The sequence below is a fragment of the uncultured Kriegella sp. genome (assembly GCF_963975415.1).
In the GTDB taxonomy this organism is placed as follows: domain Bacteria; phylum Bacteroidota; class Bacteroidia; order Flavobacteriales; family Flavobacteriaceae; genus Kriegella.
In genome coordinates this window covers 115,343-173,013 of record NZ_CAXBGN010000001.1, presented here as the reverse complement: position 1 = coordinate 173,013, position 57,671 = coordinate 115,343, and the positions used below count along the sequence as shown (strand labels likewise).

Below are 57,671 nucleotides of genomic sequence, written 5' to 3'. Positions count from 1 at the left end.
TGACTTGGAGTATACCATCGTTAAAAATCCAATTCTCCGTATCTCCCAAGTCGGTGTTTACAAAAAGGGACCATTCATCATGTGCGAGTCCGTTTCGAAGAAAACGACCTACGAGCGTACTACTGTCATTTTCGATTCGAAAGCTGCGCTGTGGTATACCTTCCTCAAAATCAATCGTGCTTTTAAAAAGTAGTTTCTCGACTTCGGAATCTTTGATTTGATCGATCGTATACGTCCACTTGCCATGGGGTTTCCCGTCTTTGATCACACCGCTTGCCACTTCTTGTCGGCCGCTTACCTTGACTTGATACTGAATATCGACGACCTGGGTTTTGCTGTCCGATTGAAACTCCCCGAACTGAAACCGCCAAAACCCTTCTGGAACGTTGTCTTTGAAAGCTCCTGTAAAGGAAAAAGAAGAGTCCTCCTCGTCTAATAGTGCTTGAAGATTAGATCGGTTCATCTGAAAGGCGCCATCGCGCAAGGTGTCACCTTCAGCAATCTTATATTCATATTTTGCTTCCCCAATAAATTCACCAAGTTGTAACGATCCCTCAAATTGTTGAATTTCAGGTTCTTGAGCGTTCATATAAACAAACGAAAAAACCATAAAACACAGAAAAACAGGGAAATAGCTCTTTTTTGACCGAATCATTGGACAAAAAAAGTAAAATTATATTAGAAGTGCTTGCGTTTTTGAAGAAAAATTTGTCCCTGGTGAAGTTCAAAATAGGCCGGCACGCCACGCCGTTCAAAAAGGAAAACGTCTCCCAGACCTTCTATTTTTATGTCGTTTACCAAAGTAATGTTTCTCTTCGTTTATACTTTGACGACTCTTAGTGAATGATTCAGGGCAGCCCCCACACAGTACATTATAGAACTTTCAGTGACTCTTTAATAGGCCCATATCTCAACAGCATCGGGCCATATTCCTTTGCCTTATAAAATCAAAGCGAATCAAAGAACTCCCAGTATTCATCAACAAGATGATGAAGATTTGGATTTCGGAATGAATTTAGCATACTTGGATAAACATGTTCGGTATCTGACCACATAATCAGTTTATAAAAATGTGTTTGTGGTGGATCAATGGGTTGATTCCATTCTATAATTACCTTTTCGGTATTTTCAGTAACTACCGTGAAAATGTCTTGAATTTGTAAGGCATCCAATTCTATATCATGTATATCCTGCATAAAGGCGGTAATCTCAGCAGCATCCAGATTTAGTGGAACACCGTTATTGTTATCCACTACAAAAGATTCTGAATCACCCCCGCTAAAATAGACTGGTCTGTACGCGATCGGGGCTACGCCCGTGTAACTTAAGATACCTGAGCAAGGCGCAAAGGCTTGAAAAATATCTCCCGCTTCAATGGCCAAGCGCCACACAAAACCCCCTCCGTTTGAAAAACCCGTGGCATAAAACTTGTTGGGATCTGTGGAGTAGCCCAGCTTAATAAATGCAATCATTGTACGTACAAAGGCAACATCATCGGCTATGACTTGTGCTGCCGGGTTAAGGTCTGCCGGATTAGCGGGATCGCTTAGCTCTCCGTCATCCCACTTGGTCTTTGAAGTTTGGTTTGGGCCAAAGGTGTAGGATAGCCCCTGAGGATACACCGTTATTACCTGCTCGGTCTCACCTTTTTCTTTCCAACCCCAAAGATTCCAAGCTCTTTCATTATTTTGAGCTAAGCCATGGAATGCTACTACCACAGGATAGTCATTAGCGCAATCATATCCCAAGGGTAAATCAACGATAAACTCTCGATCGACCCCATTTATTGGTAAGGTATGGTAGAATTTATCTACACCACCGACAATCTGCTGGCAACGGCATGAAACAAGTACAACTAAGGCTAAAGTTACGGCAAAACTTAGTATAAATATTCTCCTCATTTTAACTGGTTTAAGTTGATCACGTATTCCCTCTTTTATAATTCTGAATTCAATTCATAAACAAATAAGCGAGAATAATGATGCGGCTAGCATAAAAGTGTGTAACTGGCCAGCTTTATTGTATAACTAAATGAATTCCAACCACCATCGTCTACCTCTACTTTCCCATATATTTATGTGGTTCCTTTTTTGATGTCATTGGCTTTTAGTAGGCGCCGTAATTTTCAGCAGCTAATTATCTTTAAAAATTTTGTGAGACAAAGCGTTGGCAAAAGAAAGTGAAGTGCTCCATCGGCAAGTTTCTATCAGCGAAGTCGAGATGCTCAGGGCAAACACTACATAAGACACTATAGTGCACTTTAAATATAGAATTACCCGGCGGTTGATTAAAAATTAAAATACGTATTTTAGTAAGAAATAGTCACTTCAATACTCAATTTCTATATTACGATATGTCCGAATCTAAAGTTTTCATAAGTTATTCGAGAAGGAACTTAGATTTCGCTGAACAACTCACCCAAGAATTGATACGAAATGGTGCCGACGTTTGGTTTGACCAGATTAGTATCGAAGCTGGATCTGCATGGGATTCAAGTATCGACCAAGCTATTGATGACGCAGATACTATGGTATTATTGCTATCAAAATCTTCGGTGAAATCAGAAAATGTTTTGGATGAAGTTGCTTTCGCTTTGGAGGAAAATAAAACAATTGTGCCGGTACTTTTGGAACCCTGCGAAGTTCCTTTTAGAATTAAACGGTTGACAAAATACGATTTGAGTAAGGACCTGAACTTTGGAATGACCTCACTGCTTAAGGCCCTTAACCTGGAAGTTCATGAGGATACTGCCAATTTTGAGCGACTAGAGCAAGAAAAGGAAAAGATAGTACACAACAATAAACTAAGCCTCTTTGTAGAAAGAGCCTACTGGCAAAAACTGAGAAAACGGAGTTTGTTAATCTTGATTGCAATCTCAATTCCCATATTAGCGGATATTTTTAGCGCAACAGGTTTAAGTGAGCTCCTTGGGTTATGGACCTATTCTATATTTCTCATTCTCGCCATTCTTAGTGGTTCTGGCATAAAAATAGTATTTGGGAAGTTTCGATGGGGAAGACGTCTATTGAAGCGTTATGAAGACGTCATAACGCCTTCGATTCTCATACTCTTTGCGCTATTGGAAAGTTTGGGCGAATGGCTTCAATCCTTATCGCTTTATTTTCTATTTCTACTCGTTATGGTTTTGCGGATTTCAAAAATTTATCGACTGAATTCAAATGTAGATTATTTCATCAATTTGATCATACTGATCCTGCTACCAACGCTAACTTACTATCGGTCTGGCTTGGAAGATGGCAATCTATTGTTATTATATGATTTTAATACAATTATCGGTATTTCACTCTTCATAAGCGTATTACTTAATTTGCTATCAAAATCTAATCTATTGTTTTGCAAGTACTTCGAGCGTTACGGTGCTATCAGTTTCTTTTATATGTTAATATTCTTGAGTGTTGCTGAGAGTTTATACTACCAGAGTTTAAGGCCTATTCCAGTTTTTTTGGTCCTTTTGCTTGTTGGGCATTCTTTGCATGTCATTTCGCGTAAAACCGAATTGCAATTAAATTAATCTTGAATATAATCAGCCGCCACACTAACATGACACGCAAAATATTTATTAGTTACCATTCTAACGATAGAGAATTTGTCGTGAATCTTACCCATGCATTGGAAAAGAAGGCGTTGACTATATGGGCAAGAGATGTGCACGGAGTTGTCGGAAAACGAATGGACCATCAAATACAGGAGGCCATAGAAGAATCTGATGTTGTCCTTTTTATACTTTCCCAAAGTTCCGTAGTATCAAAAGAACTTATGGACGAGGTACACGCGTCATTGAATGATCGTAAAACATTCATTCCCCTATTAATTGAACCTTGTGAACTTCCAAAAAGGCTGAAAAGAATACAGTTTATTGATCTAAACACTGATCGTTCCGTAGGGATAGCGAACCTTTTCAGGGCATTGGCGCTAAAAGGGCATAATTTTAGTGAATTGCATCGAGATGTAATGGCATTACTTACGGAAGGAGAACAAAAGCTACTGGTCAAGAAAGAATTGGCCAGATCCAAGTTCGAGGCCATTGAAAAGCGGAACCGAAACCGCAGGCTGCTATTATTAACAGTTGCTTCAGTTGTTGTAGGTATCCTTGCATATATTACCTGGGGCTACAACAAGAAAGATCGTGACCATTTTAACAAGATTGATGAAGACTTTAATTTATATGGCATACACAGTAAGGATACTATAGACCTGATTGAGAAGCGGTTTACAGAACATGGATATGATTTTGCCTATTGTGGACATAAACGTGTTATTTCCAATATTCTTAATGATTATCAGTTCGATTCGACGGATGGAGGGGCTGAAGCTGTTCCAAATTACCAGTTGGAAATAGACCGTTTGAAAGCGGTTATCGATAGTTTACAATTAAACAAGGTCGAGAGCAATAAAAAGCCTTAGACCAAAGAAGACTGGAATTTTAAGAGTATAGCTTTCAGGAGGTCAGTTAATAAATCTACCCGAACCTACCCTTCTGCCGGAACGATTTATCGGGCGGGGGGTTATTCATAGCCAATAGTATCATTTTAAGGGTATTAAGGCATATTCTATATCGAAAACTTCATAGGACTATTATTGTTTCTAGGGGAGCCCATGCATCCCGCTTAAACTTAATCTAGTTATCTCTTTAAAGTAAAAAATTGAAAAAAAATCAAAGAAATTACAACTTTACTAGGAATTCTGCAGTAAAAATGTAGATTATAGTAAAGGAATATTAATAAAAACAAATAATATATGCGGCAATTGAAGATCACCAAACAAATTACGAATAGGGATACTAAATCATTGGACAAGTATTTTCAGGAAATATCAAAAATTGATATGATTACCCCGAATGAGGAAGTAGTATTGGCCAAGAAAATACGTAATGGAGATCAAATTGCCCTTAATAAATTAGTAAATGCCAATTTGCGCTTTGTCGTATCAGCCGCAAAACAGTATCAAGGAAACGGTCTGCGGCTTTCCGATTTGATCAACGAAGGAAATATAGGATTGGTCAAAGCAGCCAAGCGTTTTGATGAGACCCGTGGGTTTAAATTCATCTCCTATGCGGTATGGTGGATCCGGCAATCTATTTTACAGGCAATGTCGCAACAATCACGTATGGTGCGAATACCATTGAATAAAATTGGTGAAATCACCAAAATAAATAAAGTATACGCTTCTTTGGAACAGACCTATCAAAGAGCTCCCAGTGCAGTCGAAATTGGTAGGGAGCTTGATATGAGCGCGGCCCAGGTTAAACTGGCAATGAAAAATTCAGGACGGCATTTGTCGATGGACGCACCGCTTCAAGAAGGGGAGTCTTCCAATCTCTATGATGTCATGAACTCACAAGGCACGACCAGTCCAGATGCCAAAATGATAAAAGACTCCCTTAGAACAGACATTACTCAGGTGTTAAAAACACTGCCTCTTAGAGAACGTGAAATTATACGGCTCTACTACGGCATTGGAGAGCGAACTCCCATGAGCCTAAGTGAAATTGGTGAACTCTTTGACATCACCAGGGAGCGTGTTCGGCAAATAAGGGAAAAGGCGATCCGAGTTCTTCGAAACAAATCACGGAGTGACATATTAAAAACATATTTGTAGGGTCCATAACGCATATTTTTCACAAAGCCGACTTGTGCAAGTCGGCTTTCACATGTTTACCCTTTTATATTTTATTAATTCCTCGATCATTGTCGGCTTTGGCCATACGTTCCATGAATATGACCGCGATTTGTAATCCATAGCATTTATATGCCCAGAGTACCCTAAAAAACCAATATCTTCGCGCGCTATGTGGATGTACCTCGGTCTTTTGGCCGCCTTATTTCTAGGGTTACACAACCTGCTTAAAAAACATGCCGTTCAAGGCAACGAGGTTTTCCCGGTGCTTTTGGGTACCATTTCATCAGGTTTTTTAGTGTTGCTTCCATTTTATTTGGGTTCTGTATGGTTTCCTGAATATATGGTCGACATACAATTCTATATCACTGATATTCCCTGGCGAACCCATGGTTTTCTCGCTATAAAGTCTGCTATAATGGCCGCCTCTTGGCTATTGGCCTATCAGGCGTTAAAGCATTTGCCGATTACCATTGTGACGCCCATACGCTCGGCCGGACCTTTTTTTACTTTTATCGGAGCCATCACCATTTACCAAGAAAAGCCCAACGGTTTGCAATGGATCGGCTTTTTTCTTATCATTTTTTCGGTACTGCTTTATTCAAAGATCGGCAAAAAAGAGGGCATCCATTTTAAAAGCAACAAATGGATATTCGCGATAATCGGAGCCACCTTTCTAGGGGCTTCCAGTGGATTGTACGATAAGTTTTTGGTTCAAAGCTTGGCTTTAAACCCTCAAACCTTACAATTCTGGTTTTGTTTTTATACGGTGCTTATCTTACTGGTTATTTTAAGCATCACCTGGTTTCCGAATGCCGAAAAGCGCAATGCCTTTACTTGGCGCTGGTCCATACCCTTGGTCGGGGTGCTGTTGCAAATCGCCGATTACTTTTATTTTAAAGCCCTGCAAGACCCTGATGCCTTGATCATGTTGCTTTCGGCCATTAAACGCAGCCAGATACTCATTGCCGTAGTCGTTGGCGGATTGTTGTTCAAAGAGCAGAACAAACGTAAAAAACTGGTGCCCTTGGCGGGTATTATGGTGGGTGTTTTCTTAATTCTTTATTCGTAGCCAATGCGATTTGGAATAAGTAAGCCAATCTTTAATTTCCCGATGCGTTGGCAGTATATTTGTTTTTAAAAGTATTTAGATTTGTAATCACATAAAAGATATGCCGTTTAAAAAATTACATCCCCGATTACTTGAATCTTTGGAGCTACAGTCTATAGAAACCCCTACCCCATTTGAAAAAAGGAGTATTCCGGTAATAAAAAGTGGAGCCAACGTCTTTTGCTTTGCTGCGGATGGCAGTGGAAAAACGACGACCTTAATACTGACAACGTTACAAAAGTTAAAGGGGGAGGCTGTTGGAAACGCGCCAAGGGCCGTGGTTCTTGTTGAAAACAAAGAAAAGGTCCTAGCCTTGTATGATGCCTTTTTAAAATTCACCAAATACAATACATTGCGGGTCTACGCCAGTTATGAACAGCTGCATATCGATATTCAAAAGTCGGAAATCTATATGGGAATCGATATTCTAATTACTACTCCTAAAACCCTTCAAAACCTATTTTTGACGAATGGTGTGAGTATTTCCGAATTGAAAATATGCAGTATAGACGATGCCGATTTTTTATCGAAAAAAAGTGATACGACCAGTATGATTGTTATGGCCGAAAGCATAAAAAAGTGCCAGTTCGTCATCTATGCCCAAAAATCACATCCACAGCTGAAACGTTTAGAAAACCATTTTATGGAACATTCTAAATTGGTTCAACAATAACGGAAGAATAAATTATCATTTTACCAAGAAATCGGAAAGTAATCTTTTAAGAATTTCCCGCACCAATGTTTTCCGGTATTAATACCATCAAATAAAGGGTCTACAACTCTGGCCGCACCATCAACAATATCGAGAGGAGGCTGAAAATCATGAACCTCTTGTTTCTTTTTGGCCAATTCGGCAGGGTCTTCATCGGTTACCCAACCCGTATCTACCGCATTCATATAAATACCGTATTTGGCCAGATCGCCGGAAGCGGTATGCGTTAGCATGTTTAAGGCCGCTTTTGCCATATTGGTGTGTGGATGGCGCGATTCTTTAAAAAAACGATGAAACTTACCTTCCATGGCAGAAACATTAATAATATGTTTTTGTCCGGTATTTTCCTTTTTCATTACTTCGGCAAGTCGGTTGCACAGCACAAAAGGAGCAACGGAATTCACCAGTTGTACCTCTACCATCTCGGTGGTTTCAATAGCACCTAATTTTAAGCGCCAACTATTGGTTTTGCGTAAATCTACCTGCTGTAAATCGGCATCCAATCCCCCTTCGGGAAAAACTTCTTTGGCCACCAGACTGGCATCAAAACTATAGGGTATTTGAGATAACTTGGCAGAAGACCGTAATCCGATACCGGGTTCTGGACCGTGCCAGGAAACCGGCATGTTTTTATTTGCAGAAACTGTTGTGGTCAATGTGGTCAATTCTTCCAAACAGCGCTTATGGTCGGCCAATATACCTTGTGCGAATTGGGGCAAGGATTCAAAAGGGCGCTCTTCATTGCCCATTAAATGCGCATAAAACCCTGCAGGCCGACGTACCGTTTGTGCCGCATTGTTTATTAGAATATCGAGTTTTTCATAATTCTGTTCGATATAATTACAGAAAATCTCAACACTGGGAATGTGTCTTAAGTCGAGTCCGTGGATCTTTAGGCGATGCCCCCATTCCATGAAATCTTCTTCTTTGGAAAAACGCAAGGCCGAATCCACAGGAAAGCGTGTGGTAGCAATAACGGTAGCACCGCCGCGTAATAACATTAATGAAATGTGGTATCCGATTTTTAGGCGAGAACCGGTAATAACGGCCACTTGGCCTTTTACATCTGCCGTTTGAAAACGTTTGGCATAATTAAGGTCTCCACAATCACCGCACATAGTATCATAAAAATGATGCAATTTGGTGAATTTGGTTTTGCATACATAGCAATCTCTTGGAGATTCCAATTCGGGGGTATCCTTTGCGGCCAAATCGGCGGCGGCGAGCAATTTAGGAGCAACAAATACAGCAGCCTCACGGGCATATCTGATACCCGTTTGATTACGGGCGCTTTTGTCTTTCGCCGCTTGTTTTCGTTTGCTCGCTTTTTTGGCATCTTTTTTTCTTCGGGAAAATTCTTCCCTACTCGGTCTTGATAATTGACCGGATGCCTTTATTAATGCCGTTCTATGCGCTTTAGGTATTTCAAATATTTGGTTTGTATCGGCAACCAATCGCTCTAAAACAGCAATACATTTTTCTACTTCCTCTAAAGATACTTCCTGGGAACTATCTAATTCTTCACGCTTCATTCCGCCTATTTTATCTTTAGTATTCAAATACTTACCCCAATTTTATGCCGCGCGAAATTACATTTTTATTCGCTGCACTTTATCTAATTACATCGTTTTTATTTCCTCTATAAATGAAGGCATCCATATAACTTACATCGAAAACCAATAACAAACAAAAAAAGCGCTTACCCGAAAATGATAAACGCCTATCTTTGGTTCAAAAATATAGCCTATTCCATATCTATGATACCCACCACTTCATAGGCTCTCGTGCCATCTACCTGCACTTTTTCGTATAAAATATTGGCATACTCATAATAAGTTTGACCGTCAATCGTCACCCTTTCATAATCATCAGGCAGTTCATAAACGATAGTACCTACTTCGGGTTCGACAACTTCATATGCGTTACCGACCTCGGAATAAAAAATACCACCGAAATTAAAATAGATATGACTGTTAAAACGAACCCTGCTATATCCCGTGGGCAAAGTGTTGATTCTAAATCCGATTTTCGGAGCTATTGGAATATAACGCCCTCTTGAAGACGTATAATACCTGTTGTTGGCGTAATAGTAATTCTGACCTTGGTATTTTACAACCTTCTTATTTGGTACCGTTCGTACAGAAACTACCTTCTTTTTAGGAGTTTTGTATACAACTCTTTTGCTTGACACTCGATTAGGGGTGCTCTTGGTTACCGTTCGTGTTGTGGTCGTCGTTGTTTTTGTTGTACGCTTCCGAGTTTGGGCGGTACCTGCAAAAATAAATCCGATTAGTAATAAGGGCAGTACGAAGTATGTTTTAGTATTTGTTTTCATGATTTCTAAATTTAAAAAGGTTAAACTTTCATTTATTCAATCACTACTTTGACCGAGAATTTAAAACTTGGTTTAATTTTTGATAACCTTTTTTGCCCAAAACTAGATGTTCAGTTAAATTGTATCTATGAACGGCCCGATTCTATAGATTGAAAAAAAGCGCATTCAGACCTGTAGGCCGTGGAAAGTAGACTTACTTGTGGCCTGCTAACCACAAAAAAAGCCCATCTAAATAGATGGGCTTTTGTAAAATTCAAGATATATATGCTTATATAACTGTAACGTTTACTGCGTTTAGGCCTTTTTTACCATCTTGTAAATCAAATTCAACTTCATCGCCTTCACGAATTTCGTCTACTAAACCTGAAACGTGTACAAAATGATCTTTCTCAACACCTTCTTCAGTGATAAAACCAAAACCTTTGGTGTCGTTGAAAAATTTTACTGTTCCTTTACTCATTGTAATCTAATTAAAATTTATAATACTTTTTGAAGCGCAAAGATGGGGCCATTTTTTTGACATTCAACATTTTAATTCACTTATTTTCAAAGTTTTATAATTCATTTTTTTAGGTATTGGTTTAAATGCCTTATAGTGTACCGTTTACCTTGTATTTTACTTTATTTCTTTATGCCGTGCATTGGAAAAAGTGTGTCGTGAGCGTAATCGAGTGACCTACTTATAAGATAGTGATACGCACTTTTTTGTTTTTCAATCGAGCGTTGTTTAGCTTATGTACCAGTTGCTTCCCCAAGGATGCGGGAACAGCCACAAATGCACAATCTTGTTTCAACTCGATAATGCCCAATTGGTCTTTGTTCAGTCCGCCTTGTTTAAAGAAAAGTCCGGCAATATCGCCTTTGGAAATTTTGTCTTTTCTTCCTCCGGAAATAAAGAGCGTTTCCCAATACTGAGCTTTTCGGAGGGCTTTCTGAGTGATATCTACTGTTGCTACATCTTTTATAAATTCAGGTACATACTCGGTTTTCGATTGTAAAACATATGCGGTACCCTTCGCATTCACCCGTGCGGTTCTACCGTTTCGGTGCGTAAATTCTTCTACGGCTCTGGGCAATTCATAATGAATGATATATTTCATTTCGGGAATATCGATTCCTCTTGCCGCCAAATCCGTTGCGATCAATACTTGACAAGTACCGTTTCTGAACTTTATCAACGAGCGTTCACGGTCACGTTGTTCCATCCCACCTGAAAAACAGGTGTGATTGATGCCATTTTCATTTAAAAACGAACTTACCCGTTCAATACTGTCCTTAAAATTACAAAAGATAATACCGGGTTGACTACCGATGTGCAGCAACAAATCTACCAAAGTCCGTAGCTTGTCCTTATCAGACGATAGCACTTTTTTGAGGGCCAGTTTTGATTCTTTTTTAGAATTCAGATAATTGATAAAGACTGGCTTTTCGATCCCAACAAAACCGGGAATTTCAACTGCTTGCGTAGCTGAAGTAAGAATTTTTTTATTCAGATTTGGTAATTGATTGATGATTTCACTCATTTCGCCTTCAAATCCTGTTTCCAACGATTTATCAAACTCATCGAGAACCAATGTTTTAATATCAGCTTTTGTAAAGCGATCTCCACCAAAATGATCTGCAATTCGTCCAGGTGTACCAATCAAAATCGCGGGCGTATGCCTTAATTCGATTTTATCTTTAGATATAGGCCTTCCACCATACACCGCATTTACTTTAAAACCCGAACCCATATCACGGACAACCTGTTCGATTTGTATGGCCAACTCTCGAGAAGGTACTAAAATCAGCGCTTGTACTTCGGTGCATTCAGCATCTAAGGTCTCCAGAAGGGGAAATAAGAAAGCTAAGGTTTTACCTGTACCTGTTGGGGAAAGCAAAACAATATTCGTATTCTTACCAATAACCGCCAATGCTTCTTCTTGCATTGGGTTCAAGGCATCAATGCCCAATTTTTGTAAAATATCTTCTTGGGTACGAATGTCGTTGGCCATGTATTATTTCTTTTGAGATTGATCCTTGGGTGTGGCAGGAGAGTTTTGAATGATACGGTCGGCCAGTATTTTTTCAATCAATTCATCTTTTGTTAAATGATGAAAAACGGTTTTTAATTTCTTTTTGGTTTCTGCGGAAACAGTACGATTGGGTTTTGTTTTAAAAATACGTTTCGCCCAAAGCAGCAGATTGGTTTCTTCCCTGTTTTTGGCATCTTGTTTCTTTATTTCATTAAAGACCAAACCCAACGCTTCCTCAAATTCAGGAATATCAATACGTTCATCTTCTTGAATAATGCTCAACGAGAGTCCCTTCGCCCCTGCCCTCGCCGTACGACCACTTCGATGCACATAGGCTTCGTAGGTGTCCGGTAGGTGGTAATTTACTACATACGAGATTTCCTTTACATCAATACCCCGTGCCGCTAAATCGGTTGCCACAAGAATATCGATATATCCTTCCCTGAACTGACCCATAATTCGATCTCGGATTCCCTGCGTCAGACTCCCATGAATAGACCCTGAAGAGAATTTATTGATGGCCAGTTTCTTAGCTAACTTATTCACTGCTGCTTTGGTCTTGCAGAAAATAATGCCACGTTCCCCTTCTTTAGAATTCAGAAAATGCAATAAAACTTCCAGCTTTTCAATAGGTTCGACCACTATAAATTTATGGTCGATGCCCTGATGGCCCATTTGCGACATATCAGCTTCCAGGTGCATCACGTGTTTCGACATATAATTCTGCACCAATTGTTTAACGGTGCCAGGCATGGTAGCCGTAAACAAAAGCGTTCTACGCGATTTTGGCATTTCGGCATCTAAGGTATCCAAGTCGGTTTTTAAGGCGGTCACCATTTCATCGGCTTCATCTAAAACCAAATACTTTAAATTTTTAATACTAACAGCCTTACGTTGAATCAAATCTATCAACCGCCCGGGAGTAGCCACAATAATATGGGTAGCTTCTTTTAAACGTTCTATCTGGGGCTTTATAGGAATGCCACCGCAAACGGAAGCAATAGAAATAGAAGAACTATGCGCAGCAAATGAAACTAAATTTTCATAAATCTGTTGGCCTAATTCCCGTGTGGGAGATAATATTACCGCTTGCACATGAGAAGCTTCCGTGTTTATTAACTGTAACAAGGGCAATCCGAAAGCTGCAGTTTTACCGGTCCCCGTCTTTGCCAAGGCTACGATATCCTCTTTTTGATTTAATATTATAGGGATGGTTTTCTTTTGAATATCTGTCGGAACAGAAATCTGTAAATCGACTAAACTCTGGAGTGTTTGTTCGTTGATTCCTAAGGCGGAAAATTGTTTCGACATAATATAGATTTAAGTAAAGATAGGTACAGGAAGTACGAGAATTGTGTAAAGTGAGGCACTTATTCTTTTAAACAGCACTTCGAATAAAGCGACCGTCGCCCGTTAACAGTATACTATCTTATGCTTACGCCTCTTGCAGCGTACGTTTTGACTTTCTGTAAATGTAGTTCGTATAGATGTTGCGCTTTGCGAAACGATTCAATTTATTGGAATTGATCATCTTCACATAAATGGATTTTGTAACACCAAAGTATTCATAGGTCGTACCATCTAAAAAGGTGATTTCGAGCACCAATCCTTTATGTACGTAATCTGCAATACCCGAATTGTTGATTGTTTCATTGTATGCATCTAAGTTCGCGGCAATAGTTGCAGGGGCAATACTCACCAAAAAATGGTAGCCATCAATGATAGCGCGGCTATTTACTTCGGCCGCTTCACGTTTGGCATCGCCTTCTTGAAATTTATCAGGGTGCCATTCTTTTACCAAAGTACGGTATGTTGTCTTTAGTGCTTTAAGATCAATCTCCTTTTCAACACCAAATAACTTCTTATATTGACTTATGCGCTTCATAGACCCATTTTTTTGAAGCGGCGAAGCTACGTCTTTATTTTGAACCACTTAGCGTAAATGCCACGTTTTTTGGTTTTGTTGAAATTGATGTACCTCGTTTTTTCCAAGTAGAAAATTAGGTGGGCTTGTTGAAATACACCATTTACTTTCTGCCTAGCGTACGGAGCATCTTTGTATGGTCGCAAATAGCCTTACCAACAGATTTTTTACAATGATAGGGCATGCCATATTCTTGCGCAGTTTCTGATACAATTTTGGTTAGTTCTTTATAGTGTACATGGCAGACATCGGGCAACACATGGTGCTCGACTTGGTAGTTTAGCCCGCCTATCAGCCAAAATAAGAGATTGCTATTAGGAGAAAAATTGCTAGTAGTAGCAAATTGATGGCTATACCAATTATCGTTTATTATACCTTGCTCGTCAGGTAGTGGAAACTCATTAACGGGCATAATATGGGCTATCTGAAAAACGATGCTCACCAAAAGACCGGTAACAAAATGCATACTTAAGAAAGCCAATAGAATTATCCACCATGAAAATGGAACCATGATCATAGGAAGAAGCAGTGCATAGGAATAATAAAGTAGTTTCCACAACGTCATGCTAACCAGATTCTTTTTGTATTCATGTTTTTTGTCTAAAAACCCCATGTTTTTATAGCGCTTTAGACGCACAAAATCTTTCGTTGTTATCCATGATATGGTCGCTAAACCATAAAAGAACCATATATAGATGTGCTGAAACTGATGAACCCAATAATGTTTGGCGTGGGGGGAAAACCTAAGGAAGAAAGGTGCGTTTAAATCATCGTCCGCATTTTCGATATTGGTAAAGGTATGGTGCAGCACATTGTGCTGTATTTTCCAAACCGTTGCATTGGCCCCAATAAGGTTGAACGTATAACCTAATAGCGTATTGATTTTCTTGTTTTTGGAATACGAACCATGAATGGCATCATGCATGACGCCCATTCCGATTCCTGCCATTCCAAATCCGCTTACTATATACAAACCAAAAACCATCCAAACTGTAGAGGCCAAACCTGATGAAAGTACTATTAGCGGTAATAAAAATAAGGCCATCATAACTACGGTTTTTATAACCATGGTCATATTGGCATTTCTACTTTTATTATGGGTTTTAAAATAGTTGTTTACTCTACTTCTTAATGTTTTTGAAAAGTTGGAATTTATTTCTCTAGAAAACTTTGGATTATCGATACTATTATTTTTTATTTAAATTTTCGCTACTTCAGAACCATATCTGAGCGCAAGTAAGAAAAGTGTGATATACCCATCTATTTACAGGCTACTGCATAAAAGCTCTGGAAGGGATCAGACTCTTGAGGCAGAACTACTACCACCAATTATAAAAATGAAGAAAGCGAAGGATTGATTAAAATCGTCAAAAATTAAAAAAAGAAAAGCTGTCTAAATAATTAACTTTATAAAGATAGGCTAAATTAACGTCAGTTCTATAAAAACGAATTAAATATGTGATTTTCAGATTTATATATCAACGTTTACTCCTTTTTCCATTCATAGTAGAACCCTTGATCAGGTACCTCGTCTAGCGCTTCAGTGCCTTTTATGAATTTAGGATGTTCGGGTTCTTTTTTGCTGCCAGCTAAAGCATGCATTCGTGGCTCAATAGTTTCTGGTTCTGTATTTATGGGAGAGATCATCGCAATGATATCTTCACCGCAGTTAGGGAATTTAGTATACTTTGGTTTAACAAGGTTCCCCTTGAAGATTTCTTTTCCATCAAACCGTGCAATTGCTTGGGAGACTGGGTTAACAAGGCGCATTTTCACACGCACATTTTTCTCTGTTTCAACGGGAGTTGTATAATTAAACTGTCTAAGGACTATAGGTTTTTCGCCCTATTGGCCGTTAGATTTCCTACGATACAATTTTCTATAATTTGAGTTCTTTAAAATGAAAAGTAAAAATCTCCAACCATTTTAAAGGACTTTACTATCTTTCAATCCATAAATCAGCCAATAATCACAAATGCCTGTTTCTATGCAATTACGTCATCTACTAATAGTTGGTGCCTTAGTTTTTATGTCGTGTAATGATAGGTCGAAATCAAAGGAAAAGGCTGCCGATGTTCCGGCAAATAGTGTCTCCGCTACGACGGATACTTCCTTTCCCATGGAATTGATCGAATTCGAGACATTATCTCAAAATCCGGTGTTTGAGGGTACAGGTAAAAATACGTGGGACCAAAAGATACGGGAAAGAGGCTATATTTTGAAGGAAGGCGATACGTATCACATGTGGTATACAGGTTTTCAGCCGGGCGGTTCTCCACTCGCCCTTGGTTATGCTACTTCCCCTGATGGAATTGCATGGACCCGCTATGCCGATAATCCTGTTTTTGATAAAAGTTGGACAGAGGATATGATGGTGCTAAAAGTTGGAGCCACTTACCATATGTTCGCAGAAGGAAAAGATGATGTCGCACACAGGCTTAGCTCTAAAGACGGCATTCAATGGGAAGACCATGGAACCTTGGATATTCGTACTTCAAATGGTACGCCTTTGAGCGACGGACCTTACGGCACACCTACGGTTTGGAGGGAGAATAATACGTGGTATTTGTTCTATGAGCGTAATGATTTAGGTATATGGTTGGCTACTTCGAAAAACCTTGACGTATGGACCAATGTGCAAGATGACCCGGTTATTGCTATGGGTCCGGAAACCTATGACCAATATGGCCTAGCCGTGAATCAAATCGTAAAACATAAAGGATGGTATTACGCCTATTATCACGGCACCGCTTTTGCCGACTGGAGCAAATGGTCGACCAATATAGCAGCTTCAAAAGACTTGGTTCATTGGCAAAAATATGCTCAAAATCCTATTATGGAAGAAAACAGGTCGAGTGGAATCCTAGTTCCCGAAGGAGAACAATTCCGACTATATACCATGCATGACAAAGTGGAAGTACACATGCCCAAAAGCACTTCGGTAAAATAGTTCGTGCAACTATTTAAATCAACACTCATTCACTCCAAGTAAAAATACGTTCCGGTAAAATCCATGCATTGGCTTGAAACACCAATAATGGTAATTCCATTTATACTTTTACTACTCCTCTTCCGAACAGTTTGACCAAAACGGGTCAATCTTACCATCTTTTTTCTTACCCAAGAGCGTTTACTTTGACTTTTTCGGTATACAGGTCAATAGTTGTGACGATGCAGTCAATTCCCCTTAGCCAAAGGGTCTATATTAAAACACAAATAATATAAAACAGAATTATGAATTTAGAAAACAGCGTAATATTAATCACTGGAGCCTCAAGCGGTATAGGTAAGGAAACCGCAAAAAAGCTTGCGGCACATGGTGCAAAGGTTGTGCTTATGGCCCGAAGTGAAGATATACTAAATGAACTGAAAACCAGCATTGAAAACGATGGCGGGCAGGCATCGGTGGTCACTGGTGATGTTACCAAGATGGAAGATTTTAAAAAGGTCGTGTCGAAGACAGTATCCACGTTCGGTAATCTTAACGCACTCATCAATAATGCCGGGTTAATGCCCCTTTCGTTTGTTGAAAAGCTAAAAACCGATGAATGGGAAAAAATGGTCGATGTCAATATTAAAGGGGTATTAAATGGTGTTGCGGCCGTATTGCCGCAGTTGAAAGCTAATAAAGGAGGCTATATCATCAACATCTCGTCTATGGCTGCCCATCGCTATTTTCCTGGTGGGGCCATATACTGTGCCACCAAAGCAGCCGTCAAAATGTTGTCGGAAGGTCTTCGCCAAGAACTGACACCAAAATATGGCATCAATGTAACATCGATAGAACCAGGTGCCGTTGCCACCAATCTAACCGATACCATCACCGATGAAGACATTAAGGAAAAATTACAGGCCATGCTTGAAATGCAAACTTTAGAGTCTGAGGATATCGCCAATGCGATTTACTATACACTTACCCAGCCCGATCGGGTGAACATTAACGATGTGTATATTATGCCGAGCGAGCAACAATAGGAAGAATTACAAATTCATAAACAGAAAACAATGGCTACAAAAACGAAAGAACATACGATTACAACCACTAACCCGACTAGCGGGAAAACCTTATCATCGTACACTTATATGAGTGATGAGCAGGTTGAGCAGACCATACAACATGCACAAAAAGCTTTTCTCGATTGGAAGACCAGATCAGTCGAAGACCGCGGTAAAATCATCACCGCAATTGGCGAGGAGCTGCAAAACTACAAATCGGAACTGGCCGAACTGATGACCGATGAAATGGGAAAACTTTTGAAACAAAGTAATCAAGAGGTAGACCTCTGTACCGCCATATGCAACTTTACGGCCAAGAATGCCCCAGAAGCTCTGAAAAACGAGGAACGGGAACTCTCCAGTGGCGGCCGGGGTATCATCACCTATTCCCCTATCGGTATTATTTACGGTATTCAACCTTGGAATTATCCTGCTTATCAGGTTATACGGTACACCATTGCCAATCTTATGGCCGGTAATAGTGTATTGCTCAAACATGCTTCAAATGTGACGGGTACGGCTAAATTATTGCAGTCTATTTTCGATACAGCGGGCTTGCCCAGTGGGCTATTTAGCGTAATGGTAATTGATCACGAGCAATCGAATGAAATTATAAATCACGAACTGGTACGTGGTGTTACCCTGACCGGTAGCCCCGGAGCAGGTGAAAAAATTGGTGAGAAGGCAGGGGCTGCTATTAAAAAATCGGTTTTGGAACTGGGGAGTAATGATGCCTATCTGATTTTAGACGATGCCGATATTGAGCTTGCCGTGGAGAAAAGTGTAAAAGGACGTATTTACAACAATGGGGAAACTTGTATTGCAGCAAAACGCTTTATTGCCACAACGGCCGTTTATGACGACTTCAAGGAAAACTTTGTCAATGCCATGAAGAACCTCAAGATGGGTAACCCAAAAGTCTCGGAAACCGAATTGGGGCCTATGGCACGCGAAGATTTGCGTGAAAAAATCCACGAACAAGTGCAAAAAAGTATTGAGAAAGGTGCCAAACTATTATGTGGTGGTGAAATACCCGAAGGGGACGGTTTTTTTTATCCGGCGACGGTATTGGATCAGGTGACCAAAGGGCAACCCGCCTATGACGACGAACTTTTCGGTCCTGTTGCGTCTTTGATAAAGGCCAAGGACAATGAAGATGCCATGCGTATCGCTAATGATAGTCGTTTCGGACTCGGGGGTGGAATTTTTTCAAAGGATGTAAAAAAGGCTACTGAATTAGCGGAAAAGCATTTCGACACAGGAATGGTCTTTATAAATACCTTCGGATTGGCCGAACCCAATATGCCATTCGGCGGTGTGAAAAATTCCGGTTACGGTCGCGAACATGGCGGTTTCGGTTTAAAAGAGTTTGTAAACGTCAAATCGATAATGATTTCAGGGGACTAGGAATTAGGAACAACTAAAAAATGTTTCACAATAGATAATAGGTAACAAAAGCACCCATTTTTGGGTGCTTTTTTCTTTGAAGTTGGGCTGTCTTTTTCCCAGGCTTCGATTTTTGCACCTTTTAAAAAGAAAAATTAAAAGACTCCTAGACTATTCAATGCTTCCTTAAAGAAAACTCAATTTGATATTCCCAACCCCAAGTCTTGTATGGGTCTCTTGAAACAAGGGTTAAATGCTCAATGACTAGCTGTTTCGAAAAGCCTATTTTCTGAAATAATGCCAAGCTTTCATATAACATCTTCTTCCCATTGGTTTTAGAAATCTTCATAAGTGAGGTATCGCTACTAAAGCTCTGACAATCGCAGCGGTGCGGCCCCGTCAATCAATCTTAAAGTCCAAAGCATGTGCATTTAGCGATATGTTATTTTTTGATTTGACACTTATATTTTCATCGAACAATCGATTTAAATTGTTACCGGCCAAATCTTCAAGTATAGCTTCAACAATAATTTTATAGCTTTCTGTTTTCCAATTGTTTTTGGGGGTAAATAGGATTTTTTTTTCGCCTTTCACTACCTCTAAATCGCCCGGTAACCTATTTCCTGAACCGTCATATATGACTATGGCTTCAGAACTTAAAACGGCATCCATCGGTTCTGAAAAAAGCAAAGAAAGCGGTTGTCTTGAGTCGGCATTGGGCAGGTCAATCGTCCAATTTTTGATAGCGGGTTTTTTGGTATCCCGTTGGGTAACAATCAGTGTTTTTTTATAGGGATGTTTCAATGGCAAGCCCTCTGCCGACCTCCAATTGCTATCAATATGTATGGTATAGTGGTGTCCTTTTAAAATGGGCATCCCACGTTCCCTGTTCGGAATCAAATCGGTTTTGATACGTCCCGGATCTAGCCATAAGGTCAACAGGTCATGTCGTTTATTCCATAGTTCCGATTCCATTTCAAGAAAGATTTCCTTTACCGCGCCTTCGGTCTCATCGACGACTTTAATAAAATCGAGCACATGCCCAACTTCCTGCATTGGCTGGGAAAATCGAAAATACATCTTTAATAAATTTTCAGGTACCGTATCGGTATTGGGATAAATATCAAGAATTTCAGGAACGGTTTTATTCAAATTATCAGAAACGGTGAAACTACCAATGGTTCGTTTGCCCGCTCGTAAAGAATAGGTCTGGCCATCGGTAAAAGGTATCACCGGAATAAAGGAATATTTGTTGCTACCGACATTAACAAGGCTTCCCAAAACAGGAATTTTCAATTCCTTCTTTAGAAACAAACCAAGGTTGTCAATGTCTTTGTCATATGTAAATTCGACACTAACCGCTTTGCCATTCTCGTAGTGTACCTGAACAGCAGTCGTTGTTCTATTCCCTTCACAGGAAATCAGAAGGCTATTCAAACAAAAAAAGACCAAGTATAACTTGATCTTCTTTATATCATACATCGGCATAATCACATTCTTTTTGTGGTTCTGCTGCGTAAAACGAGTTCCCCGTCTGCAGTTCGTTGCATATAAACAATGCTATTGGCATCTAAATTATCCATTTGCAACACATTCACCATGGGCAAGGAAACATAGTCAACCCCGGCGGAAACCGCAAATTCTTTAATAGGCTCGGTCAATGACTCCTTTGATGCGGCCAAATCTGCATAGTCGATTCTCATAATGGGTCTATTGGTGTTCGACATGACGAAATATTGTTTTCCTTCTTTTTCAAAAGATACCATGTCTAAAGGGGAATTGCCCGACCCCAACTCAGCCACCGTCCGGCCCTTCGAGTGTACGCCATTTTTAAGTTCTTTCATAGGAAAAAGCACCAGGGGGGTACAGGTATAACTGGCCATCAAATACGTTTCCCCATCGAGTTGAACGACATCAAAGGTCTTAATGGGAGACTGCGTTTCATACTTGCCATGTGCTGCATGATAAATTTCCAAGGATGCATAATCTTGGGCATCGTTAAAGGGAAACGGAATACTTCGAAAAGTAGATCCAAATTCCTTGTTGGAGAGGCCTGAAACCAAGACTTGGCCATCATGGTATTTGAGGTCGGAAATCGCCCAAACGCGCAATGGGCGCTCTCTATGGTCTTTGGCATCTTCGGCTACCGGGTCTGTTAATTCAATTTGGGAATAACTAATTTCTTGTAACGGAACACTTTCAAAATTTTCACCAATCAGTTTAAGAAGAACTGGAGTACCCGCTTCTGTTTGGACACCAAAATATACCACTTTTGAAATAGGATTTACGGCCATGTCGGTTATCTTCACTTTTTCGATTGTAGTACCTAAAGCTGCCGCAATCTTTGCGTCGACTTCTCCGATATTAACTTCGGCCGCCTTGTCTTTTACATGGGTATCATTGGTATTCAAAGCATAAATAGTGGCCTTTTTTGAATCCCCAACGAATAATATTCCCTGTGGGCCAAAATTTAGCTGATTGATGGAGGCTATTTCAGGGTTACCGAAGCTAAAACCTTCGGTGAGGTCAACATCTTTGTCCATGTTCTTGGTAGCAGCTATAGTAATAAAGCCTCCTATAACTATAGCAAAGCCTAGTAGTATTTTTTTCATTTCTCATAATTTTAGTGTGTATTTAAATTAGAAAAATTATCGTTTGGTACGGACTGACAGTGAGCCAATTAACGAAATTTTAACTGTAATGCAATGCGGTTGTCCAATGAGGTTTAGCATTCAAAAGGTAATGCTGCCGGTCTTATCTTTACATTATTGCCTTTACTTATCAGAATGAAAGTAGTCATTGGTTGTGTTCAACCAATCTTGACGGATTGGAGTCAAGTACCGATTCCTAAAGTATCACGTATCACAAGTGGCGATGAATATATTTAACTCAAATTATAAATCCTTCTTTTTTATCTGGATAAAAACAAAAAAATCCAGCTATTTATAAAAATAGCCGGATTTCAACTAGGGAACATCAACAACGAACCAAGCCATCAGTCCGACGTAAAAAACTAGTTGTTTAGGTAATTAATTACTGCTGTTGCCCGTTGGGAAACGTGACTGTTCAGTTGACTTATGGCCGCCTGAAAATCAGAACTCGAATTTAAAAAAGTATAACCTGAAACTTCAGTCTTGGCATACGGTTCTACCAATGTGGCATATGTGGCATATTTTGCTTGCATGGTGCTTACGTTAAAGGCGTTATCTATCACTTCCTGTAGGTAAGTATCGTACTGAGCCTTGTAGGTTGCATCTTCATATAAATAACCGATCAGTGGCCATTCCGAATCATTCAAATCAGAAAAGTCCAAGGCCAAAGATCCTTGCATGTTGCCTTGTTGCAAGGCTTCGTTGTTATCCCATGGAATCCATGATAATTTTTCGGTATCGGGGTTATTGTACAGGTAATAATTGTGGGTCATTCTACCGTAGGTATCCCAGTTTTGAATAACCGTGTTTACTGCCAAATACTTTAAAAAGGTATCTGTATCGAAAACAGACTCTAAATTCGTGCGCCAAACTTCGGGTTCTGAAGTTCTATTATTGGCATGTAAAGCCGTAAAGACACTTTGTATATCGCTAAAATCCGCTTCATCTTCATTGGTTTTCTTTACGAATACCTCTTCGGAAAACGTACCAGCTGCAAAACTCGCCCCAGTACCATCAGGTTTGTATAAATTGCCGTCATTATCGCTAAATTGAGTGTCGATAACCGTATCGTCAACCTCTTCTACCATTGTATATACACCAAAGTAGACAGGCCCATCGCCATGGTCTACGTATACAGTATAAAATGCGGTATGCGAATTGGCCACGCCTGCATCCCTAAAAACATCGGCAACCACTTTTTCACGAAGCATAGACTTATCATTGTAGTTATTTTTCAAACTTAATTTTTTAAAACCGTAGAAACGCTGATTGTCAATTTGTGGATATTCATCTTCAAATTCATCAAAATCCAATTTAAACGATAGTTTTAAAATACCTCCCGACCAGCTAGATTGCAAACTAGAGTTGCCTTTAAAACGAACGCCTACACGGTACCATTCGTTATCTTCGTACAGCACTTCCGCGGGCACAAAAATCGGGTCTTCGTCTACTTCAATCAATCCGCCACCTCCGGGGCCTCCGCCCCCACTACCGCCAAAAGTACCGTAAAGGCCTGTCATGTCGTCTAACATACTTTGCCAACGGTCTTCGGTAATCACAATATCGATTCGCTTTACCACTTCATCTTCAAATACTTCGTCATAATTGGGATCTGCAGATTTACTATGGGTTTCGTCGGTCCAGTCCGTAGCCTCGAAATCGGTATCGCCATACGATTCAACATAGGCCTCGTCGTTTGTTTCGTTTACCTCCTCTTCGGTAGTTTCCGTATTCCCATTAGTGATGGCCAGGGTATCTTCTGAGCAGGAAATTAAAAAGGTGAAGGGTATTGCCAGAACTAGCAATAGGCTTATTTTTTTCATTATAACATCTATTTATAGGTAATGAACACCACAAAGATGTAGATTAAAACAATAAAGATTCTAAGGAATCAGCGAACTCGGGATTCTTTTCTGTGAATGATAGCCAAGAGACCACCAAGTAAAATATACGGTCTTTCTACATTGAAGAAAAACGTATCCTTGAAAATGAAATACATAAAATTATGCTAAAACGAACGTTTTAGTTTTTTCTATCTAACTACTAAATTGAAATAGGCTACCCCGTTACTTTATAACAGCACACTATTTCGAAAAAGTCTTCGTCGGTGTACGGTTTGAAGTTATAAATAGGGTTTTGCAGAACGCACCCTTCAAAAAAAATCTTGGTCATAAGATTCGGTTAATCTTCTGGGGGATGACCATGAATTTGCTCAAAAACGGCATCAAAATTTTCACGAAGATAGGTGTTCAGCTTTTTTTTATAATCCAATTTCAACCAACTTAAAAAATTATAGGTGCTTTTACTTATACACTTGGCATAAACCTGTATTCTATTATCAATGTCTTCCTTAAGTAATTTTGCCAAGGCAATGGCATCATACACATCTTCACTGTTTTCTATACAGATATAAGCATGCTGTTCAATAGATTTTTCCAAAACTACTTTAGACGATTCCCCTGAAAAAGTGGCCTCTTTATATATGGCTTTAATATCGAGGTAAGTGTCCTCAGATTTGGAAAATTCCGACCGAATGTCATCGGCCAACTCATGTTTAAAGGTACTTTCAATGTCTTCATCGTCCTTAATGCGATCTATGTAGAAATTAGGGGATTTAAAAATGGCTTCCCAGTCCAGGTCAGCACCCCAAGGACCGAAACGATAGATATTGTTGCCAAGATCTATAACGGTAAATTTAGATTTGTTGTTCAACACCCGAGACCCCCTACCAATCATTTGGTAGTACAAGGTCAAAGACTTTGTGGCCCTGTTTAGAATAATGGTATCTATCGTGGGTTCATCAAAACCGGTCGTAAGAATACTTACAGATGTAAGTATCGCATCCGGCGTCTCATTAAACCACTTCAAAATTTGTTTTCGTTGTTTTTTTGTAGCCGTATTGTCCAAATGCATGATGGGCAACCCAGCATTATTAAAGGTATGGTATACCTGGATCGAGGTTTCTATACCATTGTTGAATATCAATGTTTTTTTTTCCTTGGAATGTGCCGTATACGCTTCCAGTAATTTATTTAACATGGAAGGACTCGTATACAGATCTGAAGAAGATTTTACCGTATAATCACCATTGGACCCTACCTCCAAAGAAGTAAGCCCCATGTCGTATTGGTAAGTTTCAGCTCTAGCGAGAAAGTCATTTTCAATTAAATTTTCGATGGATTCCCCAGGAATCAACTCATCATAGTTGCTGTTCATGGGCAACTCTCTATTGGAACTTAAGGGCGTAGCAGTAACACCTAGAATAAAAGAGTTTTCAAAAAATTTAAAGAGTTTCGTAAAGGAATTATAGTGGGCCTCATCTACAATGACCAAACCAACGTCAGAGATATCCAATATACCGTCGTTAAGCCTATTGTTAAGGGTTTCAACCATGGCCACATAACAGCTGTAGCGTTCATGGTCATCTAAATTGGCCTTGCTGTTGACTACCTTATTGACCACTCCAAAACTGGTAAGCATTTTTGAAGTCTGGTTACAGAGTTCTACACGGTGCGTCATTACCAAAACCTTTTTTGAGTGGTTTTTAAGGTATTGTCGTACTATTTCAGAAAAAATCACGGTCTTTCCACCACCAGTAGGTAATTGATATAAAAGGTGGTAATCATCTCTTTCATTGTCGAACTTCTCAAAGATTTGATGAATGGCTCCTTGCTGGTAGCTATAAAGTTCTTTATCCGTCTTTTTATCCTGTAGTTCAATTAGGGTCTCTTGCATGGTATCTTTTTCTGTAGTCTGCAAAGATAACACCTTCTATGGTATTGAAAGACTTCCCGAAACAATTCCCCTGCTATTTTCAGAAATGATGTCCATTTTCTGAAGCTTATCGTAGCAATTTTCCGAAGCTATTTTCAACTAAATGGCCATTTGTAGTTCGCTAGTTGTTGCAAAGACCGGGGCAAGACAGAAAACCTTAAGTGTGCAGTCTATCGATAGCTCTCGAAGAGACCGTAGCGTGCTTGTACAATTCTTGATTTCAATTGTTAAGATATAGTCCTAATGGGATAATTCTTAAATTCTACATATATTCACCTTAATAACCATTTAGAAAAAACATGCTTCTTTCCTCTGCCCTTGTTGTTTCCAAAATAATAATTGCTATAACCATAGGTAACGTTTGGCTTTTTCGTGTTAACAAGCCCACGCCTTGGCGGGGAGGCGATGCCAAATCGATGAAAGAGGAATTTGAAACTTATGGCTTGTCTAAACCCATAATGTACCTTGTGGGAACCATTAAAATAGCCCTTGCCATAGTGCTGGTCATCTCTATTTGGGTAACAGATTTGAGCACTCCCACAGCGGGAGCAATGGGGATTTTTATGTTAGGAGCCATTGCCATGCATTTTAAGGTTGCCGATCCTAAAATCAGGTCTTTCCCAGCCTTGATCTTGCTTTTATTGTGCATCGGAATCGTCGTTGGTGAAGTACTGCTAGAGGATTTTTAAAAAATATTGGCTTGGTTTTCAATCCTAAAAAAAGAACCATACCTTGGCGAACCCTGTTTAATTTACCAATAGCATCTGATCAACCCAGTAATAGCATTTTGGTAACCGCTATAAGTTCGTCAATTTTTGAACCGTTGTATGCATCAGGATGTGCTTCTGCAAAGTCACCCCGTTCGGTTCCCTTATCATTATCGAAATAGGCACCGCCAACGCTCTCAAAAGCCTCGGAAACAGCCAAATCGTAGAGAAGATCAGCACCTTTTTCTGCAGGCGACCAAAATTGTCCGTAAGCTTCATTCGCCATTTTAGTATTTAGCAAAGAGCCAGGATTTACTGCTACTACAGTAATTGATGGTTCTTGTTCTGCCAAATAAAAACTCCACATCGTCAATGCCAGTTTACTTTGTGCGTAAGCTTCATTAGCACCTAAACTTGTTTTACCCTCTAATGCCTGTATGTTTATGGTCGATTGTGCCGCGGAGCTTAAATTTACAATTCGTGGTGCTTCCGATGTTTTGATACTAGGCAACAGACCGTTGGTCAACACATACGGCGCAAAATAATTCACCATAAATCTAATATCCGTACTAGCGGTTTTGCTATTTGTTGTTAAGATGCCGGCATTATTTACCAATACATCAATTTTTGGCATCTTTTCAGCAACTTCCTTAACCATTTTTTTAACAGCTTTCAGGTCTGAAAAATCTGCTAAAAAGCCTAAAATATTTTCATTGTTAGATTGCTCTTTAATTTCTTTTAGAGTAGCTGCCAATTTTGTTTCGCTTCTACCGTGAATGGCCACAAAGTGCCCTTCTTTAGCCAAACGCAAGGCTAGTAATTTTCCTATGCCATCTGTACTTCCTGTTATTAATATATGTTTCATTTTTTTAAGCTTTATCTATTGGAGTTTTATTTTTACGTATTAAATCCTGGTTCAATAATTACATTTGGGTATTTGCATATTCTGGTAACGGATCGGGAATTTCATGCCTGTCATCATCAATCATTTCTCTAATATCAATTTCTATTGCCCTAGAAATGGTGGAAATTGGCACATCATTTCCCATTCCTTCAAACGGATTTTCAGAAGTATCACCTACGCGTTCCATAGCAAAAAATATCCACGAAATAATTATGGTAAACGGAATGGATAACCACACAAAATGTTCTACAAGAAATCCAAAAAATGCATTGTGTACACCAGATGCTACTAATGATTGCGCGGTTAAATCGAACTGGCGCATAAACCCAAAGGGCATTATGAAAATAAAAATCCAAACAAAATAAGAGTTCAAAGTTGCAAATTGTCTGGGATACGGGAAATTTTTAATACGTTCCGCTTTTCCTTGTAAGGTGAACAATTCGCCTATAACATTTTGAAATTCTACATGCCTAAAATTATCAATTAACCCTAATGATGCCAGTTGCCCAATGTGTTTTGACTGAAAATTTAAAACTGCTGTTTGCTTGTTTGCTTTAGAAAGCACCTTAGCTTTTTCCACTAAAGACAAATAACCCTCTAACTCATCTGACAACGAGTTTTCAAATTCTAGCACATTTATTTTTTTCATATGCTCTTGGTCGGACTTATTTGTTTTAGCCGTTTCCCAAGTTTTCTTTTGGCGCAACGCGTGTCTTAAGGCACTCATCCAAGCAACATGGCGTAAAACCATCGTTTTTCTTATTTGAAACATTTCAGTTTCTGTTTTAGGATTATCAGCGTATTTATTGGTTATAAAATCGTTAACCATTGTAGTAAACCACCGAGACGCATTTACAATGCCGCCATAAATTTTTCTAGCTTCCCATTGCCTGTCGTAAGAAGCATTATTTTTAAAACCAGTTATAAATGCTAATGCCATACCAATTAACCCAATAGGCTGCCAAGGTAGTGTTAGCCATTTAAAACCTGCTACTTCGTAAAGTATAACCGGAATTAATGCAGTAATAAAAAAGATATAAATGTATCTTCTGGTCCATTTAAAAACTGTTGAAATTGGGTATTTTGGTCTGGTGTACATGATTATGTTGTTTATAAAAACTGACAACACAAATGTTGTCAGTTTTATATGGACTTTTTAAAACGGTGCAATAGTATCTTTAGGGCCATCAGGCAAACTCCAACGTTGGCGAGCAGTGATGTTTTCAGTAGCATCAATTGTAGATGCCGAGTTATTGGCGCCACCATAACTGCTTGTACTACCGCGTGGTATTTGCATACGGTCTCCGTATAACCACACTACCAAGTTGCTACGTTGCCCGCTTGTAATTGGGTGTGTTGCATGCGGTACATTACCTCTGTGAATTATGGCTTTACCTGGTTCAAAGGTAGTTTGTACCGTTTTCCCTGAAGCTTTATCATAGAAATCTACCTCCGATCCTGTAAACTTTTCTTCAGGTAAGTTAATGTTGATATTCAAGGTCGCTGCAGAAGCATCGGTATGTGCATGTAAATCCTTGTCCTTGTCTGGATTGTACCTGATAGAGAAACCAAATGTCTGATTGTCATAGCCATAAGTACCTAATAGCAGGCGTGCTATCGGACGCATATATCGGTCCATGATATCGTTGTAAAATGCCTGAAAATGAGGTGCAGCCAAATGTCCTTCTGAGCGGGGATCCAACATCATTCCATAACGGTTTAACTGTATACCATAAGGTGCTCGTTTTGGAACTTGTGAATTTGCTACAGCTTCTAAATAGTTGCGAAAATCTGCTAATCGATCTAGATCAAAAAACTGTGCCACGTAAACACCTGGAATAATTTCTTCCCATAAATCGGCAACAGCAGATTCTTTTTCTGGGTTTTCCCAAGCGTCTTTAATTGCTTTTTGTAAACGTGGATCAAGTAGCGTTTCATCAGGAATTAGTAAATCGTCTTTGTTTTCAATTTCCCATGTTGCCCAAGCAGCTTCTAACAATTTTCTGTTTTCATTCCAAAATTGAGAAACAGATGGATCGCGTCTCAATGATAATTCTCGTGATGGTACTTCTAGAGCACGAGCTTCCGCAAGTGCATTTGTATGTTCTATTGTTTTCATAATTATATGTTTTAATTATAGCTACTGCTATTTCATTTTTTATCTATAACAAAATTAAGCACAAACCCCTTTTTGACTTTGGTAGTAAAAATGGTGGTTTTAGTAAAAAACAAGGTTTTAATCTTTTCTAAATGAAAAATGCCTCTAAAAAGAGGCATTTAGCACCACCAATCAACCATAAGGATACATTGCAAATCCTTATATCCTTTTAATTTTCTACCACTATTTTACCAATGGCTTTTCCGCTTTGCAAATGTGTGTAAGCATCACCAACTTGCTCTAATGAAAACTTATTTTCATCTACTATTGGGGTCAAGTGCCCTTCGTTAGAAATTTCGGCTAAACGCTCTAAAATATTACCGTGTGCAACTCTTTTAAAATTGTGTAACATTGGTATCAACATAAATACCACGTGTAATGATGCTCCTTTAAAGTGTAACGGAGTTAAGTCTAACTCACATAACGAAACCGTAGTAGAAATGTGTCCGTTTAAGGCAACTGCTTCAATAGAATTGTTCAGGTTTGCACCACCAACGGTATCAAAAACCACATCAAAACCACCATCGGTGTATTTAGCTGTATAATCGGTTGCTTTTTGAGTTTTAAAATCGATAAACGTGGCACCAAATTTCTCTACAATAGCCTTTTGGTTTTCGCCTGTACCTGTTGCAAAAACGTCTGCACCAAAGTATTTGGCCAATTGTACGGCTAAGTGGCCAACACCACCAGAACCACCGTGTACCAATACTTTTTGACCTTCTTTTACACCTGCTCTGGTTAGACCTTCGTAAGCCGTTATTGCTACTAAGGGTAAAGCCGCCGTTTCGCGCATTGTTAATCGTTTTGGTTTGAGTGCAACCAAATTGCTGTCTGCAACAATATATTCGGTTAACGTTCCTGGTAAATCTGCTAATCCGCCAGCACAACCGTACACTTCATCACCTACCTTAAAGCCTTCAACACCATCACCAACAGACTCTACAGTTCCTGAGAAATCCATTCCCAATAAAGCAGGTGCAGCAGGAGACAATGGTAAATCGGGTCCCATATTCTTAATCATCGTGTCTATAGTATTTATACTAGATGCCGCTATTTTTACCAATACGTGATTTGCTTTTACTACTGGTTTTTCTATTTCAGTTGCTGTAAATGTGGCATTTTCTCCGTAACTGTTCAATAACATTGCTTTCATATCAATCTCTATTTTATTTAATTATAATTCTTGTTTTATTAATTTACTTCTTGAATATCCATCACCATTTGCTCCCAATTCTTTTGATTGTTATGGTCAAACTGAGCACCATTTTCATCTGCATAGGTGAACCTTTTAATTGCAGGGGTTCTACTTGTTGCCTGAAACAACTGATAAGCTTCTTCTTTTAAAGCCTCTTTAATTGGCAAGTCTATAGATGCATAAACCGCACGTTTGCTAGCTGCAATAGAATCTGCCGGAAATTTTGAAATACGTTCTGCCAAGGCATCAACATAAGGTCCAATCTCATCTGCCTCCAAGGCTTTATTTATGGTTCCAAATTTTTCAGCCTCGTCAGCATCCCAATCCCTGGCACCTAAAATAATTTCCAATGCTTTTCCTAAACCGGTTTGTCTTGCCATACGCGAAGCTCCGCCACCACAAGGCAAAATGCCCATGCCTACTTCCATTTGCATAAATTTGGCTTTTCCTCTTGCTGCAAAACGCATATCCAAAGCCAAAGCCATTTCGTGTCCGCCACCTCGTGCAAAACCTTCAATTTTTGCTATGGTTGCTTGTGGTACATTGCTTAATCTTTCTAATACAGACTGTAAGTCCAATAACTGTATTTCGTTTCTTGGCACGGCTTCTGTAGCCATATCTCTAAGCAAGTTGGTATCATAATGACACACCCAATACCCTGGATTTGAAGATTCAAAAACAACTACTTTTACGCTTCTATCGCGCTCTAATCGCAAACAAAGACTGCTTAAATCAGCTAGCATTTCTTGCCCTTGCACGTTTACAGGACCAAAATTTATAGTCACTGTTAAAATTCCTCCTTTTTGTTCCGCCGTAAATGTTTGAAAATTTTTGTAGTCCATAGTCTTGAGTTTTTGGTTATTTATTGTGCTGTTATACTTACAGTACAAAGGTACCTAGGCACTCAAGCTTTGGATAAGTAAAAAAAGAAGTGGTTTTGGTAAAAAAACAGGTAAATGGTAGTTTTTTAGGAAATACTTGCCTTATATGCACCAATTGTCATCCCTTTATAGCTTTGAAAGGTTTTGTTCAAATGACTGGAATCTGTGAAACCCAATTCCATTGCAATTTCGGAAAACTGCAAATCAGTATATTTTAATCGGGTTTCTACGAGTTTTAGTTTGTAGTTAAGTATGTATTTTTTTAAAGAAACATCGGTGTGCTTTTTAAAATACTCACTGATGTAATTATCGGCCATATGAAACTCTTCTGCCAAGTTCTTAGTAGTCAACAATTCTGTATTGTAAATATTAGCGTGAATAAAGTTGATGATTTGCTGAATTTTAGAAGACTCAACTATTTTTGTAGTCATATCAGCATTTAAAAACTGAATGTTGCGCGCGATCAAATGAAGAATTACTGAAAGTGAATTTTGAATGATAAACAGGTCGTACGATTTCTTTTTGTCGTTTTCCGCCGCCACCATTTTTATTAAAGAAATCAAGTGAATTTTGTCGGATTCGGTTTCAAAACGCATTTCACGTAGTTGATGACTTTCACTGTTTAAAATACCTTCAATTTTACGAAACCAATCATTTACCGGAAGATTCACATTTTGCGGTGCATCTCCCCTAAAAAAGCTTTTTAAAAACTTAATGGCAATTGTAGTGGTGGCAGACTCGGGATTTACAATGTAAATATCGTCCGGAACAAAAACAAAAAGGCTGTTAGCAGCATAGTTTACGGTTTTGCCATTAATTTTTATGGTGCCAGTACCTTCTTCAAAATATACAATTTCAAAAAACCGAATGGTTGTATACTTACAAAACTCAAAAAAGGTTTGGTCTTTGTATTCTTGGATTACAATATTTTCAATTATGGTACGTGGCATAGGGGACAAAATTACTATATAATTTTCGCTTCGTTTTCAAGCGCTAAAAATTTGTGGATGTCGCTGACCACAATAGACCCCTCACCTACCGCCGAAGCTACTCGTTTTACAGAACCTGAACGCACGTCGCCGACGGCAAAAAGTCCTGGTAAACTGGTTTCAAAAGTATAGGGTTTTCTATGTTTGAATACAGATTCGCCATTTAAAGCATTATCGCAAATGGTAAGTCCTGTGTGTACAAACCCTTTGGCATCTGTATCTATGAAATTGTCTAACCACTCTGTACACGGTTTTGCTCCAACAAACGTGAATAGGTAGTTAATGCTGTTTTCTACTAAAGTGTCATTTTTCTTGATGGTTACCTTTTCCAAATACGTATTACCCTCGACTTTAACCACATTGCTGCCGGTCAGTACTTCAATATTTTCACAGGCAAAAATTCGTTGTACCAGATAATCGCTCATTTTTGCACCAATATCTTCGTTTCTGATGATTACATATATTTTATGTGCATAGTTTGCTAAAAACAAGGCCGCTTGACCAGCGGAGTTACCACCGCCCACAATACCAGTTTCGCTATTTTTGCACATATTGGCATGCATAGATGTAGCGCTATAGTAAACTCCAGAACCTTCAAATTTTTCAATACCCGCTAAAGGCAACCTTCTATATGCCGCACCGGTTGCGGCAATAACTGTTTTTGCCTTTAACACAGCTGTGTTATTAGAATTAATTTCATAATAGCCTTCTTTGCGCCCTATGCCCTCTACCCTATGCGGAACGGAAATCGTACAACCAAACTTTTGAGCTTGTATATAACCATTATTGGCTAGATCTCTTCCTGAAATTCCGGTAGGAAACCCCAAATAATTCTCAATTTTAGAGCTTTTACCTGCTTGTCCGCCAGGGGAATTACTGTCTATAGTCAACACTTTTAAACCTTCTGAAGCGGCATAAACACTAGCAGCCAAACCAGCAGGACCTGCACCCACCACTAAGACGTCATAAATATCATCATCCAATTGTAACCGAACTCCGGTACACGTACCAATTTCATCGATGGATGGGCGAATAGAAATCTCATTCTGACTATTGATTAAAACAGGCAGGTCAGATTCTTTTAAATTAAAAGTTTCCAATAGCTGTACCAATCCCTCTTCCTTATCGGAATCTATAAAATTATACCAAATATCATTTTTATCCATGAAATCGCGAATGGCATAGGTTTCATTGGAATGTTCAGAACCAATCAGCTTTATACCTTGAACATTGTTTTTTAAGGCATCTTCTCGCAATAAAAATGCATTTAGAAGCACATCGCTGATATCACTGAATTTAGCAATGGCACTTTTTAACTTTTCAGGACTTATTCTTATGAGCTGGGTATTTGCCAAAGTTTCGCCACAAACACCAACGGTTCTGTGCGAAAGAATACTACTAGAACCAGAGAATTGATGTCTGGTATGAACGGTAATACTATCATTTTGCTTATCTGGATCAATAATTCTGATTCCACCCGTAAGCACTACAAAAAAATCATAGTGCTGGTCTCCAAAATCCAAAACGACCGTTGGCTCTTTGTAATACTCTATTTCACCGTAATTCTTGAGTTTTTCTACCTGTACATTGGTTAATTCAGGAAATTTAGGGTCTATCATAATTGGTTTGGTTTAATAGGTTGCAAAAGTATTGTCAAGGTAGCACCAAAACCATCGTTCATTAGGTTCTGCCGAACTTATAACCGGATGTTTGGTCGCGTGAAAATGAGCTGTAGCATGTTTGTTTTTAGAATCATCGCAACAGAGCGTTACGCCACACTCTTGACATGTGCGTAAATGTACCCAGCCTTCACCAAGTTTAACACACTCCTCACACAAATGCTCGGCAGCGGTTTTAAGTTCGGAAATAGCTTTTATGTGATTGCATGATTTTTGTGCCATAATTCGATGGTTAAGGTTGTACTGATGGTAGATATTCTAAAATACGAATTATTAATTATAACTGACTTAAGTAATCGAGTAACGTTCATGTCAACTATTTAATTCCTTGAATTAGTACCGTTAACAAGTATATTGTACTTTAAAAACTTGTTTTATATTATAACATTTTCAACTTTATTTAACCTCAAAATCTCCGTTACTTCTTATGTAAATCACGGTTTCTTTAGCTGTAGAAATGATTGACGTAACATTTTCTTCCACTCCGAAATAAGAACCTGGTTCAAGTACATTTTTAGCATCATTTTTAGTAAACTGATGTGTTAGGCCACCAGAAATAACTACTGCCCTAAAGTTTGGACTTAAGTTTTTGATTTTTCCGTTAAAGCTAGCTGGCAGTTTTAAAAATGTTGCGCGAAGTTGCTTTTCTTTGTGGCTTCCCCATAAAAAAGCAGTCTGTACATTGCTTTTTTCCGATACCCATGTTATATCATCAGCATTTAGCCAAACCAAGTTTGTTTTGTCTACGTTTACTGATCTTTCACCATTATCAAAAGCTTCAGAGGTTGGCTTTACTAAATACGGACCTTCTTGAATATCTAACAAGGCTAAATTCTCCTCACCATCTGCTGCGGTAATATGGGCTTCACCTGCTGGCTGTTGCCAATAAGAACCTGCTGGAAGCCATTGTTTTTCTGCATTTTCATCATCATTATGTAACCAACCTTTAATTACAACACCTCTATAAGTTATGTTGTGAATGTGTGGTGGCGAGGAAAATCCTTTTTTAAACTTCACCAAAAACCCCGCTGGTTCGTTTTTGGTACGATCTCCCCAAAGTTTACCTGCTGCGGGACTTTTATCGCCTCGTAAGGGATTTAACCACCCCCATTCTACATTGTCTGCGGTTACAACTTCGTTTTTAGAGGTTGCAGCATCAGTTATTGGTGTTTGCGCGTTTGCAAATACACTTGCTACTATAGCGAGTGCAACTAAAATGTTAATTTTCATTGTAATTATTGTATTTAAAATTCCGCTAAAACAATTTTACCTTTTGCTTTCCCTGTTTCTAAAAAGGCGTGGGCTTTTCTAAGGTTTTCAGCATTTATAGTCCCAAAGTTTTCCCCTAAAGTTGTTCTGATAGTTCCGTTATCTATCAACTCAGAAACTTCATTTAAAATGTTATGCTGCTCAACCATATCATCGGTTTGGAACATAGAACGTGTAAACATTAACTCTATATGTATAGAAACCGCTTTCCCTTTAAAAGGCATTACATTTAGCGTTTTTGGGTCATCAATAAAACCGAATTTACCTTGTGGTTTGATCAGTTTTGCAATTTCACCGACGTGATGTTCTGTAGCATTTAAACTCACTACATATTCAGGTGCCGGAAGCTTGTATTTTTCGAACTCTTCGCTTAGGTTGTTTCTGTGATTAATTACAGTATCTGCGCCTAATTCTTTTAACCAAGATGTGGTTTCTTCGCGGGAAGCGGTACCAATAATGTTCAACTTGGTTAACTTTTTAGCCAATTGCACCAAAATAGAACCTACACCACCAGCAGCGCCAATAACTAAAATAGATTCGTTGGCATTGTCTTTATACACCTCTAATCTATGAAACAACATCTCATAAGCCGTAAGGGTTGTTAACGGTAAAGCTGCAGCTTCTGCAAAAGATAAGCTGGATGGTTTTTTACCCACAATACGCTCATCTACAATTTGAAATTCTGCATTGCTACCTTGGCGATTTAAATCTCCTGCATACCAAACTTCATCTCCAACATTAAATAACGAAACCTCTTCACCTACTGCTTTTACAATTCCGGAAGCATCCCAACCAATAACACTCCAATCCCCATTTGGTGTAGGTCTGTTGGCTCTAATTTTATAATCTACGGGATTCACGGAAATCGCTTTTACTTCAACCAAAATATCCCTTCCTGTTGCTATTGGTGTATCTAACACTATGTTTTGAAGAGAGTTATCATCACTGACCGGAAGATTCTCTTTATATCCTATTGCTTTCATATGTGTAATTTTTAAGTGGTACAAATTCTAAAAGTATCACGCCTTGAAATTTTTTTGTTTTTATTTTTTAACTGATGGCTATTTACCTCCAACTAACAATATCCTCAAAATTTCTTCTAGATTTAGGAAACTCAGGGTCTGCTTTTCTGTAACCAAAGGCTGCCATAAAAGCCAGGCCGTATTTATCTGTATCTATATCAAATTTATCCTTTAATAAGGCTTCTGCCTTTTCTTGGTGAAACCCTTCGATAGGACAAGAATCTATACCGGTTAATGCGGCAGATGTCATCATATTACTCAAAGCAATGTAAGTTTGCTTAGATGACCAATCGAACAACTTTTTATCTGAATCTAGGTTAAAATCGCGCTCTTGAAATTCTCTGTAAAATTTAGAATACATTGCTATAACTTCTGCAGGCATTTGTTTTACCGCTTTCATCATATGATCTATGTATGCCGCATCGTGCTTTACCATTGGCGCTTTCATAGCTAAACCCAAGACAAAGTGGCTAGCAGTATCTAATTTTAAAGGTGCACCCCAAGCAACCGGTTTTAAAAGCTCTCTTAGCTTTTTGTCTTGTACAACAACAAAATGCCAAGGCTCAAAACCAAATGAACTTGGCGATAAATGTGCTGTTTTTAATATAAATTCCATATCCTCATCAGAAATGGTTTTTGTAGCATCAAATTCTTTAGTGGCGTGTCTATAATTAAAAGCGCTTAAAATGTCTTCTTTTGCAATATTTGGTGTATTCATTTTATATATAATATATCTGTTTTTTAATTTTAAGACAAAGATATATAGGTAATGGAGCTATTTTATGGTACAAAAAAAGGTGATGTTTGTATAAATCGAGGTTTATAAACCTGAAATTATACTAGTTAGGTTTGTTTTAAGTAATTTTAAAGTGAAATAAACACTATTATGCAAGTATTAGAAGCAAATAAACCTTTTGAAATACAAGAATTAGAGTTAACGGAATGGAAACAAAGACCTGTTAAAAATAATTTTTTTGAACTGGTTTTAATTAAAAATGGTGAAGGAACACAATGCATAAACTATAACCAGTATGGCTACAAAAAAGGGAGTATTTTTTTATTACCACCCTTAAAATGCCATTCGTTTACAATAGAAAAGCCTACTAAATTTGTGTTTTTAAAGTTTACAGATTCTTTTTTTAAAAATGTAAATAGGATAAATATTGATAGAAATGAATGGTTTAAAGAGGCATCGTATATATTATCCAACTATAACCAATTGCCTGGAGACATTATAAAAAATGATGTAGACCGTAACCATTTGGAAAGTCTAATTGGTATGATTGTACAAGAATCTATGAATTACGGAAACGAATCTATAAACCTTGCAACTAGTTTAATGACCAGTGTTTTAGAGGTGTTAATACGTAATATTAAAAAGAGTACATATTTTGAGGTGCCTAAAAACAACGCTGATGACAGAATTACGAAAATGTTGACCTATATCAACGAGCATATTGATACCCCTGAACATTTAAGAGTCGACCATCTGTCCCATATTTTTTCAATGTCTTCTGCCTATGTCAGCGAATTTTTCAGGAAACAAGTAGGCATGTCGTTGCGCGAATATATTATAAAGGCCAAACTTAAATTGGTTGAAATACGTTTGTTGAATTCCGACTTTACACTAACCGAAATCGCTGATGACCTGGGTTTTACCGATGTAAGTCATCTCTCCAAAACTTTTAAGCGCTACACAGGAATTTCCGTTCGTGAGTTTAAAAATAATGGAGAATATATGCTCTTAAAACGCCATTCGTGCGCAGTATAATATAATCTTCAGAAACTGCCTATCAGTATTAAGTCTCTGGGGCACTTTGAAACTTAAAATAGTTAAGTCTTAAATTTCAGACTCTTAACCAGAGTAGGTAGCTATTGCTTTTCGGAATGTATCTGATTATTTATCAAGAGGACTGCTCTGATAAAAGTTGTTTTTATTTAATTAAAGTGACCTTAACGGCATTCATGCCTCTCATCCCTTTTTCGAGTTCAAAAGACACTTTGTCGTTTTCGTTGATTTCATCGATCAAGCCACTAACATGTGTAAAGTATTTTTCTTGGTTTTCTGAATCGATGATAAACCCGAAGCCTTTGGAGTGATCGAAGTATGATACACTTCCATTTCTGACAGGGTCAAATTCTTCCTTATCGCTTTCCAAGGTTTTTGGCACCCCTATTACAATACTCTCGGCCTCTACTTTAATTTTTTTGGATGGATCTGGAGGGGTATCGGTTAGATTACCGTTGTGATCTACATATGCAAATTCAATTCCTTTTTTACCACTTTCCTTGGCCTGCGCCTTTCGCGCTTCCATTTTCTTACGCTTTTCTTCCCGTTTTTTTAAACGCTTTTTTTCTTTTTCACTTTTATTGTACGTCTGCTGCGATTTTGCCATTCTTTTTTCTAAGCTGTTTTTAATTAATAATCCAACAAAGATATCGCTTTCCGTTGAACTTATGAAAAAGCTTACCCCTTACCTCTTAAATATAAAAGTTTTGTACGTATATTATTTTCAATTTTCTACGTTGCAATTATTAAATTAAAACATTTAACATAGTATTGTATATTACTATTAATCAATATATTATGTTTTACTTAATTATTCAGAATAAACTTCAATCGAATTGATTTCGGGAGATCCGCCTCTATTTGCACAACCCGCCGCTATATAGATCAATCCTTTATTTTTAACGGCATTTGTACCATGACGCCCTTGGTTTAAGAATGGCTTTTTTTCCCAGACATCGTTTTTTGGGTCAAAAGCATACATCTGATTATTCGCCAGTTTCTCACCTGTTTCGCCCCCCACATAATAAACTTTGTCATTCAATTGAACAGCTCCTCCCCCAGCAGACGGGGCTGGCAAGGTAGCGCTATAGGTACCCCATTTTTTAGATTTAAAATCATAATAATCTACTTCACTTTTTACGGTTGAGAAAAAAGCCGTAAAATTATCCGGTTCATGATAACTGGTATTCCGTCCGCCCAAAGCAATCAATTTGTCCCCGACAATAACAGCGCTACTATGGTCCCTGATATTTGGAGCATCATCCAAAACTGTCCAAGTTTTTTTTACGGGATCAAATACATCGAACATAGCATTGGTACCACTGGTGTGCCCGAAAGTAATACCGTTTACGATATAGATCTTATTTTTATAAACAACTACACCCGATCCTCCCCTTCTTCTGTTTTTTGGTATTTCAAAGATCTTAGCCCAAGTATTCTCTTTAGCATCAAAGGTATACACATGGGATAAGGGTTGTTCTTCGGGGTATTTTCCCGAAAGTCCACCAACAACATAGATTTTCCCATTAACGGAAACAGGTGTTAAATGGTGTATCTCTAGGGGTGTGGGAGCCATAACTTTCCATGAATTTTGTTGAATGTCGTATTTTTCGACAGGTTTAATGCCTCGTCCACCCACAAGATATAAGTCATTATCATGGGCTACAAAACCACATTCGTGACGTTTGGTGCACTCCTGTTGCGGGTCTAGCGTCTTCCATTGCCCGTAAAGCGACGTGGAAATCATAAGAAAAAACGAAAAAAAAGAAACGACTCTTAACATATACTAGTTTTGTTTGGGTTTAAAATCTTCAGCTACTTTTTCAAAAGAAGGCGGTAATTTACCGCTATTGACGATTACCTTAGGCCCTAAGCCTTGTGGAACAAAAGCCTTTTCTTTTGTCAATATAAATTTATCAAATTCAAAACCATCTTCACGCAAACTAAACATAATTTCATGGTCACCAGGGGTTTCAATATCAAGATAAATTTTCCAAGGTTCTCCGCAATGTACCGCTTCGGTGCGCTGTTTGCTTTCCCAGTGCCATTTGTGCTTACCTTCACACCATTGCATACGTTGACCGGAAGCTGGCCAGGTACCATCGAGTCCCACGTGTATACCGTTATCCTCACCTCCAGTACTAAAGGCGCGTACCCAAACATAATACCTTCCGGTATGTTTAAAATTCGCCTTATAATATAAAAGCGCCATCTTACCCGGCTCATTGCTAAAGTTTTCGCCATGAATCAATTTATCGTCATGGGTCACACGTGTATCAGGTAGAACTTCCAAGTATGCATTGTTACTACTCTCAAAAATATGCGGGGCGTCTTCATCACGGCCTACTTTAGGTAGGTTTCCTTTATGGGTCACATACCACTTGCGTTCTTCATCGTGCGTTTGTTTATAGAAATACTCGGCTTCCACAACAAGCAGTCCTTCTATTTCTTGGAAAACAATGGTACTTGAAAGTGGGGCCTCCTGTGCCCTTATTCCCTGTAGGTCTAAGGCAAATCCTAAGCCAATAAACAATGAGGATATAATATATATTCTTTTCATATAGAAGTACTTGAAACTATTTATTTAGAACATTACTCTAATACTATAGTGTATTTTTTAAATATACTTATTTGTTTGGTCTATTTAAAGTCAATTGCTGATTTTAAATTATTTGTTTTTATGTTGGTCTAAATTGTTTTAGACAAGCTTGCTTGCATAAGATATCTGGGGCTTACCCCTGATAAAGTATTGTTAAAAGGGTTATTTAAAAAATGAATGTTCATTCTTTTTTATATGTTTGTATACGAAATGATAGTGTTGACAGCATTCAACGTGGTTTTTTAAAGTGATAATATGCCTAAACTTCAGAAAAGTATTCAAAAACGTGACGCCCTAATAAGGGCTACCATTACTTTGGTCAATAACGATGGTTTTCATGCGGCCCCGATGTCTAAAATTGCCAAAATGGCCAATGTGTCGCCAGCGACCATATATCTATATTTTGAAAATAAACAAGATTTGGTCAACAAGACCTATATCGAGGTAAAGTCAACCTTTACCGCTTATGCTTTTAAGACTTATTCCCCTACACTCTCTGTTACAGAAGGTTTTGAGTTGATTTGGAAACGGATTGCCGATTTTAAACTAAAACAGTGTGAGGAAGCGATGTTTTTAGCACAATGCGATAATACCCCGATAATCGATGAACCCAGCAGGCAAGAAGGTATAAGACACCTACAGCCCTTACTCGATTTATGGAAGCGCGGGAAAGATGAAAGTGTTATCAAACCAATTTCCGATTATTTGCTTTACGCCTACGCCATAAATCCCTTATCTTTTTTAATGGTCGCACAGCAACGCGGAGAGTTTAGCATAGACAAGACACATATTGAAGCGGCATACCAAGCAGCCTGGGATGCGATAAAAGTCTAAAAGAAAATATAAATGTATAAGTACCTAAATAGATAAATAGAAATGGAATTATTAGATAAATTAAATTGGCGTTATGCTGCCAAAGCCATGAACGGTGAAAAAGTAGCACAAGATAAAGTTGACCGAATTATCGAAGCAGCGAGGCTCGCCCCTACTTCTAGTGGATTGCAACCCTTTGAAATTATGGTGGTTACCAATGAAGAGGTAAAGAAGAAAATCAAACCTGTTGCTTGGAACCAATCGGTGATAACAGATTGTTCACATCTTTTAATATTTGCAGCTTGGGATACCTATACCGCTGAACGCATCAATACAATGTTCGACTTGACAAACGATATTAGAGGCTTTAAAAATGAAGGATGGGAAAATTACCGACAAATGTTGTTGGATACATATCCGCAAAGGGATGCCGAAACGAATTTCAACCACGCAGCAAAACAGGCCTATATAGCCTTTTCCCAGGCGATAGCCGCTGCCGCTTTTGAAGGAGTAGACGCCACACCACTAGAAGGATTTGACCCGGCGGCGGTCGACGAAATTTTAGGCTTACGCGAAAAAGGGCTGCGAAGTGCGGTATTGCTACCCTTGGGATATCGAAAAGAGGAAGCGGACTGGCTCGTAAATTTGGTCAAGGTCAGAAAGAGTACTGAAGACCTCGTAACCATGATTGATTAAGATAAGACCTAATTCAAACCATAATAGTTTAGAGGAAGCCGTGGTTAAACCTATAGGGGGGCTTCGAATTGATAACAATAAATACAACTTATAATGAACAATTTTGAATATAAAAATCCGACTAAAATCATATTCGGTAAAAATAGCATCGATAAATTGGCTTCAGAAATTCCTGCCAATGCCAAGGTTTTAATGCTTTACGGAGGTGGAAGCATAAAGAAAAATGGCATTTACGATCAGGTCAAAACCGCTTTGAACGGTGTCGCGGTGCTGGAGTTTGGTGGAATTCCCGCAAACCCCGAATATGATATACTTCTAGAGGCTTTGAAGGTAATCAAAGAAGAAAATATTACTTATTTATTGGCCGTTGGTGGTGGTTCTGTCATTGATGGCACCAAGTTTTTATCGGCTGCGGCCTTATACGAAGGCGACACGCCTTGGGACATTCTTAAAATGAGCATTCGTACTGAAAGGGGAATGCCCTTCGGTACGGTACTTACGCTACCTGCGACAGGCTCTGAAATGAATTCGGGTTCGGTAATCACAAGAAAGGAAACCAAAGAAAAACTGGCCATGGGAGGTCCAGGTTTGTTTCCCGTTTTTTCAATTTTAGACCCAGCCGTGATTACTTCTATTCCTGAGCGCCAATTGGCCAATGGTATTACTGATGCTTTTACCCATGTGCTGGAACAGTATATGACCTATCCCGTTGGTGGACTCTTACAAGACCGTTTCGCTGAAAGCATTTTACAAACACTGATCGAGGTAGCTCCCAAAGTGTTGAAAGACCCTACGGACTATGAGGCTGGGGCAAACTTTATGTGGAGCTGTACCATGGCGTTAAACGGATTGATACAACAAGGTGTTCCTGGTGATTGGGCTATTCATATGATGGGCCACGAATTAACGGCGCTCTTTGGAATTGATCATGCAAGAACTTTGGCAGTTATTGCACCGAGCCACTATAAGTACAATTTTGAAGCTAAAAAGGAGAAGCTGGCCCAATATGCCGAGCGTGTTTGGAATGTAACGGAAGGCAATATCGATGATAAGGCATATGCCGCAATAGCGAAAACCGAAGCTTTTTTCAAAAGTTTGGGCATCGACACCAAATTATCCGATTATACTTCGGAATACGAGGGTACGGCCGAAAATATTGGGCAACGGTTTACCGACCGCGGATGGAAAGGTCTAGGTGAGCACAAAACCCTCACCCCTGCCGATGCGGAGAAGATTGTAAAAATGGCATACTAGCCTTATAAATTAAAAAATCAAAGTGATGAAAATATTATTTGTATTGACCTCCCATGATATATTGGGAGATACCGGTAAGAAAACCGGATTTTGGATCGAAGAGTTTGCCAATCCGTATTATACTTTATTGGATAAAGGAGCCGATATTACCTTGGCTACGCCTAAGGGAGGGGCTGCACCCATTGATCCTAGTAGTGACACACCCGATGCCAGCACAGAGGATACCGAACGGTTCAAAAAAGATGTTGTCGCTCAGGAGAAAATTAAAAATACCAAGGTGTTGACAGCAATCAACGCCAACGATTATGATGCCGTCTTCTACCCCGGTGGTCACGGACCGTTATGGGATTTGGCTAACGATCAAAATTCAATTGCGCTGATCGAAGCTTTTAATAAGCAAGAAAAACCTATTGCTTTTGTATGTCACGCCCCAGCCGCCTTAAAAGGAGTTAAAGATATAAATGGAAACCCATTGGTACAGGGTAAAAAAGTAACCGGGTTTACCAACAGTGAAGAAGCCGCTGTACAACTTACCGAGGTGGTCCCTTTCTTAGTTGAAGACATGCTCAAGGAAAATGGAGGCAGCTATTCCAAAGGATCGGATTGGGGAGCCTATGCCTTACAAGATGGAAACTTAATCACTGGACAAAACCCCGCTTCTTCTGAGTTGGTTGCCAAAAAACTTCTGGCAGCGCTGAATTGAAAAGTAATTCCGGATTATGATGGGAGAAGTGGGTGTCAAAACACCCACTTCTTCTCTTTTGTACCCTTTTTCTGGTATCGATTACATCAAAGAATTCTTGTTTATAAATTCCAAGAACTGGGGTTTATATTGTTCTGAAATCGTTATACGCTGTTTATTGATTACAATCTGGCTACGTTCGACGACCTCTATGTTTTTTAAAGAAACGATAAAAGACCGATGTACCCTCATAAAATCTGATGTTGGGAGTTCTTCCTGCAACAACTTCAAACTCATGATAGTCAAAATGGGTTTGGGGTTGTCTTTTAACCAAATTTTGATATAATCTTTCAGTCCTTCAAAATAAAGAACATCCGATAACCGAATACGAAGTTGTTTGTACTCAGATTTTACAAAAAGAAACTCTTTTTTTTTGGAAACCAAAGTTTCCGTTTTTCCTTTTACCAAGGTAAACCATTCCAAAGCTTTATTTGCGGCAGTTAAAAACTCGGCATAATCAAAAGGTTTTAACAAATAATCCAATGCCTCAACTTTAAAACCCTCGAGGGCATATTGGTCAAAAGCTGTTGTAAAAATCACCCGTGTATGCTTGGGAAGCATCTTGGAAAATTCAAGCCCTGTAAGGTCGGGCATTTGAATATCTAAAAAAAGTACATCAACAGTTTCATTATTAATAAATTGAACTGCCTCAATGGCGCTACTGCATTTTTTTCGCAACGTGAGGTAAGGCGTTTTCTTTACATAACTTTCTACCAAATTAAGTGCCATAGGTTCATCGTCTACGATCATGCAGGTGAGTTGAATAGCTTCCATATTTAAGTTTCAATTTTTAAATGTACCGTATATATCCCCTCTTTGAGCTGCTTTTGGAAGGTATGTTTGTTCGGATATAGTAATTGTAATCGTTTTTCCAAGTTTTGCAATCCGATACCTGATCCGCTTTTATCGTTGTCCTCTTTAGGGAAATTATAGTTTTCGATGTTGAAAATAACTGTTTTATCTTGACATTGCATCTCTAGCGATATCATACTTTCCGCGTTTGCGGAAACCCCGTGCTTAAAGGCATTTTCTATCAGCGATATAAACAATAATGGCGCTATTTTGATACCGGTTTCGTCAGAAGGAAAACTTGTTTCAATTTTTGTTTTGTCGCTAAGACGAAGTTTCATTAAATCGATATACTTTATCATAAAATCGATTTCTTTTGAAAGGGATACCAATTCTGTTTTTGTTTCATACAATAAGTAGCGCATGAGTTTACTTAAACTATGAATGGTCGTTTTTGCCTCTTCCGGGGAAATATCAACCAGAGAATAAATATTATTCAAAGAGTTAAAAAAGAAATGGGGCTGCAACTGGTACCTAAGGTGCTGAAGCTCCGATCGTAATTTTATATTGGCCGCCTCTTTACGTTCCGCTTCCGTTCTGGCCCATCGCTGTGTCGTTTTAATGGCGATAGAAAAAAGCAATGGCGCCATATAGGACAACATCTGTACATAAATCAGCATTTTTAAAGGAGGGCCACTTCTAGTATTATCACGTGGCCTCTTCACTAATTCCTGAAAAAAGCTTTGCTCTATTTGTTCTTTTGACAATAGAAAAACGGCAATGATCAAAAGGTTTATGACAATAAATTGAAGCGTCTTTTTTGCAAATAAAAAGCGATCTATGAATACGAAATAGTTCAAATAAAAAATGATGGCATAAAAGAACAATGGAATCCAAAAATGGGCAATAATCCTATTAATTTCCTGCTCTTGTCCGTAAGACAAGATATAGGGCAAACTAAATAAGACGAACCAGATCAGGAGGTGCGAAAAAAATATTATTTTTTTGTTTTTATGCATAACAAATTATTCATAACGGAGCGCTGTAATCGGGTCTAATGCCGATGCCTTTCGGGCAGGGTACCATCCAAAAAATATACCGGTAATAGCACAAACGGCAAACGATATAATTATGGAATACAGTGCCACACTCGTCGGCCAATGTAAGAATTTTTCAATAAAAAAGGTGGCGCTAAGGCCTAATACAACCCCTAAAATTCCTCCCGTAATACTGATTAAAATAGCTTCAATCAAAAACTGCATGAGAATATCAGACCCTTTTCCGCCGACGGCCATGCGCAAACCAATTTCTTTGGTACGTTCTTTTACCGATACATACATAATGTTCATGATGCCAATCCCTCCTATGAGCAACGAAATACTTGCCACGGCTACCAAAAGTATGGTCAACATTTCACTGGTCGAACTAAAGGTTGAAATTAATTCTTCCATAGAACGAACCGTAAAATCATCTTCTTCATTCTCCAGTAGTTTATGTTCTGAACGTAAAATATCGGTCACTTCCAAAACCGCGTCCGGCGCATCGTCTTCACTAACCGCCGAAGCCATTATTTGATTCAAATAATCTATGGCCAAAATGCGTTTTTGTACTGTGGTATAAGGGGCAATCACAACATCATCTTGATCTTGTCCAAAAGTATTTTCACCTTTTTCCTCTAAAACACCAATCACTTTAAACGGAATATTATTAAAACGAATCATTTGTCCCACGGGATCTTGCCCATCGGGAAATATATTATCTACAACGGTTTGCCCGAGAACCACTACTTTAGAAGCAGATTTTACTTCAGCATCGGTAAACATACTACCGCTTTGTAAGTCGACCACCTTAATTTGTAAATATTCCGGATTAACACCATAAATGGTACTAGGCCAGTTGTTGGCCCCGCTAATTACTTGTCCGCCTCCATTTACTACTGGAGTAACATAACTTAATAAAGTAGCTTTCTCTTTTATCAATTCATAATTTTTAAGGGTAAGTGTCTGTACGTCTCCCCCACTACCTCTTGCCGGCCCCCTGTCATCGGTGCCAGGCCTTATGGTAATCATGTTAGACCCCATACTGGAAATTGTACTTCTAATACTCTCTTTAGAGCCTTCACCAATGGCTAGCATCGCAATTACCGAAGCCACGCCTATGATGATTCCCAACATGGTAAGCAATGTTCTTAACTTATTAAGAACAATTGCTTTATAGGCTATTTTTAATAGGTTTAATATTCTCATAATCAATGGTTTTCTTGAGGCAGTTTTGCCAGTTCGTTTGATGCCGATTGTATATTTTCATTCATGTAATCTTGAATGATATTCCCATCTTTTAACACTATGGTTCTATTGCTGAACATGGCAATATCTGGCTCATGGGTTACAAATGTGATGGTAATGCCCTGCCTATTCAAATCTTGAAACAGCGACATAATTTCATACGATGTTCTTGTGTCTAAGTTTCCCGTTGCCTCATCGGCAAGAATCATCACAGGATTGTTCACCAGAGACCTGGCAATGGCAACACGTTGTTGTTGTCCCCCTGAAAGTTGTGAAGGCGTATGATGTAATCTATCCCCCAGTCCGACCATATTTAAGGCTTTGATAGCACGTTCCCTACGCTCTTCGGTAGAAACTTTACTGTTATACAAAAGTGGCAGCTCTACATTTTCTATGGCAGTGGTTCTGGCTAACAGGTTATAGGATTGAAATATAAATCCGATTTTCTCATTTCTGATGGTCGCCAAATCATTTCTACTAAGGTCCTTCATACTTACACCATCAATCTCATAAGTTCCCGAGGTTGGTTGGTCTAAACAGCCTAAAATATTAAGCATGGTACTCTTGCCTGAACCACTCGACCCCATTATGGTCACAAATTCACCTTCCCGAATCGTAAAGGAGATCCCTTTTAATGCATGAACCGTTTCAGTACCCATGGTAAACTCACGTTTTAGGTCCTCTATTTTTATGATTTCTTTGCTCATGGTCGTTATTTTTTCTTTCCTCCCGGACGTTGTGGCATAAACGGACTTTCATCTTTAGCACCTGATGATGCGGTAGTTTCCGTGTTTTCCGATTTTAAACTGTAAACCAATTTGTCATTTTCGCTAATTCCATCCAAAATTTGTACCTGTACACCGTCACTGGCACCAAGTGTTACCTCTTTTGGAGAAATAGCTCCGTTGGCCTCCAACACCCATACCTTGGTTGCACCATCTTCAGTTGGCCTTGGTCCGTCTTTCGGTCTATCTACACTAATGTTTTGTTGCTCGTTATAGGCCATCATTTCAGGAGGTGTTGGCTTAAAATTGATAGCTTTTGCTTCCACCGATAACACATTTTTTAATTCTAGCGTATAAATTGAAATAGTAGCTGTCAACCCTGGTTTTAGTTTTAAATCAGGATTATCAGCCTTGATGACTACCGTATAGGTGACAACATTTGAAGTTATCGTAGGGTCTAATCTTACTTGGGTAACCACTCCTTCGAACTCTTGACCCTGATAGGCGTCTACCGTAAAACTAACACGTTGTCCGTCTTTTACCTCACCTATATCCGCTTCATCAACATCAGCTTCTACCTGCATTTCCTTTAAGTCTTCCGCAATGGTAAAGAGTGTTGGCGTACTATAACTTGCAGCCACGGTTTGGCCTTCCTCGATAGCTCTGGAAAGCACTACCCCATTAATTGGAGAATAAATATTGGCATATCCCAAGTTTGTTTTGGCCGATTGTAAATCTGATAAGCGCTGTATCACCGTTCCTTTTGCCGTTTCGTAATTATAAACCGCATCGTCAAAATCAGATTTACTGATTACTTGGTTGTCGTACAACGTTTTTTGACGTTCGTAAATGGTTTGTAGATAATTTCGTTGACTAACAGCATTATCATACGAAGCTTGGGCCTGGATTTGAGCTGCTTTAAGATTGGTTTTATCCAATTCCGCTATCAATTGCCCTTCGGTTACCACACTGTTATAATCTACATATATTTTTTCTACAACCCCGGATACTTGTGTACCAACATCCACTTGGTTAGTTGGTTCAATAGTACCCGTTGCCGTAACCATTGTGGTTACGTTTCCTTTTTTTGCCGCAACGGTCTTTGCTTCTATGACCGCGGTGTCGTTACTGCCTATAAAGCTATATGCTACTAAAGCTAATACGATTACAGAAATACCTCCGATTATGATGTTTCTTTTATTTTTCATTTTGATTAAAGTTTAATTTCGTTTCCTTGATAGAATTGTAATAATTGATGGTATAAAATGTTTAAATATTTTGCCTGTAAATAATTCTGTTGTGCGTTGGTGTACGTGTTTTGGCTGATTACCAAATCTGTCGTGCTTAAGTCTCCCAGTTCATACTTTTTCTGGGCTAGGTTGTAAGACTGCTCCGCTGCATCTTCAGAAGCCTCCGCCGCTACCAATTGTTCTTGTGAGGACAATGCGTTTTGGTATGCCGTTTCTACTTTTTTGATAACTTCCTTTTCAACAGTTTGCTTTTGTATCTCAGCCTTTTCAATATTTATGGATGCCGTCTGAACAGCGGCCTTGGTCTGATTTCTATTAAATATTGGAATCGTCAAGCTTAGCCCCAACCTTTGGTTGAAATTGAGATCTAATTGGTCTGAGAAGTCGCTATCGTTAATACTGGTGTAACCGGAACCTAAACTCCCGGTTAGGGCGAGTGTAGGTAAATATCCTCCTTTGGCAATATCTAGTTCTTTTTCGTTTATTAAGATATTGGTCTTGCTGGCTTCAACCTCCGGTAGATACGCCAAGGCATTGGTGTAGATTGCCTCTTTGTTGAGTTCAAGATTTATCAAATCCATATTTTCATCGATGGTTTCGATTTCCAAGGTTTCCAAAGGCGATAATTCTAACAATTGCTTTAAGGTGATGATATTCTGTTCATAATCATTTTTAGCGGCAATGACGTTGTATTTATTGGTTGCGGCCTGACTTTGGGCTTCTGTATAATCGCTCAAAGCAATAGACCCGGCATCAAGTCTAGATTTAGCTCGCAGCACCTCTTTTTCCGAGGCCTTCAAGTTATTTTCCGCTATGGCAATTCCCTCTTTGCTAAAAAGTGCTTGTAAATAGGTTTCCAAAATGCTGATAACGATACTGTTTTTAGCTTCCTCTGCCAATAATCCGCTTTGCTCAAGCAACAATTTGTTCTGTTTGATTTGATTGTTTACCTGGCTTCCTTGGAAGAGCGTCATCGAACTGTTGATGCCTAGATTAGTACTGTGAATTTGGTCGGAAACATAATCACTGGTAATTGGGTCAATAGAAGTACCGCTTGAAAAAGTCTGTGAGGCACTACCGAATAAGTTAGGCAACCTTGCTGATTTTGCCTTGTTATAATCCACTTCGGAAATGCTCGTATTCAAATCGGCATCTTTTACAGTGATATTGTTTTCAATGGCGTACGAAATACAATCTTCTAGCGACCATAATTTTGATGTCGCATTGGTCTCGACTTCTTGGGCAAAAGCCATTTCTACAAATAGAATGCTTGCTATGATAAGATATAGTTTCATTTAATCGGTGTTTTTAATTAACACCTCAAAAGTGGAATTTTATGTCTTTATACTAAAAGGGAATAGAAGTTCTGCCAAATTGACTATACCAAAAGTCAAATTCTATCGATGGATGATTATAAGTTTTGGGAAAAGATCAATCATTATTTCACATAACGGGTCACTCCAATTTATAAGGTCGGATGCTGAAGTAAGTATTCCTTCCTTTTTTTAAGACCACTTTAGAATTAGAAAATTTTTCGGCAAGATGCACAACTTTTCAAATGCAGTGTTCGAAAACCCATATAGCAATGAACACTTCCGATGGTCTGGTAAATTATACGGAATTTGGATACCTTTGCAGCTTTTAAAATAGCTCAAAATGCGCATAAAAAACATTTACGTTCTCATCGTACTTGCTTGTTTTTACCAATATTCAAATAGCCAATTGGTCAATATAGAGTCAAAACGTATGCAACGTGATTCAGTGCGTTTTGCCTTGAAAAGTGATTTGTTATTCGATTATACGGACAATAATGGCAGTTACATTTTGCAAGTCGGATCTAATTTGACGACGCAGCTCAAATCAAAAGATCTTAAAAAGATTTATTTTTTTATCGGCAACTATAACCTTATCAGAAGTAAGGATGAAGATTTCCAAAATTCTTGGTTTCTTCATTTCCGCTATAATCAAAAGCTATCGAACCTCTTTCGATTGGAAGCTTTTTTACAAAACCAGAACAATACCCTGTTAACAATTACGAGCAGGAATTTGATTGGAGCCGGTATCCGTTTGAAATTGATATCCAAAGAAAATACCAAGGCATATTTTGGTAATGCCTATATGTATGAAATAGAAAAAACAGACGATCCATATCAACAATTCTATAATCATAGAAATAGTAGTTATTTATCGATAACCCATGCATTGGAACAGGTTAGACTTGATTTTACGGGCACCGTATATTTTCAACCTTTGTATCGCTATATTGGCAATCATAGGATTCTATGCCAATTGAAGGCTGAAATGCCATTGACCAAGGTGTTAAGTGTTTCGGCACTTTACAATTACTTTTATAGTAGTTTCTCACCCGATTCAGAGAATGATCGTTCATCAAATATAAGTCTAGGCCTTACTTTCACCTTGTAAAAAGCTGGTAAAACTGGTAATTACCAGTATTGAAAAAGTGACTTCCAATCGCCGGAGGCTTGCACAAATAGCCTAGCATTTTGCTAGCGGAACTTCGAATGCGAGTTCATACCGTGATTTTTGATTTCTAGCCACATTTCTACGCAATACCGTTATTTTATCGACCAAGAATTGATGTTCATAGGTTATATCTTTAAAATAATTCCAGCTATGGGAATATTGACTAGCGCTATCACTACGGGCTATAGTGATATGTGGTTCCCGCAATACTTGAGCTAATTTTTTGGGTATATGGAAACGTTGACGTAAAACAGTTGTCAGTAACCGTTGAACGCTTATAATTTTCTCTTTCTCGGTTTTTAGGTATACTAGGCCGTTTTTTTGAAACCCATGAAACCCCCATACGCCCATTTCGAAACCTTTTATTTGGTTCAAATACAAATCGAACTCCCGCTTTAAAATAGATTCACGCGATTCGAGTAGATTGAAATGGCAGAGACTTACATGCGCTTTTGATTGAATGTATCGTGCTCGACCGAACCTTTCATGATATAATCTTTTAAAAAAGGAGACATTGTTAGATATGGCTTCCGAAGGGCTCACAACTACCAAGTATTCGTTAATGTCATTGTCAAATTCAAAAAGCACGATGTTATCGTTTTAAAAGACCTTGATCAAGCGTTTCTGACCAAGGTCTTTTGCATACTAAAAAGATACTATATTTTACCGTGCAATACAATAGGTAGATTGCATAGAATATAGGCCACCCTCAATGTTAATCTCCTGAAAGACGAACCCTAATCGTGGTTTTTCTATCGTTCATAATATACGCCGGAATTCGTAGTTCAATCCGTTTTAGATTTTCGATTTGTCTGTCTAATTCCAATGGTGCGGGGTCTAAGGAAACTACAGATGCCGATATTTCAGGATGGGACAAATTTTCCAATTTTAATTGTTTGCCATCCTGACGTAAAATTGCCCCTCCTTTGACCAGCTCTACATCCGCAACCGTAAGTAGCTGCCAAGTCACCAGCCGCGTAGAGTCGGAAGCCTCTAAAGTGTCTTCAATAAGCAACGATGTAGGACTGTCTTTTACAAATCTACGGCGTGCACTTTTTAATTGTCCTTCAAATGCGGCACTCAGATCAATGGTGGCTTCTGGTTGACTTCCCTCTTTAAAATCGGTAATTACGGCTTTGCCATCAACCACATGATGTTGGTCGTTTATGGTCAATGTACTATGCCCGAAATTGTTTTTGGTTAGAAGCGTCCAACGCTCACACTCCTGACATCTGTCCCAAAGATTAAAGCCGGTCTTTTCAAGATCGTGGTACCGTTGGTTACCTGTATCGATGGACCAACGCACCCCGTTGAGCTCGAATATGAAAGAACCGCCATCCATGTTACCATGATTAACCGTTCCCCTTCCCCCTTTACCTCCAAAATAGTATTGGTGGGGATCGTTAGCTTCCGGCCTGAAAATTACAATCGGATTATCGCCTTCGCCTTTCCAGACCAATGGGGTTTCTTGATCTTCCTTTTCTTTATACTGGGACACCCATACCAATCCGGCACCGGCATTTCTCGCTAATTTACCCATACCTGCGGCGGGTGCTAAAAAACGATCTTCTTCAAAATAGGCTTTATTTCCTGTTTTAGAGGCGAACCAAGCCAAAGTAATATCGCCCTGTGCACTACGTTTATCGCCGCAATCGGCAAAATTATAATACCAACCCGAGGGGGCGTTGCTGAGTACCTTGAAATCGGCGCTTTCCTTTAAGGCCGGAAATTCGGCCAATCCGAAATCCGTTCCAAATGCACTTTCGAACATGGCGGCGGTGAAGACGGTAAAAGAGGTGCCATACGACCAATAGGTAGCACCTTCTGGATAAACACCATCGGGACCATATGAAACTAGGGCCTGAGGCATACTATCTAAAGCCCTACCGATAGTTTTTACAGCCAATTCCGGATTTTTATCAGCTGTGACAATGGAAGCCGCTACCATACCACCATGGCATACTTGATTCCAATTATTGTTACCACCTACCCAACCGGTATTGCCTTTTTCGTTATAGCTGGGCTTGATTCCTTTTTCTATTAGCGCTGTTTTAGCTAGTTCGATGGTACTTGAAGGCAGTGCCTCACCGGCCCAATCAATACCAAAGGCCACGGCCATTGCCATTTCCGCTACATCAAGGTAATGTGAGGGGTTCCAATCGGTGAAATTGCATACCGCTTTCAATTCTTCATCGATTCTTTTTAAAATGATGGGGTCTTTTTCGATGCGATAGACCATCCCTAACATATTCATACGATATAACATTTCCCGTGAGACATGAAGCAATCGTCGACCTTCCAACGCTCTAACCAACAACGGCTCTTTTTGAATTTCAACGGCATTGGCCCGTATCGCCTTGTACAGATTCTGAACCACGGGATCTGATTTCAGTTTCTTTTTAAGGTTTTTTTCGATTTTTGGGTTCAATACGAGTTTTGGACCTGCCTTTTTTAATTTTTTCTGCAGGTACGGTACACTTATCGGATTTTGCAGTTTGGGCACTATTTGTTTAGTCTCCTCTTGTGCCTGGGAAATGTTAACGGTTAATAAACCTAATAGTGGTAGTGACAATAAGAATCGTTGGGCCTTTTTGAAAAGCATGGTATAAGAGTTTAAAAATTAATAGGTATGTTACAAATTTCAAAAAACAAAGCCATCGTATAAGGATGGCTTCGTCTTTTTAAATGATACCTCAGTTACCAACCAGGATTTTGGCCCAGGTCGGGGTTTTGAGAAATTTCGGAAAGTGGAATAGGCCACAAATAATGTTTGTTTTCATCAAACTGGGGACTAGCCCAATCTGATCCACCATAAGGATCAATATAGGTTTTTCCAGATTCTGGATCAACCGCTGTAATTACTGTAGCACCTTCGTATCGTGCTTCTGCCGCGGCATCCCATAATAAACCATAATCTTTCTTCGCTAATTTCGAACCTTGTTTCCAACGTCTAAGATCATCGTAACGGAAACCTTCCATAAACAATTCAACACGACGTTCCCTTCTGATCTCAATTAGTAATGGCGAAACACCATCACCCGTATATCTTGGATCCACAGGAACATTGGTGATATCAAGATGTGGCATGGCTACCCGGTCGCGCAGCGCATTGATGGTCATATCCAAAATATCTTGCGTAATGGTTCCCAATTCAGCCGTAGCTTCTGCATAATTTAACAGTGCTTCGCCCAAACGTAAGGTAATTGCGGGTGTCCATGAAGTGTTATACGACCGATAAGCCGCAGCAACATCATAAACCTTTATAATCTGATAGCCCGTTGCACTTTTTTCTCCACCTACCATACCGGTAACTCGTGGATACGTAAAGTCACCGCTATTACCAAAGTTATAAAACTCCCGATCTTCAGGGTGTAAAATCGTTTGTCGTAACCGAGGATCTCTGTTTACAAAAACATCTTCAATGGTGGCATCTCCGGCATACTGATCAGAAAGTGTTATGGGGTCACCATCAATACACAAGTAGTCTTCCACCATGCTTTTGGTCGCACCACCATTATAACCTCTCCAATATGACATAACATGATTCGTGTATTGTCCTGGATCATATTTTCTCCAAAGTATAACTTCTGGGTTGCCATCAAGGTCTAATTGACGGTGAAAAGCGTTATAATCGTGTTGGGGATCACCGGTACTATACAATGAATATGGACCATTATCTATAAGCTCTTTGGCCGCATTTGCCGCTTCCGTTAACCACATGTCACTATTACTGCCACCATGGTATTTTTGCCACGTGCCTTCAAAAAGACAAATTCTTGACTTCACCAATAAGGCGGCCCAACGATTCAATCGGCCATGGTTACCACCATCGCCCCATGATTCAGGAATGTTTGCTACAGCAAAGTTTAAATCTGCCAGAACGTTGGCCATCACTTCATCTCTAGGCGTTCTCGCACTAAAAAGTGCTTCTGAATCAGTAGAAAGTTCTTCATCCAACCAGGTAATATCACCGAATTTTGATACTTTATCATAGTAGAACCACCCTCTAAATAGACGTGCTTCAGCGCGATATTTGTTTTTAATTTCTTCGGAAACATTGGCAAGGTCATAGTTTTTCAACCCAATATTTAAGGAGCGGACAAAATTCCAACCTTTATAACCATACCATTGGGCACCATCCGGCACTACATGAATACCCGCACGTAAAGAACGATATCGGTCATGTCTGCTGTGCTGCGCCACAATGTTATCGGAGGCTTCGTCTAGATACCAAATGCCATATTTGTGACTATCAAATGAGTCGTCATGACCCATCATAATGGGAACGTTATCATCATTTCTGGCCAAGTCATAAAAGTTGTTGTTATACACCTGTAGGTCACTTTCGGTAGCCCAAAAGGTAGCATCACTGACGCTGTCAAGCGGTACCCTTTCTAAAAAGTCATCGTTGCAACCGAACAAAAAGAGTATCGCCGCAAACCACATTATATTTTTAAATCTATATGTTTTCATAGTAATATATTTTCTTTTGATTAAAACGATACATTGACTCCAAAAGTCATAATTCGTTGTAAATAATATTCTTGGGTCACTGTAAATACCGATTCTGGATCAAGCGGTTTATGCATTTTAGTTGATTCCCATAAGTTCTGTCCTGCCAAATATAATTGCAATTTGCTCATCCCGAGTTTGTCAAGTAAGGTAGATGGCAAATCATAACTTAAGGTGATATTCTTAAGACGTATGTAAGATGCATCTTGAACGTAACGTGATTGGGGTAGAATATTACGCTTATCCGAAGTACCGATCAAAGGCTTTGCAAAATATGCATTCGGGTTATCGGGACTCCATGATTCCGATAGATAATACTTTTCAACAAGATTCGCATTGTTAGGATAAAAGGCATTCCAGTTTCCGTTGCTCGGAAGGTAATCCCTAAATACTCCCTGAAAGAACATGTTCAATGTCCAATTTTTATAACTGACTTCTGGGTTGATTCCAAAGGAGTAGCGCGCGGTCGTATTACCAATTATTTTACGATCTCCCGGATCATCAAGCGTAGAACTACCGCTATCTATTTTGCCGTCGCCATTCAAATCGGCATATTGAATATCACCGGCCGACCAGTTGTTACCAATGGGCGATTGATCCGGTGCTGCTGCCACTTCGGCATCAGTTTGAAAAATACCAACCGTTTCATAACCCCAGATTTCTCCAACTTGTTGGCCCACATAATATTCTGAAAGCGCGCCTGATGGGTTGTCGTATTTAGTGATTTCAGATTGATTATCGGAAAGTGCCAAGTTTAGACCCCATCTTCCATAATCACCAAAGGTGTCGCGCCAATTGACGGATAGTTCCCAACCTTTTGTACGCAAATCAGCGGCATTACTAGCCGGTGCACTGGTACCCAAAAGACCCGGGTAATCTATAGACATTAACATGTCTTTCGTGTCGCGGGTAAAATAATCCGCCGAAATGGCCAATTTATTCTTGAAAAAAGCTAAATCAATACCAACGTTTTTAGATTCTACCGTTTCCCAAGTTAAACTAGGGCTTACCAAACCTCCTGGGCTAACATAGGGTGTTCTGCCCGAGCCTAAAATAAAAGGAGAGGTGTTTGATCCCAAACTTGTTATATAAGGATAATTTCCATATTCCTCTTCTACGGATTGATTCCCCAAAGAACCCCAAGATCCACGAATCTTAAATTGATCTAACCAGCCCGTAGCTCCTTGCATAAAAGGCTCTTCCGATATGTTCCAACCTGCAGAGAATGAAGGGAAGAATCCGAAGCGATCATCGGAAGGGAAACGCGAAGTACCATCATAACGGCCATTCGCTTCAAATAAATACCGGTCTTTATAAATATAGTTGAAACGATAGAAAGCACCTCTTAATGAGAAAGCCGATTCGTTGCCACCTGTGGTTTGCGCTCC

At 39.1% G+C, this 57,671-nt stretch carries 53 protein-coding genes (2 of these 53 running past the window's edge); 15 read left to right on the top strand and 38 right to left on the bottom strand.

What is annotated here, in order from left to right:
• A protein-coding gene (locus AACZ88_RS00730; protein ID WP_339704721.1) for a hypothetical protein crosses the window boundary here: on the bottom strand, positions 1 to 589 show its start. The gene continues 1,298 nt to the left of window position 1, outside the view; only the first 589 of its 1,887 coding nucleotides appear in the window; the start codon lies at positions 587 to 589; the stop codon falls past the left edge of the window.
• Positions 590 to 947: 358 nt separating this feature from the next.
• Positions 948 to 1,901: an alpha/beta hydrolase-fold protein gene (locus AACZ88_RS00725; protein ID WP_339704718.1), complete on the bottom strand. Its 954-nt coding sequence runs from the start codon at positions 1,899 to 1,901 to the stop codon at positions 948 to 950.
• Positions 1,902 to 2,353: 452 nt separating this feature from the next.
• On the opposite strand from AACZ88_RS00725, the gene AACZ88_RS00720 reads away from it, so the two are divergent.
• The 5 genes from AACZ88_RS00720 to AACZ88_RS00700 all read left to right on the top strand — a co-directional run bounded on the left by AACZ88_RS00720 (position 2,354) and on the right by AACZ88_RS00700 (position 7,421).
• On the top strand, positions 2,354 to 3,532 hold the full coding sequence (locus AACZ88_RS00720) for a toll/interleukin-1 receptor domain-containing protein (protein ID WP_339704714.1): 1,179 nt from the start codon (positions 2,354 to 2,356) through the stop codon (positions 3,530 to 3,532).
• Between the two features lie 29 nt (positions 3,533 to 3,561).
• Positions 3,562 to 4,425: a toll/interleukin-1 receptor domain-containing protein gene (locus AACZ88_RS00715; protein ID WP_339704711.1), complete on the top strand. Its 864-nt coding sequence runs from the start codon at positions 3,562 to 3,564 to the stop codon at positions 4,423 to 4,425.
• A gap of 333 nt (positions 4,426 to 4,758) precedes the next feature.
• A complete protein-coding gene (locus tag AACZ88_RS00710; protein WP_339704708.1) occupies positions 4,759 to 5,619 on the top strand; it encodes an RNA polymerase sigma factor RpoD/SigA in 861 nt (286 codons plus the stop codon).
• Between the two features lie 190 nt (positions 5,620 to 5,809).
• Entirely contained in the window at positions 5,810 to 6,709 is a 900-nt protein-coding gene (locus AACZ88_RS00705) for an EamA family transporter (RefSeq protein WP_339704705.1), read from the top strand.
• A gap of 100 nt (positions 6,710 to 6,809) precedes the next feature.
• Positions 6,810 to 7,421 carry a DEAD/DEAH box helicase gene (locus AACZ88_RS00700; RefSeq protein ID WP_339704702.1) on the top strand — a complete coding sequence of 204 codons (612 nt, stop codon included), beginning with the start codon at positions 6,810 to 6,812 and terminating at the stop codon, positions 7,419 to 7,421.
• A 20-nt stretch (positions 7,422 to 7,441) separates the two neighbouring features.
• Here the strand turns inward: AACZ88_RS00700 and AACZ88_RS00695 are convergent, their stop codons facing one another.
• The 8 genes from AACZ88_RS00695 to AACZ88_RS00660 form a co-directional block, all read right to left on the bottom strand.
• Positions 7,442 to 8,992, bottom strand: coding sequence for an SDR family oxidoreductase (locus AACZ88_RS00695; protein WP_339704699.1), 1,551 nt, complete (start codon positions 8,990 to 8,992; stop codon positions 7,442 to 7,444).
• A gap of 212 nt (positions 8,993 to 9,204) precedes the next feature.
• On the bottom strand, positions 9,205 to 9,795 hold the full coding sequence (locus AACZ88_RS00690; protein ID WP_339704696.1) for a DUF6515 family protein: 591 nt from the start codon (positions 9,793 to 9,795) through the stop codon (positions 9,205 to 9,207).
• 268 nt (positions 9,796 to 10,063) lie between these two features.
• A complete protein-coding gene (locus AACZ88_RS00685; protein ID WP_339704694.1) occupies positions 10,064 to 10,255 on the bottom strand; it encodes a cold-shock protein in 192 nt (63 codons plus the stop codon).
• 220 nt (positions 10,256 to 10,475) lie between these two features.
• A complete protein-coding gene (locus tag AACZ88_RS00680; protein ID WP_339704691.1) occupies positions 10,476 to 11,789 on the bottom strand; it encodes a DEAD/DEAH box helicase in 1,314 nt (437 codons plus the stop codon).
• A gap of 3 nt (positions 11,790 to 11,792) precedes the next feature.
• Complete coding sequence (locus AACZ88_RS00675) at positions 11,793 to 13,121, bottom strand: DEAD/DEAH box helicase (RefSeq protein WP_339704688.1); 1,329 nt, start codon at positions 13,119 to 13,121, stop codon at positions 11,793 to 11,795.
• A gap of 124 nt (positions 13,122 to 13,245) precedes the next feature.
• The gene (locus AACZ88_RS00670; protein WP_339704685.1) at positions 13,246 to 13,695 is read right to left on the bottom strand and encodes a KTSC domain-containing protein; all 450 of its coding nucleotides are present in this window, start codon (positions 13,693 to 13,695) and stop codon (positions 13,246 to 13,248) included.
• A 142-nt stretch (positions 13,696 to 13,837) separates the two neighbouring features.
• Entirely contained in the window at positions 13,838 to 14,782 is a 945-nt protein-coding gene (locus AACZ88_RS00665; RefSeq protein ID WP_339704682.1) for an acyl-CoA desaturase, read from the bottom strand.
• A 437-nt stretch (positions 14,783 to 15,219) separates the two neighbouring features.
• Complete coding sequence (locus tag AACZ88_RS00660; protein WP_339704679.1) at positions 15,220 to 15,510, bottom strand: hypothetical protein; 291 nt, start codon at positions 15,508 to 15,510, stop codon at positions 15,220 to 15,222.
• A 211-nt stretch (positions 15,511 to 15,721) separates the two neighbouring features.
• Here AACZ88_RS00660 and AACZ88_RS00655 point away from each other — a divergent pair, with 211 nt between their 5' ends.
• The 3 genes from AACZ88_RS00655 (at position 15,722) to AACZ88_RS00645 (ending at position 19,137) form a co-directional block, all read left to right on the top strand.
• Positions 15,722 to 16,684, top strand: a complete 963-nt coding sequence (locus AACZ88_RS00655) for a hypothetical protein (protein WP_339704676.1) — start codon at positions 15,722 to 15,724, stop codon at positions 16,682 to 16,684.
• A 284-nt stretch (positions 16,685 to 16,968) separates the two neighbouring features.
• Positions 16,969 to 17,709 carry an SDR family oxidoreductase gene (locus AACZ88_RS00650; RefSeq protein WP_339704673.1) on the top strand — a complete coding sequence of 247 codons (741 nt, stop codon included), beginning with the start codon at positions 16,969 to 16,971 and terminating at the stop codon, positions 17,707 to 17,709.
• A gap of 30 nt (positions 17,710 to 17,739) precedes the next feature.
• Positions 17,740 to 19,137, top strand: coding sequence for an NAD-dependent succinate-semialdehyde dehydrogenase (locus tag AACZ88_RS00645; RefSeq protein ID WP_339704670.1), 1,398 nt, complete (start codon positions 17,740 to 17,742; stop codon positions 19,135 to 19,137).
• 378 nt (positions 19,138 to 19,515) lie between these two features.
• On the opposite strand, the gene AACZ88_RS00640 is transcribed toward AACZ88_RS00645, so the two are convergent.
• From AACZ88_RS00640 to AACZ88_RS00625, 4 genes are all read right to left on the bottom strand, one after another.
• Entirely contained in the window at positions 19,516 to 20,604 is a 1,089-nt protein-coding gene (locus AACZ88_RS00640) for an Ig-like domain-containing protein (RefSeq protein WP_339704667.1), read from the bottom strand.
• Between the two features lie 2 nt (positions 20,605 to 20,606).
• Entirely contained in the window at positions 20,607 to 21,728 is a 1,122-nt protein-coding gene (locus AACZ88_RS00635) for a hypothetical protein (RefSeq protein WP_339704664.1), read from the bottom strand.
• Between the two features lie 401 nt (positions 21,729 to 22,129).
• Positions 22,130 to 23,590 (bottom strand): CotH kinase family protein, encoded by a 1,461-nt coding sequence (locus tag AACZ88_RS00630; protein WP_339704661.1) that lies wholly within the window; start codon positions 23,588 to 23,590, stop codon positions 22,130 to 22,132.
• Between the two features lie 358 nt (positions 23,591 to 23,948).
• Positions 23,949 to 25,502 (bottom strand): DEAD/DEAH box helicase family protein, encoded by a 1,554-nt coding sequence (locus tag AACZ88_RS00625; protein WP_339704658.1) that lies wholly within the window; start codon positions 25,500 to 25,502, stop codon positions 23,949 to 23,951.
• 338 nt (positions 25,503 to 25,840) lie between these two features.
• Here AACZ88_RS00625 and AACZ88_RS00620 point away from each other — a divergent pair, with 338 nt between their 5' ends.
• On the top strand, positions 25,841 to 26,230 hold the full coding sequence (locus AACZ88_RS00620; protein WP_339704655.1) for a DoxX family protein: 390 nt from the start codon (positions 25,841 to 25,843) through the stop codon (positions 26,228 to 26,230).
• Positions 26,231 to 26,309: 79 nt separating this feature from the next.
• Here AACZ88_RS00620 and AACZ88_RS00615 read toward each other — a convergent pair whose 3' ends face one another.
• From AACZ88_RS00615 to AACZ88_RS00565, 11 genes are all read right to left on the bottom strand, one after another.
• Positions 26,310 to 27,113, bottom strand: coding sequence for an SDR family NAD(P)-dependent oxidoreductase (locus AACZ88_RS00615; protein WP_339704653.1), 804 nt, complete (start codon positions 27,111 to 27,113; stop codon positions 26,310 to 26,312).
• 58 nt (positions 27,114 to 27,171) lie between these two features.
• On the bottom strand, positions 27,172 to 28,251 hold the full coding sequence (locus tag AACZ88_RS00610; RefSeq protein WP_339704650.1) for a bestrophin family ion channel: 1,080 nt from the start codon (positions 28,249 to 28,251) through the stop codon (positions 27,172 to 27,174).
• Between the two features lie 57 nt (positions 28,252 to 28,308).
• A complete protein-coding gene (locus tag AACZ88_RS00605) occupies positions 28,309 to 29,271 on the bottom strand; it encodes a 2OG-Fe(II) oxygenase (RefSeq protein WP_339704647.1) in 963 nt (320 codons plus the stop codon).
• Between the two features lie 208 nt (positions 29,272 to 29,479).
• Positions 29,480 to 30,463, bottom strand: a complete 984-nt coding sequence (locus AACZ88_RS00600; RefSeq protein ID WP_339704644.1) for a zinc-dependent alcohol dehydrogenase family protein — start codon at positions 30,461 to 30,463, stop codon at positions 29,480 to 29,482.
• Between the two features lie 38 nt (positions 30,464 to 30,501).
• Positions 30,502 to 31,347, bottom strand: coding sequence for an enoyl-CoA hydratase/isomerase family protein (locus AACZ88_RS00595; protein ID WP_339704641.1), 846 nt, complete (start codon positions 31,345 to 31,347; stop codon positions 30,502 to 30,504).
• A gap of 125 nt (positions 31,348 to 31,472) precedes the next feature.
• Positions 31,473 to 32,336, bottom strand: a complete 864-nt coding sequence (locus AACZ88_RS00590; RefSeq protein WP_339704638.1) for an AraC family transcriptional regulator — start codon at positions 32,334 to 32,336, stop codon at positions 31,473 to 31,475.
• Positions 32,337 to 32,350: 14 nt separating this feature from the next.
• Positions 32,351 to 33,994, bottom strand: a complete 1,644-nt coding sequence (locus AACZ88_RS00585; RefSeq protein WP_339704635.1) for an FAD-dependent oxidoreductase — start codon at positions 33,992 to 33,994, stop codon at positions 32,351 to 32,353.
• Between the two features lie 12 nt (positions 33,995 to 34,006).
• Entirely contained in the window at positions 34,007 to 34,276 is a 270-nt protein-coding gene (locus tag AACZ88_RS00580; RefSeq protein WP_339704632.1) for a UBP-type zinc finger domain-containing protein, read from the bottom strand.
• 174 nt (positions 34,277 to 34,450) lie between these two features.
• Positions 34,451 to 35,284, bottom strand: coding sequence for a DUF4437 domain-containing protein (locus tag AACZ88_RS00575; protein ID WP_339704630.1), 834 nt, complete (start codon positions 35,282 to 35,284; stop codon positions 34,451 to 34,453).
• Between the two features lie 14 nt (positions 35,285 to 35,298).
• Complete coding sequence (locus tag AACZ88_RS00570; protein ID WP_339704627.1) at positions 35,299 to 36,306, bottom strand: zinc-binding alcohol dehydrogenase family protein; 1,008 nt, start codon at positions 36,304 to 36,306, stop codon at positions 35,299 to 35,301.
• Positions 36,307 to 36,388: 82 nt separating this feature from the next.
• Complete coding sequence (locus tag AACZ88_RS00565) at positions 36,389 to 37,063, bottom strand: NAD(P)H-dependent oxidoreductase (RefSeq protein ID WP_339704624.1); 675 nt, start codon at positions 37,061 to 37,063, stop codon at positions 36,389 to 36,391.
• Positions 37,064 to 37,231: 168 nt separating this feature from the next.
• Between AACZ88_RS00565 and AACZ88_RS00560 the strand changes: the two genes are divergently transcribed.
• Positions 37,232 to 38,116, top strand: coding sequence for an AraC family transcriptional regulator (locus tag AACZ88_RS00560; protein ID WP_339704621.1), 885 nt, complete (start codon positions 37,232 to 37,234; stop codon positions 38,114 to 38,116).
• A 163-nt stretch (positions 38,117 to 38,279) separates the two neighbouring features.
• Here the strand turns inward: AACZ88_RS00560 and AACZ88_RS00555 are convergent, their stop codons facing one another.
• The 3 genes from AACZ88_RS00555 to AACZ88_RS00545 all read right to left on the bottom strand — a co-directional run bounded on the left by AACZ88_RS00555 (position 38,280) and on the right by AACZ88_RS00545 (position 40,694).
• Positions 38,280 to 38,741, bottom strand: a complete 462-nt coding sequence (locus AACZ88_RS00555) for a cold shock domain-containing protein (protein ID WP_339704619.1) — start codon at positions 38,739 to 38,741, stop codon at positions 38,280 to 38,282.
• A gap of 204 nt (positions 38,742 to 38,945) precedes the next feature.
• Positions 38,946 to 39,881, bottom strand: a complete 936-nt coding sequence (locus tag AACZ88_RS00550; RefSeq protein ID WP_339704618.1) for a kelch repeat-containing protein — start codon at positions 39,879 to 39,881, stop codon at positions 38,946 to 38,948.
• 39 nt (positions 39,882 to 39,920) lie between these two features.
• Positions 39,921 to 40,694: a hypothetical protein gene (locus AACZ88_RS00545; protein ID WP_339704616.1), complete on the bottom strand. Its 774-nt coding sequence runs from the start codon at positions 40,692 to 40,694 to the stop codon at positions 39,921 to 39,923.
• 294 nt (positions 40,695 to 40,988) lie between these two features.
• Between AACZ88_RS00545 and AACZ88_RS00540 the strand changes: the two genes are divergently transcribed.
• The 4 genes from AACZ88_RS00540 (at position 40,989) to AACZ88_RS00525 (ending at position 44,199) form a co-directional block, all read left to right on the top strand.
• Positions 40,989 to 41,567 (top strand): TetR/AcrR family transcriptional regulator, encoded by a 579-nt coding sequence (locus AACZ88_RS00540; protein ID WP_339704613.1) that lies wholly within the window; start codon positions 40,989 to 40,991, stop codon positions 41,565 to 41,567.
• Between the two features lie 42 nt (positions 41,568 to 41,609).
• Positions 41,610 to 42,242: a nitroreductase family protein gene (locus AACZ88_RS00535; RefSeq protein ID WP_339704610.1), complete on the top strand. Its 633-nt coding sequence runs from the start codon at positions 41,610 to 41,612 to the stop codon at positions 42,240 to 42,242.
• Between the two features lie 93 nt (positions 42,243 to 42,335).
• A complete protein-coding gene (locus AACZ88_RS00530; protein WP_339704607.1) occupies positions 42,336 to 43,496 on the top strand; it encodes an iron-containing alcohol dehydrogenase in 1,161 nt (386 codons plus the stop codon).
• A 25-nt stretch (positions 43,497 to 43,521) separates the two neighbouring features.
• The gene (locus tag AACZ88_RS00525; protein ID WP_339704604.1) at positions 43,522 to 44,199 is read left to right on the top strand and encodes a type 1 glutamine amidotransferase domain-containing protein; all 678 of its coding nucleotides are present in this window, start codon (positions 43,522 to 43,524) and stop codon (positions 44,197 to 44,199) included.
• Positions 44,200 to 44,280: 81 nt separating this feature from the next.
• Here the strand turns inward: AACZ88_RS00525 and AACZ88_RS00520 are convergent, their stop codons facing one another.
• Genes AACZ88_RS00520 through AACZ88_RS00495 form a run of 6 tightly spaced genes read right to left on the bottom strand, consistent with a single transcriptional unit; the run spans position 44,281 to position 50,582 of the window.
• Positions 44,281 to 45,012 (bottom strand): LytTR family DNA-binding domain-containing protein, encoded by a 732-nt coding sequence (locus tag AACZ88_RS00520; RefSeq protein WP_339704601.1) that lies wholly within the window; start codon positions 45,010 to 45,012, stop codon positions 44,281 to 44,283.
• A 2-nt stretch (positions 45,013 to 45,014) separates the two neighbouring features.
• Positions 45,015 to 46,046, bottom strand: a complete 1,032-nt coding sequence (locus tag AACZ88_RS00515; protein ID WP_339704598.1) for a histidine kinase — start codon at positions 46,044 to 46,046, stop codon at positions 45,015 to 45,017.
• 6 nt (positions 46,047 to 46,052) lie between these two features.
• Complete coding sequence (locus tag AACZ88_RS00510; protein ID WP_339704595.1) at positions 46,053 to 47,273, bottom strand: ABC transporter permease; 1,221 nt, start codon at positions 47,271 to 47,273, stop codon at positions 46,053 to 46,055.
• Between the two features lie 2 nt (positions 47,274 to 47,275).
• Complete coding sequence (locus tag AACZ88_RS00505; RefSeq protein WP_339704593.1) at positions 47,276 to 48,019, bottom strand: ABC transporter ATP-binding protein; 744 nt, start codon at positions 48,017 to 48,019, stop codon at positions 47,276 to 47,278.
• 5 nt (positions 48,020 to 48,024) lie between these two features.
• The gene (locus AACZ88_RS00500) at positions 48,025 to 49,245 is read right to left on the bottom strand and encodes an efflux RND transporter periplasmic adaptor subunit (RefSeq protein ID WP_339704591.1); all 1,221 of its coding nucleotides are present in this window, start codon (positions 49,243 to 49,245) and stop codon (positions 48,025 to 48,027) included.
• A gap of 5 nt (positions 49,246 to 49,250) precedes the next feature.
• Entirely contained in the window at positions 49,251 to 50,582 is a 1,332-nt protein-coding gene (locus AACZ88_RS00495) for a TolC family protein (protein ID WP_339704588.1), read from the bottom strand.
• A gap of 361 nt (positions 50,583 to 50,943) precedes the next feature.
• On the opposite strand from AACZ88_RS00495, the gene AACZ88_RS00490 reads away from it, so the two are divergent.
• Positions 50,944 to 51,711 (top strand): DUF481 domain-containing protein, encoded by a 768-nt coding sequence (locus AACZ88_RS00490; RefSeq protein WP_339704585.1) that lies wholly within the window; start codon positions 50,944 to 50,946, stop codon positions 51,709 to 51,711.
• Between the two features lie 72 nt (positions 51,712 to 51,783).
• On the opposite strand, the gene AACZ88_RS00485 is transcribed toward AACZ88_RS00490, so the two are convergent.
• The 4 genes from AACZ88_RS00485 to AACZ88_RS00470 form a co-directional block, all read right to left on the bottom strand.
• Positions 51,784 to 52,359 (bottom strand): 2'-5' RNA ligase family protein, encoded by a 576-nt coding sequence (locus AACZ88_RS00485; RefSeq protein WP_339704582.1) that lies wholly within the window; start codon positions 52,357 to 52,359, stop codon positions 51,784 to 51,786.
• 127 nt (positions 52,360 to 52,486) lie between these two features.
• On the bottom strand, positions 52,487 to 54,373 hold the full coding sequence (locus AACZ88_RS00480) for a heparinase II/III family protein (protein ID WP_339704579.1): 1,887 nt from the start codon (positions 54,371 to 54,373) through the stop codon (positions 52,487 to 52,489).
• A gap of 95 nt (positions 54,374 to 54,468) precedes the next feature.
• The gene (locus AACZ88_RS00475; protein ID WP_339704576.1) at positions 54,469 to 56,244 is read right to left on the bottom strand and encodes a RagB/SusD family nutrient uptake outer membrane protein; all 1,776 of its coding nucleotides are present in this window, start codon (positions 56,242 to 56,244) and stop codon (positions 54,469 to 54,471) included.
• Positions 56,245 to 56,264: 20 nt separating this feature from the next.
• Positions 56,265 to 57,671, bottom strand: partial view of a TonB-dependent receptor gene (locus AACZ88_RS00470; protein ID WP_339704573.1) — the end only. It continues 1,827 nt past the right edge of the window; only the last 1,407 of its 3,234 coding nucleotides appear in the window; the start codon falls outside the window, past its right edge; it ends in the stop codon at positions 56,265 to 56,267.

Bases quoted from the DNA above. Each gene is read 5' to 3' on its own strand.
- AACZ88_RS00635 (WP_339704664.1), bottom strand. From the start codon at position 21,728: ATGAAAAAAATACTACTAGGCTTTGCTATAGTTATAGGAGGCTTTATT.
- AACZ88_RS00685 (WP_339704694.1), bottom strand. From the start codon at position 10,255: ATGAGTAAAGGAACAGTAAAATTTTTCAACGACACCAAAGGTTTTGGT.
- AACZ88_RS00600 (WP_339704644.1), bottom strand. From the start codon at position 30,463: ATGAAAGCAATGTTATTGAACAGTTACGGAGAAAATGCCACATTTACA.
- AACZ88_RS00480 (WP_339704579.1), bottom strand. From the start codon at position 54,373: ATGCTTTTCAAAAAGGCCCAACGATTCTTATTGTCACTACCACTATTA.
- AACZ88_RS00710 (WP_339704708.1), top strand. From the start codon at position 4,759: ATGCGGCAATTGAAGATCACCAAACAAATTACGAATAGGGATACTAAA.
- AACZ88_RS00580 (WP_339704632.1), bottom strand. From the start codon at position 34,276: ATGGCACAAAAATCATGCAATCACATAAAAGCTATTTCCGAACTTAAA.
- AACZ88_RS00675 (WP_339704688.1), bottom strand. From the start codon at position 13,121: ATGTCGAAACAATTTTCCGCCTTAGGAATCAACGAACAAACACTCCAG.
- AACZ88_RS00520 (WP_339704601.1), bottom strand. From the start codon at position 45,012: ATGGAAGCTATTCAACTCACCTGCATGATCGTAGACGATGAACCTATG.
- AACZ88_RS00545 (WP_339704616.1), bottom strand. From the start codon at position 40,694: ATGAAAAGAATATATATTATATCCTCATTGTTTATTGGCTTAGGATTT.
- AACZ88_RS00670 (WP_339704685.1), bottom strand. From the start codon at position 13,695: ATGAAGCGCATAAGTCAATATAAGAAGTTATTTGGTGTTGAAAAGGAG.
- AACZ88_RS00565 (WP_339704624.1), bottom strand. From the start codon at position 37,063: ATGAATACACCAAATATTGCAAAAGAAGACATTTTAAGCGCTTTTAAT.
- AACZ88_RS00550 (WP_339704618.1), bottom strand. From the start codon at position 39,881: ATGATTTCCACGTCGCTTTACGGGCAATGGAAGACGCTAGACCCGCAA.
- AACZ88_RS00645 (WP_339704670.1), top strand. From the start codon at position 17,740: ATGGCTACAAAAACGAAAGAACATACGATTACAACCACTAACCCGACT.
- AACZ88_RS00585 (WP_339704635.1), bottom strand. From the start codon at position 33,994: ATGATAGACCCTAAATTTCCTGAATTAACCAATGTACAGGTAGAAAAA.
- AACZ88_RS00535 (WP_339704610.1), top strand. From the start codon at position 41,610: ATGGAATTATTAGATAAATTAAATTGGCGTTATGCTGCCAAAGCCATG.
- AACZ88_RS00695 (WP_339704699.1), bottom strand. From the start codon at position 8,992: ATGAAGCGTGAAGAATTAGATAGTTCCCAGGAAGTATCTTTAGAGGAA.
- AACZ88_RS00605 (WP_339704647.1), bottom strand. From the start codon at position 29,271: ATGAAAACAATAGAACATACAAATGCACTTGCGGAAGCTCGTGCTCTA.
- AACZ88_RS00665 (WP_339704682.1), bottom strand. From the start codon at position 14,782: ATGATGGCCTTATTTTTATTACCGCTAATAGTACTTTCATCAGGTTTG.
- AACZ88_RS00500 (WP_339704591.1), bottom strand. From the start codon at position 49,245: ATGAAAAATAAAAGAAACATCATAATCGGAGGTATTTCTGTAATCGTA.
- AACZ88_RS00700 (WP_339704702.1), top strand. From the start codon at position 6,810: ATGCCGTTTAAAAAATTACATCCCCGATTACTTGAATCTTTGGAGCTA.
- AACZ88_RS00515 (WP_339704598.1), bottom strand. From the start codon at position 46,046: ATGCATAAAAACAAAAAAATAATATTTTTTTCGCACCTCCTGATCTGG.
- AACZ88_RS00595 (WP_339704641.1), bottom strand. From the start codon at position 31,347: ATGGACTACAAAAATTTTCAAACATTTACGGCGGAACAAAAAGGAGGA.
- AACZ88_RS00720 (WP_339704714.1), top strand. From the start codon at position 2,354: ATGTCCGAATCTAAAGTTTTCATAAGTTATTCGAGAAGGAACTTAGAT.
- AACZ88_RS00705 (WP_339704705.1), top strand. From the start codon at position 5,810: ATGTGGATGTACCTCGGTCTTTTGGCCGCCTTATTTCTAGGGTTACAC.
- AACZ88_RS00625 (WP_339704658.1), bottom strand. From the start codon at position 25,502: ATGCAAGAGACCCTAATTGAACTACAGGATAAAAAGACGGATAAAGAA.
- AACZ88_RS00505 (WP_339704593.1), bottom strand. From the start codon at position 48,019: ATGAGCAAAGAAATCATAAAAATAGAGGACCTAAAACGTGAGTTTACC.
- AACZ88_RS00510 (WP_339704595.1), bottom strand. From the start codon at position 47,273: ATGAGAATATTAAACCTATTAAAAATAGCCTATAAAGCAATTGTTCTT.
- AACZ88_RS00475 (WP_339704576.1), bottom strand. From the start codon at position 56,244: ATGAAAACATATAGATTTAAAAATATAATGTGGTTTGCGGCGATACTC.
- AACZ88_RS00575 (WP_339704630.1), bottom strand. From the start codon at position 35,284: ATGAAAATTAACATTTTAGTTGCACTCGCTATAGTAGCAAGTGTATTT.
- AACZ88_RS00620 (WP_339704655.1), top strand. From the start codon at position 25,841: ATGCTTCTTTCCTCTGCCCTTGTTGTTTCCAAAATAATAATTGCTATA.
- AACZ88_RS00715 (WP_339704711.1), top strand. From the start codon at position 3,562: ATGACACGCAAAATATTTATTAGTTACCATTCTAACGATAGAGAATTT.
- AACZ88_RS00555 (WP_339704619.1), bottom strand. From the start codon at position 38,741: ATGGCAAAATCGCAGCAGACGTACAATAAAAGTGAAAAAGAAAAAAAG.
- AACZ88_RS00655 (WP_339704676.1), top strand. From the start codon at position 15,722: ATGCAATTACGTCATCTACTAATAGTTGGTGCCTTAGTTTTTATGTCG.
- AACZ88_RS00490 (WP_339704585.1), top strand. From the start codon at position 50,944: ATGCGCATAAAAAACATTTACGTTCTCATCGTACTTGCTTGTTTTTAC.
- AACZ88_RS00560 (WP_339704621.1), top strand. From the start codon at position 37,232: ATGCAAGTATTAGAAGCAAATAAACCTTTTGAAATACAAGAATTAGAG.
- AACZ88_RS00630 (WP_339704661.1), bottom strand. From the start codon at position 23,590: ATGAAAAAAATAAGCCTATTGCTAGTTCTGGCAATACCCTTCACCTTT.
- AACZ88_RS00650 (WP_339704673.1), top strand. From the start codon at position 16,969: ATGAATTTAGAAAACAGCGTAATATTAATCACTGGAGCCTCAAGCGGT.
- AACZ88_RS00725 (WP_339704718.1), bottom strand. From the start codon at position 1,901: ATGAGGAGAATATTTATACTAAGTTTTGCCGTAACTTTAGCCTTAGTT.
- AACZ88_RS00590 (WP_339704638.1), bottom strand. From the start codon at position 32,336: ATGCCACGTACCATAATTGAAAATATTGTAATCCAAGAATACAAAGAC.
- AACZ88_RS00495 (WP_339704588.1), bottom strand. From the start codon at position 50,582: ATGAAACTATATCTTATCATAGCAAGCATTCTATTTGTAGAAATGGCT.
- AACZ88_RS00530 (WP_339704607.1), top strand. From the start codon at position 42,336: ATGAACAATTTTGAATATAAAAATCCGACTAAAATCATATTCGGTAAA.
- AACZ88_RS00680 (WP_339704691.1), bottom strand. From the start codon at position 11,789: ATGGCCAACGACATTCGTACCCAAGAAGATATTTTACAAAAATTGGGC.
- AACZ88_RS00640 (WP_339704667.1), bottom strand. From the start codon at position 20,604: ATGCCGATGTATGATATAAAGAAGATCAAGTTATACTTGGTCTTTTTT.
- AACZ88_RS00690 (WP_339704696.1), bottom strand. From the start codon at position 9,795: ATGAAAACAAATACTAAAACATACTTCGTACTGCCCTTATTACTAATC.
- AACZ88_RS00525 (WP_339704604.1), top strand. From the start codon at position 43,522: ATGAAAATATTATTTGTATTGACCTCCCATGATATATTGGGAGATACC.
- AACZ88_RS00615 (WP_339704653.1), bottom strand. From the start codon at position 27,113: ATGAAACATATATTAATAACAGGAAGTACAGATGGCATAGGAAAATTA.
- AACZ88_RS00540 (WP_339704613.1), top strand. From the start codon at position 40,989: ATGCCTAAACTTCAGAAAAGTATTCAAAAACGTGACGCCCTAATAAGG.
- AACZ88_RS00570 (WP_339704627.1), bottom strand. From the start codon at position 36,306: ATGAAAGCAATAGGATATAAAGAGAATCTTCCGGTCAGTGATGATAAC.
- AACZ88_RS00610 (WP_339704650.1), bottom strand. From the start codon at position 28,251: ATGTACACCAGACCAAAATACCCAATTTCAACAGTTTTTAAATGGACC.